This is a genomic window from Dyella sp. NPDC103356 (assembly GCF_055584465.1).
Window position 1 is genome coordinate 457,921 of record NZ_JBVJLZ010000004.1, and the last position, 57,671, is coordinate 515,591.

General features: G+C 62.1%; 50 protein-coding genes (2 of these 50 only partly in view). 26 read left to right on the forward strand and 24 right to left on the reverse strand.

Going from position 1 to position 57,671, the window contains the following annotated elements; translation table 11 throughout:
* Positions 1–38, reverse strand: the beginning of a protein-coding gene (locus tag ACZ6WW_RS11875) for a SulP family inorganic anion transporter (RefSeq protein WP_465274366.1). It extends 1,570 nt beyond the left edge of the window; only the first 38 of its 1,608 coding nucleotides appear in the window; the start codon lies at positions 36–38; its stop codon lies beyond the left edge, outside the window.
* The gene (locus tag ACZ6WW_RS11880; protein WP_465274367.1) at positions 35–652 is read right to left on the reverse strand and encodes a ParB-like protein; all 618 of its coding nucleotides are present in this window, start codon (positions 650–652) and stop codon (positions 35–37) included. The genes ACZ6WW_RS11875 and ACZ6WW_RS11880 overlap by 4 nt, the downstream gene beginning before the upstream one ends.
* A gap of 490 nt (positions 653–1,142) precedes the next feature.
* Here ACZ6WW_RS11880 and ACZ6WW_RS11885 point away from each other — a divergent pair, with 490 nt between their 5' ends.
* Genes ACZ6WW_RS11885 through ACZ6WW_RS11900 form a run of 4 tightly spaced genes read left to right on the forward strand, consistent with a single transcriptional unit; the run spans position 1,143 to position 3,549 of the window.
* A complete protein-coding gene (locus ACZ6WW_RS11885; RefSeq protein WP_465274368.1) occupies positions 1,143–1,646 on the forward strand; it encodes a nuclear transport factor 2 family protein in 504 nt (167 codons plus the stop codon).
* A gap of 33 nt (positions 1,647–1,679) precedes the next feature.
* Complete coding sequence (locus ACZ6WW_RS11890; RefSeq protein WP_465274369.1) at positions 1,680–2,021, forward strand: hypothetical protein; 342 nt, start codon at positions 1,680–1,682, stop codon at positions 2,019–2,021.
* Complete coding sequence (locus ACZ6WW_RS11895; protein WP_465274370.1) at positions 2,018–2,785, forward strand: sensor histidine kinase; 768 nt, start codon at positions 2,018–2,020, stop codon at positions 2,783–2,785. The genes ACZ6WW_RS11890 and ACZ6WW_RS11895 overlap by 4 nt, the downstream gene beginning before the upstream one ends.
* The gene (locus ACZ6WW_RS11900) at positions 2,782–3,549 is read left to right on the forward strand and encodes a LytR/AlgR family response regulator transcription factor (protein WP_465274371.1); all 768 of its coding nucleotides are present in this window, start codon (positions 2,782–2,784) and stop codon (positions 3,547–3,549) included. Before ACZ6WW_RS11895 ends, ACZ6WW_RS11900 begins: the two co-directional genes overlap by 4 nt.
* 165 nt (positions 3,550–3,714) lie before the next feature.
* Here ACZ6WW_RS11900 and ACZ6WW_RS11905 read toward each other — a convergent pair whose 3' ends face one another.
* Positions 3,715–5,484 (reverse strand): alpha-L-fucosidase, encoded by a 1,770-nt coding sequence (locus tag ACZ6WW_RS11905; protein WP_465274372.1) that lies wholly within the window; start codon positions 5,482–5,484, stop codon positions 3,715–3,717.
* A gap of 73 nt (positions 5,485–5,557) precedes the next feature.
* Positions 5,558–5,779, reverse strand: a complete 222-nt coding sequence (locus ACZ6WW_RS11910) for a TonB-dependent receptor (protein WP_465274373.1) — start codon at positions 5,777–5,779, stop codon at positions 5,558–5,560.
* A 392-nt stretch (positions 5,780–6,171) separates the two neighbouring features.
* Here ACZ6WW_RS11910 and ACZ6WW_RS11915 point away from each other — a divergent pair, with 392 nt between their 5' ends.
* Complete coding sequence (locus tag ACZ6WW_RS11915; protein WP_465274374.1) at positions 6,172–14,820, forward strand: glycoside hydrolase family 94 protein; 8,649 nt, start codon at positions 6,172–6,174, stop codon at positions 14,818–14,820.
* A 131-nt stretch (positions 14,821–14,951) separates the two neighbouring features.
* On the opposite strand, the gene ACZ6WW_RS11920 is transcribed toward ACZ6WW_RS11915, so the two are convergent.
* A complete protein-coding gene (locus ACZ6WW_RS11920; protein ID WP_465274375.1) occupies positions 14,952–16,256 on the reverse strand; it encodes a glucoamylase family protein in 1,305 nt (434 codons plus the stop codon).
* Between the two features lie 159 nt (positions 16,257–16,415).
* Here ACZ6WW_RS11920 and ACZ6WW_RS11925 point away from each other — a divergent pair, with 159 nt between their 5' ends.
* Complete coding sequence (locus ACZ6WW_RS11925) at positions 16,416–18,071, forward strand: methyl-accepting chemotaxis protein (protein WP_465274376.1); 1,656 nt, start codon at positions 16,416–16,418, stop codon at positions 18,069–18,071.
* A 130-nt stretch (positions 18,072–18,201) separates the two neighbouring features.
* Here ACZ6WW_RS11925 and ACZ6WW_RS11930 read toward each other — a convergent pair whose 3' ends face one another.
* From ACZ6WW_RS11930 to ACZ6WW_RS11970, 9 genes are all read right to left on the reverse strand, one after another.
* Entirely contained in the window at positions 18,202–18,543 is a 342-nt protein-coding gene (locus ACZ6WW_RS11930; RefSeq protein ID WP_465274377.1) for a YkgJ family cysteine cluster protein, read from the reverse strand.
* 247 nt (positions 18,544–18,790) lie between these two features.
* The gene (locus tag ACZ6WW_RS11935) at positions 18,791–19,444 is read right to left on the reverse strand and encodes a tetratricopeptide repeat protein (RefSeq protein WP_465274378.1); all 654 of its coding nucleotides are present in this window, start codon (positions 19,442–19,444) and stop codon (positions 18,791–18,793) included.
* A gap of 9 nt (positions 19,445–19,453) precedes the next feature.
* Complete coding sequence (locus ACZ6WW_RS11940; RefSeq protein WP_465274379.1) at positions 19,454–20,773, reverse strand: S8 family peptidase; 1,320 nt, start codon at positions 20,771–20,773, stop codon at positions 19,454–19,456.
* Entirely contained in the window at positions 20,770–21,408 is a 639-nt protein-coding gene (locus ACZ6WW_RS11945) for a zf-HC2 domain-containing protein (protein WP_465274380.1), read from the reverse strand. The genes ACZ6WW_RS11940 and ACZ6WW_RS11945 overlap by 4 nt, the downstream gene beginning before the upstream one ends.
* The gene (locus ACZ6WW_RS11950; RefSeq protein ID WP_281850952.1) at positions 21,405–21,989 is read right to left on the reverse strand and encodes a sigma-70 family RNA polymerase sigma factor; all 585 of its coding nucleotides are present in this window, start codon (positions 21,987–21,989) and stop codon (positions 21,405–21,407) included. Before ACZ6WW_RS11950 ends, ACZ6WW_RS11945 begins: the two co-directional genes overlap by 4 nt.
* A gap of 86 nt (positions 21,990–22,075) precedes the next feature.
* A complete protein-coding gene (locus ACZ6WW_RS11955) occupies positions 22,076–22,828 on the reverse strand; it encodes a TorF family putative porin (protein ID WP_465274502.1) in 753 nt (250 codons plus the stop codon).
* Between the two features lie 142 nt (positions 22,829–22,970).
* Complete coding sequence (locus ACZ6WW_RS11960; protein ID WP_465274381.1) at positions 22,971–23,360, reverse strand: c-type cytochrome; 390 nt, start codon at positions 23,358–23,360, stop codon at positions 22,971–22,973.
* A gap of 21 nt (positions 23,361–23,381) precedes the next feature.
* Positions 23,382–24,737 (reverse strand): cytochrome C, encoded by a 1,356-nt coding sequence (locus ACZ6WW_RS11965; RefSeq protein ID WP_465274382.1) that lies wholly within the window; start codon positions 24,735–24,737, stop codon positions 23,382–23,384.
* 68 nt (positions 24,738–24,805) lie between these two features.
* Positions 24,806–25,444, reverse strand: coding sequence for a cytochrome b (locus tag ACZ6WW_RS11970; RefSeq protein ID WP_465274503.1), 639 nt, complete (start codon positions 25,442–25,444; stop codon positions 24,806–24,808).
* Positions 25,445–25,722: 278 nt separating this feature from the next.
* On the opposite strand from ACZ6WW_RS11970, the gene ACZ6WW_RS11975 reads away from it, so the two are divergent.
* The 15 genes from ACZ6WW_RS11975 (at position 25,723) to ACZ6WW_RS12045 (ending at position 40,928) form a co-directional block, all read left to right on the forward strand.
* The gene (locus ACZ6WW_RS11975; RefSeq protein WP_281850949.1) at positions 25,723–26,160 is read left to right on the forward strand and encodes a sugar 3,4-ketoisomerase; all 438 of its coding nucleotides are present in this window, start codon (positions 25,723–25,725) and stop codon (positions 26,158–26,160) included.
* Complete coding sequence (locus ACZ6WW_RS11980; protein ID WP_465274383.1) at positions 26,145–26,810, forward strand: acetyltransferase; 666 nt, start codon at positions 26,145–26,147, stop codon at positions 26,808–26,810. The genes ACZ6WW_RS11975 and ACZ6WW_RS11980 overlap by 16 nt, the downstream gene beginning before the upstream one ends.
* A 7-nt stretch (positions 26,811–26,817) precedes the next feature.
* The gene (locus ACZ6WW_RS11985) at positions 26,818–27,771 is read left to right on the forward strand and encodes a glycoside hydrolase family protein (RefSeq protein ID WP_465274384.1); all 954 of its coding nucleotides are present in this window, start codon (positions 26,818–26,820) and stop codon (positions 27,769–27,771) included.
* Positions 27,758–28,690 carry a GNAT family N-acetyltransferase gene (locus ACZ6WW_RS11990; protein WP_465274385.1) on the forward strand — a complete coding sequence of 311 codons (933 nt, stop codon included), beginning with the start codon at positions 27,758–27,760 and terminating at the stop codon, positions 28,688–28,690. The genes ACZ6WW_RS11985 and ACZ6WW_RS11990 overlap by 14 nt, the downstream gene beginning before the upstream one ends.
* Positions 28,690–29,802 (forward strand): DegT/DnrJ/EryC1/StrS family aminotransferase, encoded by a 1,113-nt coding sequence (locus ACZ6WW_RS11995; protein ID WP_465274386.1) that lies wholly within the window; start codon positions 28,690–28,692, stop codon positions 29,800–29,802. Before ACZ6WW_RS11990 ends, ACZ6WW_RS11995 begins: the two co-directional genes overlap by 1 nt.
* Positions 29,799–31,049, forward strand: a complete 1,251-nt coding sequence (locus ACZ6WW_RS12000; protein WP_465274387.1) for an O-antigen translocase — start codon at positions 29,799–29,801, stop codon at positions 31,047–31,049. Before ACZ6WW_RS11995 ends, ACZ6WW_RS12000 begins: the two co-directional genes overlap by 4 nt.
* Positions 31,046–31,999 carry a glycosyltransferase family 2 protein gene (locus ACZ6WW_RS12005; protein WP_465274388.1) on the forward strand — a complete coding sequence of 318 codons (954 nt, stop codon included), beginning with the start codon at positions 31,046–31,048 and terminating at the stop codon, positions 31,997–31,999. The genes ACZ6WW_RS12000 and ACZ6WW_RS12005 overlap by 4 nt, the downstream gene beginning before the upstream one ends.
* Positions 31,996–33,153 (forward strand): hypothetical protein, encoded by a 1,158-nt coding sequence (locus tag ACZ6WW_RS12010; protein ID WP_465274389.1) that lies wholly within the window; start codon positions 31,996–31,998, stop codon positions 33,151–33,153. Before ACZ6WW_RS12005 ends, ACZ6WW_RS12010 begins: the two co-directional genes overlap by 4 nt.
* Position 33,154: 1 nt before the next feature.
* Complete coding sequence (locus tag ACZ6WW_RS12015; protein WP_465274390.1) at positions 33,155–33,964, forward strand: Wzz/FepE/Etk N-terminal domain-containing protein; 810 nt, start codon at positions 33,155–33,157, stop codon at positions 33,962–33,964.
* A gap of 160 nt (positions 33,965–34,124) precedes the next feature.
* Positions 34,125–34,967, forward strand: a complete 843-nt coding sequence (locus ACZ6WW_RS12020) for a class I SAM-dependent methyltransferase (RefSeq protein WP_465274504.1) — start codon at positions 34,125–34,127, stop codon at positions 34,965–34,967.
* 5 nt (positions 34,968–34,972) lie between these two features.
* A complete protein-coding gene (locus tag ACZ6WW_RS12025) occupies positions 34,973–36,199 on the forward strand; it encodes an amidohydrolase family protein (RefSeq protein ID WP_465274391.1) in 1,227 nt (408 codons plus the stop codon).
* 247 nt (positions 36,200–36,446) lie between these two features.
* On the forward strand, positions 36,447–37,145 hold the full coding sequence (locus ACZ6WW_RS12030; RefSeq protein WP_465274392.1) for a class I SAM-dependent methyltransferase: 699 nt from the start codon (positions 36,447–36,449) through the stop codon (positions 37,143–37,145).
* 21 nt (positions 37,146–37,166) lie between these two features.
* Complete coding sequence (locus tag ACZ6WW_RS12035) at positions 37,167–38,684, forward strand: B12-binding domain-containing radical SAM protein (protein ID WP_281850937.1); 1,518 nt, start codon at positions 37,167–37,169, stop codon at positions 38,682–38,684.
* Positions 38,685–38,694: 10 nt separating this feature from the next.
* The gene (locus ACZ6WW_RS12040) at positions 38,695–39,825 is read left to right on the forward strand and encodes a glycosyltransferase family 4 protein (protein WP_465274393.1); all 1,131 of its coding nucleotides are present in this window, start codon (positions 38,695–38,697) and stop codon (positions 39,823–39,825) included.
* Positions 39,822–40,928 (forward strand): glycosyltransferase family 4 protein, encoded by a 1,107-nt coding sequence (locus ACZ6WW_RS12045; protein ID WP_465274394.1) that lies wholly within the window; start codon positions 39,822–39,824, stop codon positions 40,926–40,928. The genes ACZ6WW_RS12040 and ACZ6WW_RS12045 overlap by 4 nt, the downstream gene beginning before the upstream one ends.
* Here ACZ6WW_RS12045 and ACZ6WW_RS12050 read toward each other — a convergent pair.
* Positions 40,871–42,148, reverse strand: a complete 1,278-nt coding sequence (locus ACZ6WW_RS12050; protein WP_465274395.1) for a nucleotidyltransferase family protein — start codon at positions 42,146–42,148, stop codon at positions 40,871–40,873. The two genes, ACZ6WW_RS12045 and ACZ6WW_RS12050, sit on opposite strands and share 58 nt — an antisense overlap.
* The gene (locus tag ACZ6WW_RS12055; RefSeq protein ID WP_465274396.1) at positions 42,123–43,625 is read right to left on the reverse strand and encodes a B12-binding domain-containing radical SAM protein; all 1,503 of its coding nucleotides are present in this window, start codon (positions 43,623–43,625) and stop codon (positions 42,123–42,125) included. The genes ACZ6WW_RS12050 and ACZ6WW_RS12055 overlap by 26 nt, the downstream gene beginning before the upstream one ends.
* A gap of 331 nt (positions 43,626–43,956) precedes the next feature.
* Here ACZ6WW_RS12055 and ACZ6WW_RS12060 point away from each other — a divergent pair, with 331 nt between their 5' ends.
* The 3 genes from ACZ6WW_RS12060 to ACZ6WW_RS12070 all read left to right on the forward strand — a co-directional run bounded on the left by ACZ6WW_RS12060 (position 43,957) and on the right by ACZ6WW_RS12070 (position 47,715).
* Positions 43,957–44,976 (forward strand): serine kinase, encoded by a 1,020-nt coding sequence (locus ACZ6WW_RS12060; RefSeq protein ID WP_465274397.1) that lies wholly within the window; start codon positions 43,957–43,959, stop codon positions 44,974–44,976.
* Between the two features lie 61 nt (positions 44,977–45,037).
* Positions 45,038–46,756 carry an ATP-binding cassette domain-containing protein gene (locus ACZ6WW_RS12065; protein ID WP_465274398.1) on the forward strand — a complete coding sequence of 573 codons (1,719 nt, stop codon included), beginning with the start codon at positions 45,038–45,040 and terminating at the stop codon, positions 46,754–46,756.
* Between the two features lie 155 nt (positions 46,757–46,911).
* The gene (locus ACZ6WW_RS12070) at positions 46,912–47,715 is read left to right on the forward strand and encodes a plasmid replication/partition related protein (RefSeq protein WP_465274399.1); all 804 of its coding nucleotides are present in this window, start codon (positions 46,912–46,914) and stop codon (positions 47,713–47,715) included.
* Positions 47,716–47,719: 4 nt separating this feature from the next.
* Here the strand turns inward: ACZ6WW_RS12070 and ACZ6WW_RS12075 are convergent, their stop codons facing one another.
* From ACZ6WW_RS12075 to ACZ6WW_RS12085, 3 genes are all read right to left on the reverse strand, one after another.
* Positions 47,720–48,727: an aldo/keto reductase gene (locus tag ACZ6WW_RS12075; RefSeq protein WP_465274400.1), complete on the reverse strand. Its 1,008-nt coding sequence runs from the start codon at positions 48,725–48,727 to the stop codon at positions 47,720–47,722.
* Between the two features lie 246 nt (positions 48,728–48,973).
* On the reverse strand, positions 48,974–49,306 hold the full coding sequence (locus ACZ6WW_RS12080) for a carboxymuconolactone decarboxylase family protein (RefSeq protein WP_465274401.1): 333 nt from the start codon (positions 49,304–49,306) through the stop codon (positions 48,974–48,976).
* A 4-nt stretch (positions 49,307–49,310) separates the two neighbouring features.
* Positions 49,311–50,294 (reverse strand): aldo/keto reductase, encoded by a 984-nt coding sequence (locus ACZ6WW_RS12085; protein ID WP_465274402.1) that lies wholly within the window; start codon positions 50,292–50,294, stop codon positions 49,311–49,313.
* Positions 50,295–50,395: 101 nt separating this feature from the next.
* On the opposite strand from ACZ6WW_RS12085, the gene ACZ6WW_RS12090 reads away from it, so the two are divergent.
* A complete protein-coding gene (locus ACZ6WW_RS12090) occupies positions 50,396–51,289 on the forward strand; it encodes a LysR family transcriptional regulator (protein ID WP_465274403.1) in 894 nt (297 codons plus the stop codon).
* A gap of 55 nt (positions 51,290–51,344) precedes the next feature.
* Here ACZ6WW_RS12090 and ACZ6WW_RS12095 read toward each other — a convergent pair whose 3' ends face one another.
* From ACZ6WW_RS12095 to ACZ6WW_RS12105, 3 genes are all read right to left on the reverse strand, one after another.
* Positions 51,345–52,271, reverse strand: a complete 927-nt coding sequence (locus ACZ6WW_RS12095) for a Dyp-type peroxidase (protein WP_465274404.1) — start codon at positions 52,269–52,271, stop codon at positions 51,345–51,347.
* 46 nt (positions 52,272–52,317) lie between these two features.
* Positions 52,318–52,626 carry a UBP-type zinc finger domain-containing protein gene (locus ACZ6WW_RS12100; RefSeq protein WP_465274405.1) on the reverse strand — a complete coding sequence of 103 codons (309 nt, stop codon included), beginning with the start codon at positions 52,624–52,626 and terminating at the stop codon, positions 52,318–52,320.
* Between the two features lie 80 nt (positions 52,627–52,706).
* On the reverse strand, positions 52,707–53,873 hold the full coding sequence (locus tag ACZ6WW_RS12105) for a hypothetical protein (RefSeq protein WP_465274406.1): 1,167 nt from the start codon (positions 53,871–53,873) through the stop codon (positions 52,707–52,709).
* Between the two features lie 208 nt (positions 53,874–54,081).
* Between ACZ6WW_RS12105 and ACZ6WW_RS12110 the strand changes: the two genes are divergently transcribed.
* Complete coding sequence (locus tag ACZ6WW_RS12110; protein WP_465274407.1) at positions 54,082–55,524, forward strand: DHA2 family efflux MFS transporter permease subunit; 1,443 nt, start codon at positions 54,082–54,084, stop codon at positions 55,522–55,524.
* 178 nt (positions 55,525–55,702) lie between these two features.
* Here ACZ6WW_RS12110 and ACZ6WW_RS12115 read toward each other — a convergent pair whose 3' ends face one another.
* The gene (locus ACZ6WW_RS12115; protein WP_465274408.1) at positions 55,703–57,022 is read right to left on the reverse strand and encodes a sensor histidine kinase; all 1,320 of its coding nucleotides are present in this window, start codon (positions 57,020–57,022) and stop codon (positions 55,703–55,705) included.
* Positions 57,019–57,671, reverse strand: partial view of a response regulator gene (locus ACZ6WW_RS12120; protein WP_465274409.1) — the 3' portion only. Its footprint extends 88 nt past the window's final position; the window shows 653 of its 741 coding nt (coding positions 89–741); its start codon lies beyond the right edge, outside the window; the stop codon is at positions 57,019–57,021. Before ACZ6WW_RS12120 ends, ACZ6WW_RS12115 begins: the two co-directional genes overlap by 4 nt.

A 57,671-nucleotide genomic window follows, 5' to 3' on the forward strand; every position in this document is an offset into this window, starting at 1 on the left:
GCCAGGACATCCGTGCCGACGGTGTTCGACGTGCTCATTCGATCGTGCCGGACCAGCCCGGCAGATACGCCGCCTCGTGCCCGTGCGCAAGCAACAAGGCCTGCTGCAATGTCTTGGCGCTCACCTTGCTGCCCGGCAGCGGCAATTGCCGGCGGTAGAACTCCGCCCACAAAAACTCCGCATAAGGCGTGGCGTCCTTCGAATAACCTCCGGCGACACGCACCCGTGCCGCAAGCGTGCGGTAAGCATCGTCGGCCAGCTTGTCCAGACTGGCGGGGATGGCGTCGTAGCTGGTGCGATTCCCATGCTGATCGTACGGATGCGCCCAGCGGTTGAACTCCATGGTGCGCCAGAAAATATCCTGCTCCAGCCATGAAAAATCGCGTTGCACCATCACGGGCACGCTCTTGGCACCTTCTTCGAGCAGGGCCAGGCCCAGGTGGTGGTGATCGACGATATAAATCTTGCCCTTGGGTCCGATCACGCCGGGAAACCAGTGCGCGTCGATCAGCTCCTTGCGTTTTTTCTTGCCGAGGCTGCGCCACACGCTGCGTTTATCGGCAACCTCGGCCTTGCCAACCGTGATCTGGGTGGGGCGGAGCTTGTCCGGCGCGACGGAGAGCAAGGGGTGGCGCACATGCGGTGTGGACATCTGCAGTTCCTCTCGGTGATCGGTGGGCTGAGCGTAGCGCAACCACGAGTGGCTGGAAGGCGTTCAATAAAGCTAACTGGACGTGTATCGGCACGACGCTCATACAAGGCGAGTAAATGGAACTTCCAAAAACCTCCCTACCCGTCATCCCGGCGCAGGCCGGGACCCAGTGGCTTTGGGGTCGGTTGTCGCGAGAGCCAGCAAGCATTTGCTCTGACGAAAAATCGGAAACTGAAGTCACTGGATCCCGGCCTGCGCCGGGATGACGATGGAAACCGAGGTTTCTTTGGGGGCTCTCCGAAGGATGCCTGGCCTGAGAAACGAGTGATTGTCGAACGCCTGGGTAGCCCGCTCCTCACCCGACCTCCAGCGGCCTGTCGCATCCAGCAAACGTCCTGGCGCAACAAGCCGGGCAAACCATGGCATGCAGACCCAGCCTGTGGCTTCAATGACACAACGCCGGACGGTTGCCGGCGAAGGATGCCAACTCATGAATCGCTTTGCCCCGATCGGATTATTTCTTGCGGCAGCCATCGGCTTTCCTTGCGCGACGCTGGCGGCGACCGCCGCCTCGCCTGCGCAACAGGACATCCAGCACGTCGTCGACGCTTTTCAGAAGGCCATCGTCGCCAAGGACGGGAAGACGCTGGGCGGCCTGTTCCTGCCGCAGGGCGGTGCCTGGTTCACCGTGCTGTCTGACGACTCCTATGCGCGGATCAAGGCCAGGTCGCCGGGCGCTCCGAAATACAAGCAGGGCAGTTACACCGAATTCGTGCAGATGGTTGCCACCAGCAAGGAAGCGATGGAGGAGAAGTTCAGCAATGTCCGCATCGATACGGATGGCGCGGTCGCCTCGGTGTATTTCGACTTCGTGTTTCTCCTCAATGGCGCGCAGAACAATCGCGGTAGTGAGACCTGGCACCTGATCAAAACCGATGACGGCTGGAAAATCACTTCCATGACCTATTCGGCGAACTTGCCGCCCAAGGGCTAGACTTAGCGCACATCGGAAGCAGGGAGAGGGCAGGTGGAAGGCCGTTCGCCGAGTATCGAGCCGGCTGTCGCGCCGGTGTCGCCACCACTGTGGCTGCCGATCCTGGCCGGCCTGCCGATCACCTTGTGCATGGTGGTGATGGCCTTGCCCGATCTCGGTCGCGCGCATTCGGCCGCGTACCGTGCGCTCTACCTGGCAGCCTATGTAGTGTGGAGCCTGCCCTTGACGTTGCTGCAGCGCCGGCTGTGGCAGCGGCGCGTGTCCTGGTGGAAGACGGCAACCATCCTGCTCGTCGTTACCTATCTGCTATCGCTGATCAACAATGCGATCGCGCTCTCCATGGCCGTCAGGTGCCGGCGTACCGGCTACCGATGATTTTCAGTGGGCTGGACGGCTGCTGGCTGGCGCTGATCGCGTTCTGCGCCATCCATGCCGTGGTGGCGCACTACACCGAGCTGCGGTATGCCAAGGAGCGTACCGAACGGGCGATATCGCACGCACGGGACGCCGAGTTGCGGGCATTGCGTTATCAGCTGCATCCGCACTTTCTGTTCAATACGCTCAATGCCATTTCCGCGTTGGTCGCCAGCCAGCGCAATCGCGAGGCGAACCGCATGATTGCCCGGCTTGGCGACTTCCTGCGTGCCACGCTGGAACGCAGCGCGGCGCACGAAGTCGCACTGGCCGACGAGCTGGCGTTGACGCAGGCCTATCTGGATGTCGAAAAGGCACGCCTGGGCGAGCGCTTGCAGGTCAGGCTGCATCTCGGGCCGGAGCTGATGGGTGCGCTGGTGCCTTACCTTCTGCTGCAACCGCTGGTGGAAAACGCGATACGCCACGGTATCGCGCCGCGCACCGAGCCGGGCGCTCTCGACATCCAGGCGTTTCGCGATGGCGACCGCCTGTGTCTTCGTGTCGCCAACGACGGTTGCCGATCGGACGAATCGGAGAAACCCGATGCTGCAGATCATTCGTTGGCGATCGGCTTGCGCAATGTCCGCGAGCGTCTGGAGAACCTGTATCCGGGCAATCATCGCTTCGCATCGGCAGCGCGCGAAGACGGGCATTACACCGTAATGATCGATATCCCGTTCCGCGAAGCCGAGGCGAGTGCAACGCCGCTCGATGTCGTCCGATGATGCGGGTGGTGGTCATCGACGACGAGCCGCTGGCCAGGAGCGGGGTGGCCGCTCGACTCGCCGAGCATGACGATGTCGCGGTGATTGGCCAATACGCCGATGCAGGCAGCGCCTTCGAAGGTATCGTCAAGGAGCGGCCGGACCTCGCCTTTGTCGATGTGCAGATGCCGGGCGTTAGCGGTCTCGATCTGTTGGCGATGCTGACGGCGGATGAACGTCCGATGGCGATCATGCTTACCGCTTACGACAGCTATGCGATCCGCGCGTTCGAGTTGCGCGCGATCGACTATCTGCTCAAGCCTATCGATGATGCGCGCTTTGCCGAAGCGCTCGATCGTGCGCGGCAGGCCATGCCCTATCGTGTTCGTGCAGCAGCGACGGATGTGTGGCTTGAGGAAGATACGTCCTTGCTGGAGCGCTTTGCGGTACGCGTCGGCATGAAGCTGGTATTGGTCAACGTGGCCGATATCGACTGGATCGAGGCCGATGGCGATTATGCGGTGCTGCATGCCGGCGAAGAGGCACATCTTGTGCGCGAGCCGCTGCATCGGCTTGCGCGGCGGCTCGATCCCAAACACTTTGTGCGGGCGCATCGTTCGGCCATCGTTCGTATTGATCGCATCGTCGAGGTGAAATATCTCGCCAATCGCGATGCGTTGCTGCGCTTGCGTGACGGTACGCCGTTGCGTGCCAGTCGAACGTATATCGCTGGGTTGGCTGATGCGTTGCCTGGGTTGGCTCGTGGGAACAAGCGCGGCATATAGCATCCTTGCTTTCCCTCCTACTCGTCATCCCGGCGCAGGCCGGGATCCAGTGTCTCCAGTCCTCGGTTTTCACGCTAGAGCAAATGCTTGATGACTCTAGCGATAACCGACCATAACGTCACTGGATCCCGGCCTGCGCCGGGATGACGATAGGGAAGATTGAGGTTACTGAGGGTGTCCCGAGGTCGCAGGCACCAACTCCACGGCATCTATCGCAACAGGCAAAGCCTCCCCCTGCTTGAACGGCGCCGCAGGTGTCAACTCCACTTGCATCGCATAGGGATGTGTCGCGCGATCGTGATTCACCTTGATCGTCTGCGACGCAACACCAGGGCCACTGGCAACCGGATAACGCTTGCCGTCGATCCACAGATCCCACCGCGCGGGCTTCGATGTCTCCGCGTACCGAATCGTCGCCGTGTAGCTCGACGCGCTCGCATCGGCCTGCCATGCAAGCTTGTACAACGTAGCAGGCGCTTCATAGCCCTCGCCGTTGTAATTGAGATAATGCTGTGCCTGAGCTGCTTGCAAGTGAATGCTGCCGTCAACCGCTGCAGCAGTGGATTGAGGGCGCACATGTAGCGACCCCTTCAACGGCAACACGACGACCGGCATGAAGTCATCGACATCGCCAGCCTTTGCCCCGGGCCAGCCTGAAAGACGATCGAGCGCAACGCTGACGCCGTCTTTTTCGTGCTGTACATCGATGCTGGTATCGGGAAAGCCCAGGCGATAAGCGTGGCCGAACTCGGTGTCGGTCACGCCAGGAAGATGCAGCCGACCGTCGGCCGGCATCTTGTTTACGAAAAGATAGAGCGCATGCGATCCGACGGTGGCGTAGCCGAAGTCCAACGCCGGGAACGGCTGCTTGCGGGTGGCGTAAACAGCCTCTCCATTGCGCTGCATCCATTGGCCGATGCCATGGAGTACCTGTGCTTCGTAAGGCACGACGGAGCCGTCGCCTTCGGGGCCGATATTGAGAATATAGTTGCCGCCCTGGCTGACCACGCGCACCAGCCGGGTGATGTTCTCGCGAATCTTGCCCGACACGTCGTCTCTGACCTGCCAGGAACGATAGCCCCAGGTCTGTGGAAACATCGATGCTGGTGCCTGCCAGGGCAGCTCCATGCCGACCTCGGGCTCGCTGTTGTCGCCCATCACGGCAAAGTCGCCCTGGTAGTTCCAGACGCGCCCGGAGATCATAGTTTGCGGCTGCAGTGCATGCACGGTTTGCGCAAAGTGCCTGCTTTGCGCCGGCGTAGGCTTACCCATATCGAACCAGATCTCGGCGATCGGTCCATAGTGGCCGAGCAGTTCCTTGAGTTGCGCCACATTGAATGCTTCCTGCGCAGGCGTGATCGGGTTGCTGTTGCCTTCGATATAGGTGTTGCCGCCCGGGTGATGCCAGTCGATGGTGGAGTAGTAGACGCCGAACTTCAGGCCACCGCGTGCGCAGGCGTCGGCCAGTTCCTTGACGATGTCCCGGCCATAAGGCGTGCCGTCGACCGTGTTGTATCGCGTTTGCGCGGTGCGGAACAGGTTGAACCCGTCGTGGTGCTTGGCGGTGATGACGATGAACTTCATGCCCGCCGCCTTGGCCAGCGCCACGATGGCATCGGCATCGAAATGCACCGGATCGAATTGTTTGGCCAATGCTTCGTACTGCTCGGGCGGGAGCGGCGCATTGGCGAGGATCTGTTCGCTGTAGCCGTTGTCGACGCGCTTGCCGTTCCACATGCCGCCGGCCAGGGAATACAGGCCGAAATGGATGAACATGCCGAACTTGCGATCCTGCCAGGCCTTGACCGTGTCCGCGCTCGGGCCCGCGTCTGCCGGCGGTTGCGGTTGATCGAGTGGCCTGGATGTGGGTGCCGCCCAGGCTATCTGTGCCAGGCACAACACGCTCAGTGCCGATGCAACGATGCGTTTTCCCATGTATGGCTCGTCCGATGTCGTGAACGAGCGATTGAATGTCAATCTCATGGAGAGATCAAGCGACCGCCAGATATCAGCTGGATCGAACCCACGTATCTTCGATATCGCTTTTCACGGCGGCATCCAGCTGTGCTGGCGGGGTATCCACCGATTCTTCGACGCGCCCATGCCGCATGCCGCAGAAGTCACCGCTACGCCGATAGGTGGCGGTCCAATTGATGCGGCCGGACTTTGCCTGCTCGTACTCGGCTTCGTAGGTAAAGCCGTTCTCGGTTTTGCCGGTGACGATGGCCATGGTGGATGCCTCGAGTGTGAGCCCGTGAAGGTGGGCCATGAGCGAGCGACTACCCGCTACTCCGGCGGGCCGGAGAAAACTCAGGGCGATAAAACGCAAACCGCAGTTCTGCCGGCCATTGGCCTGTAGCGGCTTCCATGTGCGCCTAACATGCGCTTCAGTCCGTTAATAAAGCGTCGTAAGGCGCGGCCGAGCCTGCAGGGCCGACACGACATCACGCTGTTGATACGTGCAACGTGCCCACCATAGGCGACGAGCGGCGATGGTGCCGATGGTACGCACCGCGAGATAGATCCCCGGTATCGCAGCTCGTCAGCAGTCCATATGGACATTCCGACACATCACGGCTCTCACCCCTTTGGTGAGTCAGGGAATCGATGGACATTTTTCGTATGCGCGCGTTTTTTCGTTTGCGGCGGTTGGAATTGGGTTTTCGTCGCTGGCGCGCGTCGCATCGGAAATTCGAGTACGAACATGCGCTCCGCTCGGAACTGTTCAGTGCCGATCAGATGGAGCGCCATGGCGGGCAGCTGGCGCGGCAACATCAGCTCAGTCCCGACTCGGAGGCCGATGGCCTGCTGGCACGGCTGGCCGATAACGAAGCCATTCTGGTCAGTAGCTGCGAAATGCTCACCGCCGCAACGCTGACCAGCCGGCGGGTGACACCGGCGGCGGAATGGCTGCTCGATAACTACTATCTGATCGAAGAGCAGATCCGTACTGCGCAAAAACATCTACCCAAAGGCTATAGCAGGGAATTGCCGCGTCTGGCGAACGGGTCATCGGCCGGCCTCCCGCGTGTCTACGACATCGCGCTGGAGACCATTTCGCATGGCGATGGCCGGGTCGATAGCGAAAGCCTCAGTCGCTTTGTCGCCTCCTATCAGGCCGTCACGCCGTTGACGTTAGGTGAATTGTGGGCCATTCCGATCATGTTGCGGCTGGCCCTGATCGAGAACCTGCGTCGGGTTGCGGCGCGCGTCATCGCCGACTGGAACGATCGCAACCTTGCCGTCGACTGGGCCGAGCGCATGGCCGAGGTGGCCGAACGCGATCCCAAGAGCGTGGTGTTGGCCGTCGCCGATATGGCGCGCTCCGATCCGCCCATGGCGAGTTCGTTCGTGGCCGAGCTCGCTCGCCGCTTGCAGGGCCAGAGCCCGGCGCTGGCCTTGCCGCTTACCTGGATCGAGCAACGGTTGTCCGAGGCGGGCCTGAGCATCGAACGCCTCGTGCAGGTGGAGGCACAGCAGCAGGCTGCCGATCAGGTATCGATCAGCAACAGCATCAACAGCCTGCGTCTGCTGTCGGCGACGGACTGGCGTGATTTTGTCGAAAGCACGAGCGTGGTCGAAAAGGTGTTGAGCGACGACCCGACGGGTGTCTACGGCACCATGGATTTCTCGACACGCGACCATTACCGGCACGTGGTGGAAAAGCTGGCGCGCTGCAGCCCGCTCTCCGAGGAAGCCGTGGCGCGTGCCGCTGTGGAATTGTCCAGGACCCATGCGGCACGTAGCGCCGGCAACCATGCGCGTAACCACGTGGGGTTCTATCTGATCGACAAAGGGTTGCCTCAGCTCAAGCGGCACATCGACGCGCGTACGAGCCTGGGCGATGCCTGGCAACGCGTACTGCAGCGGGCACCGCTATCGATGTACCTGGGGCTGGTCGCACTGCTGACGGCGTTGCTGGCCTTTCCGTTCCTTGTCGCCGCGCACGAAAACGGTTGGCGGGCCGCACTCATTGGCTGGCTGATCTTGCCGACGCTGTTGATGACCAGTCGCCTGGCTATCGGCCTGGTGGATCTGCTCGTTACATTGACGATATCGCCCAGCGTGCTTCCGCGCCTGGATTTCTCCGAGGGTGTGCCCGCACATGCGCGCACGCTGGTGGTCGTGCCCACGCTGATCGCCAGTGTGCAGGATATCGACGATCTGACCGAAGGTCTGGAGGTACGCTTTCTTGCCAACCGCGACAGGCACCTGCACTTTGGCCTGCTGACCGATTTCATGGATGCACCGGTCGAGGTGAAAGACGAGGACGAAGCGTTATTGGTCCATGCGCGCGAATGCATCGATGCCTTGAACAAGAAATATTCCGATGCGGTAGAGGATCGTTTTTTCCTGTTCCATCGTCCCCGTCGCTGGAATCCGGCCGAGCAGTCATGGATGGGCTACGAGCGAAAGCGCGGAAAGATCTCGGAGCTCAATGCACTGCTGCGCGGCTCGGGTCAGGAGCGCTTTTCGCTGATCGTCGGCGATATCGTCGTGCTGACGCATGTGCGTTATGTCATCACGCTCGACACCGACACGCAGCTTCCCAGGGATGCGGCGCGGCAGTTCATCGGTGCGATGGCGCACCCGCTCAATATGGCGACATACGATGCCCAAAAGCGTCGGGTCACGTCGGGCTACGGCATTCTGCAGCCGCGTGTCGGCATCAGTCTTCCAAGCACGGCACGTTCGGCCTACGCCGAGTTGTTCGGCAGCGAGGCCGGCATCGACCCCTATACGCATGCGGTGTCCGATGTGTATCAGGACATGTTTCAGGAAGGCTCGTTCATCGGCAAGGGCATCTATGCGGTCGATACCTTCGAGCAGGCTATCGAGGGCCGTTTTCCGGACAACCGCATCCTCAGTCACGATCTGGTCGAAGGCTGCTATGCGCGCTCGGGCCTGCTCAGCGATGTCCAGCTCTATGAGGAATATCCTTCGCGCTACAGCGCGGACGTCAATCGCCGCCATCGCTGGATTCGCGGCGACTGGCAGCTATTGCCGTGGATCTTCCCGTGGTCGCCGACCCAGCATGGCGGTATCGAACGCAATCCGCTGTCCGCGTTATCGCGCTGGAAGATTCTCGACAACCTGAGGCGCAGTCTGGTGCCGCCGTCCACCCTGATCCTGCTTCTGGTGGGGTGGATTTGCGTGCCGCAGGCATTCTCGTGGACCGTGGCCATTCTTGCGCTGGTGCTGATCCAGCCACTGCTGGCATCGTTGCTCGAGCTATTTCAAAAGCCGCATGACGTTTCGCTCGACCAGCACCTGACGGCGGCGACGCGATCGTCGACCCAGCATTTCACGCGTGCCGCGTTGGGTTTGATCTGGCTACCGCACGAGGCGTTCTACAGCATCGATGCCATCGCGCGCACATTGTGGCGCATGCTGGTCAGTCGGCGTCGGTTGCTGCAATGGAATCCTTCGCGCGAGGTGGAGCGGACCAGCACCAATGCCCTGCGCGGGCTCTATCGATTGATGTGGATCGGTCCCCTGCTCGGCGTATTGGCGGCGGCATGGCTGCTATCGCGGCCGGCCTCACTGGCCGTGGCGAGTCCTTTCCTGCTGCTTTGGCTGCTGTCCCCGGCGGTCGCCTGGTGGATCAGCAGGCCATCGTCGCGAAAGGTATTTGTACCGGACCCGATGGAGAAGCGCTTTCTTCATACGCTATCGCGAAAGACCTGGGCTTTCTTCGATGTGCACGTGGGTGAGCAGGATCACTGGTTACCGCCGGACAATATCCAGGAACAACCCACCGCGGTAACGGCGCACCGGACCTCGCCGACCAATATCGGCATGTCCTTGTTGGCGCATCTGGCCGCCTACGATTTTGGCTACCTCAGTGCGGGGCGATTGTTGCAGCGGGTGGGCGCCACGCTGGAGACCATGGGCAAGCTGGAGCGGCATCGCAACCATTTTTACAACTGGTACGACACGCTCACATTGCAGCCCTTGCCGCCGCAGTACGTCTCCACCGTCGACAGCGGCAACCTCGCCGGCCACCTGCTGACGCTGCGACCGGGTCTGTTGGCACTTGCTGACAGCCCAGTATTCGAGGTTCGCCAGCTTTCCGGCTTGAGCGACACCGCAGACGTGCTGCGCGAAGCTTTGCTTGCCGCCTTAAGCGATCAGAACATGCACGCCTGGCAGCGCGAACTCGACGCGGCATTGGCCGCACCGCCGACATCGTTGACCGCGGCAGTGACATGCATGCATACGCTGCTCCATCAAGCCGAACAGCTCACAGGGAGCATCGACGCACCCGAAGGCAGCGATATCGCGTTCTGGCTACAAGCCCTGCTGTCGCAATGCCGGGACATCCTGGGCGAGCTGGAGCTGTTCGTGCTTCCGCCGGGTCGCAGTCATGCCGCGAGCGTGCCGGGCATGCCGACATGGCGACAACTGGCCGAGCTCGATGCCGGTGCCTGGGTCGATGCCAGCGGGGCAGGGGTCGCCGAAGTGCGCCGGCTTGCCGGTGAGCGCGTCGACAACGCGCGACGCCTGGCCGAGCTTGCCGGTTCGTTCGCGATCATGGATTTCAGTTTCCTCTACGACAAGCGTCGCGACCTCTTCTCGATCGGCTACAACGTCGACGAGCGCCGGCTGGATGCGAGCTACTACGACCTGCTGGCATCGGAAGCGCGCCTGACCAACTTCGTGGCGATCGCGCAGGGGCAGCTGCCGCAAGAGGGCTGGTTTACTCTCGGACGTCTGCTGACCACCACCGGCGGCGTGCCGGTGCTGCTGTCCTGGTCCGGTTCGATGTTCGAATACCTGATGCCGCTGCTGGTCATGCCGAGCTACGAGGGCACGCTGCTCGATCAGACCTGCCGCGCCGCGGTAGCGCGGCAGATCGAGTATGGACATCAATTGGGCCTGCCCTGGGGCGTGTCCGAGTCCGGTTACAACGTGCTGGATGTGCAGCTCAATTATCAATATCGCGCGTTCGGCGTGCCGGGCCTGGGACTCAAGCGCGGTCTGGGCGAAGACATCGTCATTGCGCCCTATGCATCGGCGCTGGCCTTGATGGTGGCACCCGAAGCGGCTTGTCGAAACCTGCAGCGGTTGACGGCCGAAGGTGCAGCAGGGCGTTTCGGTCTGCATGAAGCGATCGATTACACGCCGGCTCGTTTGCCGCGTGGACAGACCTCGGCGGTGATTCGTTCGTACATGGCCCATCATCAGGGCATGAGCCTGCTGTCGCTGGCCAGCGTCTTGCTGGATCGGCCGATGCAACGGCGATTCGAGTCCGATCCGCAGTTCCAGGCCACCACCTTGTTGCTGCAGGAGCGGTTGCCAAAGACCGCTGCGGAATATCTGCATGCATCCGGTTTCTCCGCCGTCGATACTGCCGTGCGCGTAGCCGAAACCAAGTTACGGGTCTTTACCGACCCGGATCGACAGCGGCCCTCTGTGCAGCTTCTCTCCAACAGCCGCTATCACGTAATGGTGAGCAGCGCGGGCGGCGGCTACAGCCGTTGCCGCGATCTGTCGGTGACGCGCTGGCACGAAGACATCACCTGCGACAACTGGGGCATGTTTTGCTATCTGCGGGATGTCGCCACCGGCGAGTTCTGGTCCAGTACGCACCAGCCGACCTTGAAGCGGCCGGAGAGCTACGAAGCGATCTTCTCCGATGCGCGCGCCGAGTTCCGCGTGCGTGCCTGCGAATTCGACGCGCATACCGAGATCGTGGTGTCGCCCGAGGACGACATCGAGCTGCGCCGCATCCGCGTCACCAATCGCGCACGCGTGCGGCGGACCATCGAGATCACCAGCTATGCCGAGGTGGTGCTGGCGCCGGCCATGGCCGATGCGATGCATCCGGCCTTCAGCAACCTGTTTGTGCAGACCGAGCTGGTCAAGCCCCTGCAGGCGATTATCTGCACGCGCCGGCCGCGCGAGGCCCAGGAAGCGGTACCGTGGATGTGTCATTTGCTGGCAGCGCACGGCTGCGATGTGGACGTGATCTCGTATGAAACCGATCGCGCGCGCTTTATCGGTCGCGGTCGCAGCATTACCTATCCGGCGGCGATGGATGAGCCGCTCGATGCGCAAGGCCTGCTCTCCGACAGCGCCGGTTCGGTGCTCGACCCGATCGTTGCGATCCGCTGTCGCATTACGCTCGATGCCGGACAGTCGGCGACCATCGATTTCGTCTCTGGCGTCAGCGATAGTCGCGACGGTTGCCTGTACCTGATCAACAAATATCGCGATCGACACTTGGCAGACCGCGTGTTCGACCTCGCCTGGACGCATAGCCAGGTTTTGCTGCGCCAGCTCAATGCATCGTTGTCGGATGCGCGGCTGTACGAGCAGATGGCAGCGTCGATCATCTACGCGAACGCGTCGCTACGCGCCGGAGCGGCGGTGCTGATCGAGAATCGCCGCAACCAGTCGGGTTTATGGGGACAGTCGATTTCCGGCGATCTGCCGATAGTCCTGTTGCAGATCACCGATTCGTCCAATATCGAACTGGTGCGCCAGCTGGTGCAGGCGCATGCCTATTGGCGTCTGAAAGGCCTGGCGGTCGATCTGGTGATCTGGAACGAGGACCATGCCGGTTATCGCCAGCATCTGCAGGACTTGATCATGGGGTTGATCGCTTCGGGCATCGAGGCCAGCCTGATCGATCGCCCTGGAGGCATCTTCGTACGTCCCGCGCAACAGCTATCGCGCGAGGACCGCATTCTCATGCAATCGGTCGCGCGAATCGTCATCAGCGACACGCGCGGCAGCCTGTCCGAGCAGGTTCATCGCCGTCGCGCCGAAAAGCCGCTGCCACGATTCGATCCAAGCCGCATAGTCATCATGCAGGCGACGTCGGAACCGGCAGCGGTATCGGAGTCTGCGCAGGAGAAACTGATCCTGCGCAATCCTTACGGTGGCTTCACCGCCGATGGCAGCGAGTACGTCATGACGTTGCAGCCGGGCAAGGCGACACCGGCTCCCTGGGCCAATGTGCTGGCCAACCCGTTGTTCGGCACCATCGTTTCGGAAAGCGGTGGTGCCTATACCTGGAGCGAGAACGCGCACGAGTTCCGCTTGACGCCGTGGGCCAACGATCCTGTCGGGGATATCAGTGGTGAGGCGATTTACCTGCGCGACGAGGAGAGCGGGCACTACTGGTCGCCAACGCCGATGCCGCGGCGCGGTACGGGTGCCTATGTGGTCAGGCACGGTTTCGGCTACAGCGTGTTCGAACATCAGGAGGATGGCATTCGCACCGAGCTATGGGTGTATGTCGCGCTGGATGCACCGATCAAGTTCTCCGTACTCAAGATTCACAACGCATCGGGCCGCCCACGTCGACTGTCCGCCACTGGCTATGTCGAATGGGTGCTGGGTGATCTGCGCGAGAAATCGGCCATGCATGTGGTGACCGAGGCCGATCCCGTCACCGGTGCCCTGTTTGCACGCAATGCCTATCTGATGGATTTTCCTGGTCGCGTCGCGTTCTTCGATGTCGATCAGTCCGGCTGCAGCGTTACAGGCGACCGCAGTGAGTTTCTCGGTCGCAACGGCAGCCTGCGCGCGCCGGCGGCGATGGCGCAGGCGCGGCTCTCCGGTCGCGTCGGTGCCGGCATGGACCCTTGCGGAGCCATGCAGTTCGGTTTCGATCTGGACGATGGCGCCAGCCACGAGATCGTCTTTCAGCTGGGCGCGGGATATGACGCCAAGACGGCGACCGAGCTGGTACAGCGATTCCGTGGCACGGAAGCGGCAGCGAACGCGCTCGAGGCTGTACGCATGCACTGGCGCTGGACACTGGGTCGGATACAGGTGGACACGCCCGATCCGGCGATCAATGTCATGGTCAACGGCTGGCTGATGTATCAGGTGATCGCCTGTCGATTCTGGGCGCGCAGCGGCTACTACCAGTCGGGTGGCGCGTTCGGTTATCGCGACCAGCTGCAGGACACCATGGCGATGATTCACGCCACGCCGTACAACGCACGTCAGCATCTGTTGCAATGCGCGGCTCATCAGTTCCCCGAAGGCGACGTGCAGCACTGGTGGCATCCGCCGCTGGATCGCGGTGTGCGCACACAATGTTCCGATGACTACTTGTGGCTGGCACTGGCCACCAGCCGCTACGTGCGTGTTACCGGCGATACGGGCGTACTCGACGAGCAAGTGGGCTACATCGATGGCCGGCCGCTCAATCCGGGCGAAGAGTCTTATTACGATCTGCCGGGACACTCGCCCTTGCAGGAGACGCTGTATCGGCATTGCGTGCGCGCCCTGGAGCACGGCATGGCGCGAGGTGTACATGGCTTGCCGCTGATCGGCAGCGGCGACTGGAACGATGGGATGAACCGTGTCGGTGAGAAAGGAAAAGGCGAAAGCGTGTGGCTCGGCTTTTTCCTGTACGACACCCTGCTGCAGTTTGCCGATATCGCACGTGGTTATAACGATGCAGCGTTTGCCGATCGTTGCCAGGAGCAGGCGTCGCTGCTGCGGGACAATCTCGAGAAGCACGGCTGGGATGGTGACTGGTACCGACGTGCCTATTTCGACGACGGCACCCCGCTGGGGTCAGCGGCGAACGACGAATGTCGAATCGATTCGATCGCGCAGAGCTGGTCGGTGCTGTCCGGCGCCGCCTCCGATCAGCGCCGACGCCAGGCGATGGCTTCGCTCGATGAGCATCTTGTCCGCCGCGAGGCAGGGCTGATTCAACTATTGGAACCGCCGTTCGATCGTTCGGCGCTCGACCCTGGCTACATCAAGGGCTATGTGCCGGGCGTGCGCGAGAACGGCGGGCAATACACCCACGCGGCGGTATGGGCCGCCATGGCGTTTGCCGCGCTGGGCGACAGCGCGCGGGCGTGGGAGCTGACGCGCATGATCAACCCGGTCAGCCATGGCGACAGCGCGGCGGCGATCGAGGTCTACAAGGTCGAGCCGTACGTGGTGGCCGCCGATGTCTATGGCGCCGATCCGCATATCGGTCGCGGCGGCTGGAGCTGGTACACCGGGTCGGCGGGCTGGATGTATCGCTTGATCGTCGAATCCCTGCTGGGCTTCCATCTGCAAGGGGAGCGTTTGCAGATTCGTCCGGTGCTGCCGGCGGAGTGGACGATATTCGAGCTGCGCTACCGGTTTCGCGAAACCGACTATCACGCCACGGTGTGGCAGACCGCGGCAGGCACGGGCTTGCAGCAGATCGCGGTAGATGGCGTGATTCAGGACGGGGACGAGATCGTGTTGATCGATGATGGGCGCGATCATCTGATCGAGATTCATCATCGGCGCAGCGGTTAGCGATCGCTTTGCAGTGCAATCAACCTTTCCTATCCGTCGCCCCGGCGAACGCCGGGGCCCAGCGTCTTCCGAAGATCGAAGCATAAGGCACTGGGCCCCGGCGTTCGCCGGGGCGACGGATAGGGGAAGTTTCAGTGAGGACCAAGCCACCCGCCCTGAAAACCAGCGCGCCGCAACCCGTCCACAAACCACGAACAGTTCTTGGTGAGCTGCCAGACCATCCCACTGAGATGATTCTCGGTCATCAGCACGATCGGCCCCAGGTTCAGTCCGAAATGCCACGGCGATATCCAGCCGCAACGCGCGTGGCTGCCGGGATAGGTGGCATTGAAGCTCGCCCTGAAGCCGTACTCATGACAGTCGTGTATCTGCAGCGTGTGGACGTAGTGGTGAATCGATGGCAGCACGATCTCAGGCGCGAACGTCAATGAAGCAACGACGGCCCACGGCGAAAGCGTGCCGTCGTCGAGGCCATACGGCGCGCCGCGTCCTTCGTAGTCGTAGAAACGCCGAACGATGCCCGCGATGCGGTGCGTGGATGGGCCAGGCCCATCGCTGGCGGTAATGCCCCAGGCCTCGGCGCCATAACCCTTGTAGCCAAGCGGATTGTCGATCGCATAGCGCTGCTGGATCAGCGATGCACGGCGGCTGTTTTCCGCGTAGTCGATGCCTTGGACCTGCATGAAAGCATCCTGGATGCCGCGAAAGTCGATCCAGACATGCGACAACTGGTGCGTGAACAGTGGACCGCAATAGAGATAATCCAGGTCGTAGCAGCGCTTCCATTCGTAGGTCGACGTCCAGGCCTGGTACGACGCAGCAGGAATGGGGTGGCTCGGCGAGCCCAGGGCCAGCACATACAGCAGCAGGGCCTCGTCGTAGCCTTCCCAATAAAAGTGCAGGAACCCGCTTTCCGGCTTCCAGCCGTGGCGTATCGTTCCGCTCTCGCCCACCAGCCAGGGCCAATCGGCGCGGCGATAAAGCGCTTCGGCCAACCGGCGAATCTCGCGGTGATCGGCACTGTCGTCGTTGAAATACGCAGCCGCGGTCAGCATGCCCGCAAGCAGGAAGGCGCTGTCGACAGTGGACAGTTCGCATTGCCAGGCGCGCGTGCCGGTAGCCATGTCGAGAAAGTGATAATAGAAACCGTGGTGACCGGTCGCATCCGCCTCGGGACCTTGCTTGCTGTTCCAGAAAAACCTGAGTACGGCCAGCGTGCGTTCCACGGCCGCATCGGCCGCCATCATGCCGCGTTCGACCGCCACCGGATAACACGCCAGCGCCAGGCCGGTGGCTGCAATGCTGGCGGGCCAGCCCGGTGCGTTCTTGTCGCGTACGAGACCGGTTTCAGGGTGGCTTTCGGACAGGAAGTAAGCGAACGCTTTTTCCTGGATGGACAGCAGGTCCTGGGTTTCCGTGCGATGACGCAGGAGCATTGTCGGCCTATACGTTGCAGCTGATGCGCGAAGAATCAGCGGGAGCAAAGCATGCCGGTTGGACGGTTAGAGTCACGTGATGCAAAACACGCATATCAGCTATGGTTACAGCCCGAAGAACGTAGGTCGATATCCCTGTGACACCAGGGGGAGTCGATCATGCGTTTTACCGTCAAGCTCAAGATCCTAGCCACGATGGCGTCGGGCTTTGCTATCGCGCTCATCGTGGGCGGCATCGGCTTGGTGGCGCTCGATCATACATTCGACGACCTGGACACTATTTTCCACCGCAACCTGCTGCCGGTCGCCCAGGTGGGTGACGTTCGCGCCGCGATCGCCACCGAGCGCGGTACGGTCAGCCGGGCATTGCTGTTCGGTACGGTCGACGCAGCGAACGACGCGATGCGGAAGGTGGCGGCGATCGAGCAGGACATGGACACCCGTTGGCAGGCCTATCTGAAACTGCAGGCGGATTCGCCCGAGGGCCTGGCGGTGGCCAAGCCGTTTACCGATGCGCGTACCGTGGCCGCGCCGCTGGTGACCCGGAGTCTCGCCTTGCTGGCCGCGGGGCACCGCGATGAGGCATCGGCGCTCGCGCTGCACGAACTGGCGTCAGCGTTCGACGTGGAAAGCGTGGCCATTTTGCGCAACGTTACGTTCAACGCCAAACAGGCCGGTGAGCAGTATGCCGCCGCGCAGCAACGTCACAAGCGCACGGTCTACGTAAGCATCGCGACGATACTGATCGGGATGGTCGTCCTGCTGATCGCCAGCCTGCTGCTTATCCGTGCCGTCATGGCGCCCCTGTTCAGTGCTCGACAACTGGCGGCCAGCATCAGCGCCGGTACGCTCGATAACGAACTGGTCATTGCCGGCAACGATGAGCTGAGCGATACCTTGCAGTCGCTCGCCTCGATGGACAGGACGCTCACGACGGTGGTCGGTCGCGTGCGTGGCAACGCCGAACAAATGAGTCTGGCGGTGCGCGATATCGCCCAGGGCATCGACGATCTTTCCCGTCGGACGCAGGAGCAGGCCGCATCGCTGGAAGAAACGGCAAGCTCGATGGATGAGATGTCGGCTTCGGTCAGGCAAAACGCGGAAGGCGCACTGGCAGCAAGCGAGCTGACCAGGGCGTTACGTGGCGATGCCGAGCAGGGCGCGCTGGTGGCGCAGTCGGCCACCGACGCGATGGCGCAGATTCTGACGGCCAGCCAGAACGTTGCCGAGGTCGCCACGCTGATCGATGGCATCGCGTTTCAGACGAATATTCTTGCGCTGAACGCCGCCGTAGAAGCGGCGCGCGCGGGCGAGCAAGGTCGCGGCTTCGCGGTCGTGGCCACCGAGGTGCGCCAGCTTGCACATCGCAGTGCGTCGGCGGCGCGCGATATCAAGGCGATGATCGCCGATGCCAGCGATCGCGTGACGACCGGTGCCGAGCTCGTGCAGCGCACCGGCGCATCGCTGCAGGGCATCCATGGCGGGGCTAAACGTGTTGCCGATATCGTGGCCGAAATCGCCGCCGCGTCGCAGCAGCAGTCAGCGGGTATTGCACAGGTCAGCGATGCGATTACCGCGCTGGATGACGTGACACAGCAGAATGCGGCGTTGGCCGAACAGGCTAGTGCCGCCAGCCGTACGTCGCTAGGGCTGGCGCTTGATTTGACGCGGCAAGTGGCGTTCTTTCGGTCTTCACATGATGAGGTGGTGGAGATTGCGGTGAAATCAGCCGAGGCTTCCTTGCGTCGCGTCGATCGCCCCATACCTGCACCGCCAACTTCCGAAGGCCTCACACCTATCGTCATTCCGGCGTAGGCCGGAACCCAGTGGCGTTATGGGTGGGTTGTCGCGTTAGACATCGAGAATTCGCGAAAACCGAAAATCGAAGCCACTGGGTCCCGGCCTACGCCGGGATGACGGGTAGGAAACGTCTTTAAAAATTTCGTTAGCCGTTGCTCAACACAGTCCGCGTCGGAAAAGCAGAACGATCAAACCACCGTTCGCGTTCATCGCGGCACCCTGGGCTGCCCATCGCGAACTTGCGGCAGATCTCCGGGCGTTGCTCGTAGATCGTGCAGCGCGACGTGTTGGGATCCACCGCCTTGCACCAGCCATCACGCCCCTTGGCCAGCGTTTCCATGCCTTTTTCATCGCGATGGACCAGCCACCCGGGCACATGATCCTCGGGCATCAGTACAACGGTCAGCCGGCAGCAAACGGCTTCACAGTCGCTGCACTGCACGGACGGATCGACGCTCTCGGCGTAAGGATCAGGGGAAATGCTCATAACGTTCGACTCGCGTTCACTGCCGCACAAAAAGGTCGCCGGTTCGCGATGGTCGGAACTCGGTGGGCGTCAGGTCACTGAGGTAGCCACCAAGCCTTGGTGGCCCCCGGGCACTTGGATTTGGCCTGGAGCATGTCGTGCGTTCGTCGCCATGGTTTGGCGACAAACGAGAAACAATCCGTGCGTAGCATAACGGCTGCCACGGAAAGAATGTGTCAATTGAGGTGAATACAGGCGATTTGTGCTGCTAGCGGAGAGATTTCGGGCCGCTATGCGTGAGATTCGCCTTTTCATCGGCAATCGCAATTTGCTGCGTGACGGACTGCGCCAGATCGGTGCCCGCATCCAGGAGCTGCAGCAGATGCCGCCAGGTGGCGGACGCGGCGGCATAGTCTTTTTGCTGGAACTGGCTGATGCCGAACAGCCAGAGCGCACGTTGATTGTTCGGGTCGAGCGCGATCGCCTGTTCGAGCAGGCGGCGCGCGGCGGTGTCGACGGCATAGCCGGTTTGCTGCGACATATCGGCCTCGACCCAGCCGACCATGGCGACAGCGTTTTGCGGGTCCAGCTTCAGTGCCTGTGCATAGGCGTCGCGTGCTTCGCCGGACCGTTGAGCCACGTCGTCATCGTGAGCCTTATCCAGCCACTTCTGGATGTCCTGCTGTTTCCGTTCGACGGATGCTCCGATCGCGATATTGCGAGTGCTCTCGTCCAGCGCTGCCGGCGAGCCGAGGCGTGCATAGAGATAGATCGCGGTCGCCGGCAGCAGCACAGCGATGGCGACGATCGTGGCGAGCAGGTCTTGCGAGTGCTTGTGCCGGCGACTTGCTTTTATCAGCGGATAGATCAGCGCAAACAGCGCCAGCGCGATCATCGCCGCGGCGATGACGTAAAAAGTCATGTTCATCGCTCAGGGCTTGGTCTTCTGTTGATTACGCAAAGCGGCGACTGCGGATGCTGCATTTACCTGAAGTACGCCGTTGGAAACCTTGCTGCTTTGAATCAGCAGATCATGCAGCGTGCGCGCGTCGAGCTTCGGTGCGATCGACAGCAGCAAGGCGGCGATGCCGCTGACGTGCGCCGCCGCCATGGACGATCCGGAGGTAAAGTCGTATCCGCCGCTGGGCTGGGTCGTCAGGATGTCGTTCCCCGGCGCGCTCACGATGCCCGGTGGTGCGGTCGATGGATTGCTCGATCGCACCACAATCACACCGGGTGCGCTGCCCGGAAAGCCATCGGCGTCCCCATCCGGAGGCATGGCCGCGATCACGATACGACCCTGGCTCAGTAACTGCTCCAGCAGCCGGTTCAACAGCGGATCGGCAGGGCCGCCCAGGCTGAGGTTGATGATGCGCGTATCCGTATCGATCAATGCCGCCAGCGCCTTGGCCAGCGTGAAGGAGTTGCAATGGGCGCCCGCACTGTTGTCTGGCGCATACCAGCACGCCTTGTAGACGCTCAGCACGGCCTTGGGCGCGATACCGACGATGCCCTGGCGATTGTCGCCAACCGCGGCGATGATGCCGGCCACTTCGGTGCCGTGGTGATCGTGGCGGAATGCCGCGGTATCGTCGTCGACTTCGTTGGCGGTATCGCGAACGCGCCCGAGCAGGTCGGGGTGCGTCGTATCCACGCCGGTATCGACGATGGCCACATGCACGCCGTCGCCTTGGCTGAGGTTGTGCGCCAGCGCCGCATCGGTCTCGACGAAGCCGCGTTGCAGATCGGCATAGGGATCGTTGTAGTGATGCGCGTCCGCCGATTTGTTCGGATTCGTTGTATCGGAATAAACCGAGTAGTCCTGCAGCGGTTGCGCCAGTTGCACCCGTTCGTCCTTGGCGAGTGCCTTGATCAAGGTATCCCGATCTACTTCGGGCGGCGGTTGCAGCACGACGCAATAGACCTGCAGCGCCTTGATCGGCCAGCCGGTGACTTCGCGCAGACCGTAGGTTTTTTTCAATGACGCCAGGACGGACATGGCGCGCTGCCCGGCACCATAGTTTGCCGATGGCGTATAGCCGAGCAGGCTGGACCCGGCATGCGTGGACGGCGGTGCGAGCGGGTTGGCAACAGCCACCACGATATCGCGCTGGGGGTTCATCGACGACACATGATCGACGGACGGACGAGCCAGCCCTGCGTGGTCGTCCGGGGTGGTGTTGGGGCGTGACGACGCGCAGCCGCCCAGAGCCAAGGCCCATCCGGCGAGCATAAGTACCGCGTACTTCATGGGGTATCGGTAACAGGCTCTGCCAGACGGATACCCCGTGTTGCGCGAAGTTGCTGCAACGTAGTCCGTGATGTCGACGCCGAATGGGTCGGCACGACCGTATAGGCACCCACGTCATTGGGACCGCCGACGACCTGCAGCTGAAGCGTGCGCAGCAGTGCGTTCCAGTCGGCAAGCTTCATGGTCGCATCGGGCACGACGTGGATCGCCCCGGGCGGCGCGGGCGACGAGTTGTCCTGGCTGAGCGTGTGGTACATCGAGCTATCGCTCTCGGACCACAGCTTCATGCCCAGCGCGCCGATACCCAGCGCCTGAATCAGTACCGCGGCGACCAGTGCACGCGTCAGCCAGCCCGCCGAGCGCGCGCGCAGCGGCGCGACTTGCGGCTCCGGCGCATCGAGGCGAGCGAGCAGGCGCTTCAGGCCGACGTTGGCGTCGATGGCGATATCCGACGGCAACGACATGGCGCGTCGCAAGCGACTCTGCTGCTCGAACTCCGCACGGCACGATTCGCAGTCGGCCAGGTGATCCATGAGCCAGTTGCTTTGCTCGTGCGGCGCGCTTTGCTGCAGCACCCAGGGCATCGCCTCCCAGGCACGGGCACAGTCCCTGCCGGAACCCGTCGGGAACGTCATGACACGCTCTCCTTGGTGGCGCGTGATTCGCCGGCCAGGGCCGGCAGTACGTTGCGCAGTTTAACGCGTGCGTGGAACAGGCGCGCCTTCACCGTGCCGACCGGGCACTGCATGATGACCGCCACATCGTCCAGCGAATGCCCCACGCCATAAACCAGTTCGATCACGACTCGCTGATCCACCGATAGACGATCCAGGCCCTTGCCCAGCCAGTCGCGCAGCTCGCGATCCTCGCCCGGATCATGGGCAGGTGTGCGGTCTTCGGGGATGGCGTCGTCGTCCACGGGTTCGTCGCCGTGCTGCCGCAATGCCTTGAGGCCGCAGCGATAGGCAATGCCCATGATCCAGGTGGAAACGCGTGAGTCGCCGTGGAAGTTGCCCGCCTTCTGCCACGCTATCCAGAAGCAATCGTTGATCACTTCCTCGATCACATCGGGACGACGGGTCAGGCGGGACAGAAAGCGGCAAAGCCGCCCGTGGTAGCTGCGATAAAGCACCGACAGCGCGGTGCGATCGCCTGCCGACATGCGTTGGAGCAGCATGCGGTCAGTCGCGTCGGCGTCGATATCGGCTTCGTTCATAGGGTCGCAGGCAGGCGGGTGGGAGCGAGTTACCTGCGTAAGTACCCGTTCGAAGCAAAAAGGTTGTATCTAAATGAAAGGGGCGGTCAGAACGACCAGGACACTGTCGCAACCCAGGGTGAGACGTCGGGGGTGCCTCGCCGTCCGACCGTTCCCGGGTCGGTCTGGATATGCTCCAGCTCCATCTGCCAGGGGCCACGCCGCCAGACCAGGCCGATATGGCCGTACTTGTAATGGCTGGGGTGGTCGTAGGTATAAGGGGGGCGGGGGGCGATCAGGGTTTCGGCGATGCCTGCCCCAGCCGACAACGAAACATCCCAGACCAGTGGCCAGTGAAAGTCGACGTCGGCAGCCGTTCGCGGGCGCTGGTTGCCGGTACGAAAGACATGCGCTGCCGATAACCCGAACGTCAGCACATCGCGGTATATCCAGCTGACGCCAAGCTCGGCGCGGTTATAGACGCTGGAACGGCTGTTGCCGGGGTAGTTGTAGTAAAGCAGGCCGGTCTGCATCTGCCAGTCGTTGGATAGTGACCAATAGCGCGACACCTGTGCCAAGGCCTCGACGACGTGACCCGGCGAACGTACTTCGGTGCTGCCCGACACACCCAGCGACCAGCCCGATGCGGAGGTCCATGACAGCGCGCTCTGCAAGACCGGTGTGGACGGCGTTATGGCCTGGCCGCGATCGACCAGTTGCGAACTGAGTGCGACCGTCCCGTTGATTCCGGTCGACTGCGCATGCACCGGCAGTGCCATGAAACTCATCAAGGCGCACGCAATAAGTGCGGCCCGACGTTGATTCAGAAGACCTCGAATAATCTCGGTTTCCATCGCCATCCCGGCCTGCGCCGGGATGACGAGTGGGAGGTCCAAGGCCTCCTTCAGTCGCACAAACGCCTTGCCGCGGCGGCGAACCGTCACGGCAAGGCGCATCCCATACACACAGACCCGGGATTGGCTGTGCAACATCACTTCATCATCAGTGAACGGTGCTCAGATAAGAAATCAGATCATCCAGCTGCTTGGCATCACTGAGGCCATCGTATTTCATTTTGGTGCCCGGATCGGCCTGCTTGGCCGGTTGCGACAGATAACTGTGCAGCTTTTCCGGTGTCCAGACCCAGTCCGTTTTTGAGCGCAGGGCGTCGGAGTACTCATAGTCGGATATCGTCGCCGCCTTGCGTCCCACCACACCGAAAAGACTGGGACCTTTCTTGTTGCGCCCCTCCTTGATGCTATGGCACTCCGAGCATTCGGTCTTGAAGACATCCGACCCTGCGGAGGCATCGCCGGCCCGCGCGAGAGGGGAGGCCAGCACCCAACCAAGAACCAGCGTTGCGGTGCACAGCCCCAAAAATAACTTCGTCACTTTTGACTCCTTTGCGAGGTGTTAGAACGCTACGCTTGCCGAAACCGAGAACGCGTTCAGATCGCCGGGCTTGGTTTGCGCCACGCCGAACGGAACGCCGAAGATGTTGTTCGTCACGCCGTTGAACTTGGTGAAGCGGAACCAGGTGGCCGAAAGCTTGAGGTTGGCGATCGAGGTGAACGAGTCCTCGCGGCCGAACGGCGTCCAGAACAAGGTGATGAGGTTGGCCGTGGTATCGGGGTTGCCGAAGGGGCCGAATCGAACCGCATCGCGGGTGCCGTTGCTCTGCAGATGAGCAACCTGCAGGCTGTAGGCTTGCTTGAATGTGTAAGTGACACTCAAAGTTTCGTCGTGCAGTACACCGCGTGGCAAGGCGGTGAGGCCGGTGGGGCCTACCGGTGTGCTGCCGTATTTGCGCTTCTCGAGAATATTGACGTACGAAAGCTGGACGATATTGTCCCGATTGCCGATGAACTGGTACGACAAGTCGTAGCCCAGGTCGAACAGGTTGTCGCTGGGCCCCGTACGCGGAAGCTGGCGCTTGGTCGTCAAGCCGACGACGCCGACCGAGAAGAACTGCCGTTTCATGTCCTTCATGTATGCGAAGCGGAAGTAGCCGGTGTCGCTGATCTTGCCCGGGTCGCCGGAGATGTTGTAACCGAGGCGATCCTGCGTCGAGGTCGGTAGCGAGGTATAGGTGCCGACCTCGCCATACCAGTTGGCGTCGTACAGACCGTAGACGTTGGCGCCGATCACGCGGTTGGCCGGGTTGTTGGGACCGGACTGGCCGAGGAAGGTGCCCGTCGGCCCGCTTCCGGTCGCCGGCCCGAGGCTGGTCGCCGCCGGCAACACATCCACCGGATCATCGAAGCCCGGGCTATTGTTGACGCTTACGCCGAGCGTGAAATCCCTGCCGTTGAGCTTGAGCTCTTTGGCGACAAAGCGCAGATCGAGATTGCTGAGCGTGGTGTTGTACGTATTGTTACGCCCGGTATAGGCCGATACGACCTTGGCATAGCCACCGAACTGGTCGGAGATGCGCCCGGCGATGTACAGGTCGGCCTCGGTAAGAGCGGTGCTGCTTGGGCCACGCGCAGGCGCGGTGTGTGTTTCCGTTAATTGGCCAGCCAGCGGAATCTTGACGCCATGCCCATCCGTATCGGTGTAGCCATTGAGCTTGAAGCGCATGCCGTAGGGCGTGAGCAGCGGGCCATAGGAGCCGGCATGGCAGTCCGCGCAGGCCGAGCCGGTTTGTCGTGCGAAGGCCGGAATCGCTTGGGCCGCGGTGCTGGCCAGCAGCAGGAGCGCTGCCAGTCCACACCACAGGAGCATCTTCTTGGGCCGTCGCATCGTGCGTCGGTTCAGAAAGGACAGCATGAGGTCTCCTTGCTTTTTATTAGATGCAACGGGGATGAGGGCGACATGCCTGTCGACGGCAGTGCCGATCAACGGCGGCGGTTGGGCAACATCCTGCGAAGCACTTCATCGCGCAGGACGAAGTGGTGCCAGAGCGCCGCGGCAACATGCAGCGAAACCAGTCCAAGCAAGACCCAGGCGGCATTCAGATGCCACGCCTGCAAGGTGTCGGCGAGATCCTCGTCGGCGCTCACGAGTGCGGGCAGCGTCAGGCCGAGCAGGTGTACCGGCTTGCCTTCGGCGTTGCTCAAGGCCCAGCCGAGCAAGGGCAGGGTGAGCAGCAACGCATATAAGGCGACATGCGTCAGACCGGCCATCAGGCGAACGAGCTTTGGAAAATGCTCGTCGTGCGGCAGTTTTCCCAGCCGCAGGCGAATGCCGACGCGCGCAAGAAAAAGCATCAGCACGAACAGGCCGAAATGACGATGCCCTTCGAGCAACCACTGCCGTACCGCTTTCCCGTCGATCTGGTCGCGGGTCAAGATAAAAGTCACGGCGGCAACGACGCAAAACACGGTCAGCCAATGCAGCACCACCAGCTTTCTGGGTCGTGCGGGCACGCGGGTCTCGGTGGGCTGTTGAGACGGGCTGCTCAGCGGCTCATCCACGCCAGCCACGAATGCCGCGTTACCGGTCCCCTTTGGTGGAGTCTCTTTCTCCAGTCCCATGCTCAAGATGCCCTTGCGCGCCGCCGTCATCATGCCGATCCCCTTATGTAACCGTGACCCGCTTCGCACTTGCGTTGGCGCCGTGCGCAGACGGAAAGGGGCCCAATGCGCATGAGTGCCGATGAAACCGGGAAAGGTTGCGTGGCCGAGGGAATAAAAAGACGCGGCGCCCGGTAGGCCTGGCCGGCGGCGTGTCGACAACGACGCAACCTTTCGCGAATGAGGCGGCACTCAAGCTTGTGAGCGGTCCTCCAAGCAATGACAACGTGGCCTAAAACATGGAAATCGAACGCATCCAGCTGCAATCGCATGGCGACAGTCGCGGCATGCTCATTGCCTTGGAGCAGGACCGGAACGTGCCCTTCGAAATCCGGCGCGTGTATTACCTGTTTGCTACAAGCCGCGACGTGCATCGCGGCCAGCACGCGCATCGTCATCTCAATCAGCTGGCGGTAGCGGTGCGCGGATCGGTCACGTTCCTGCTCGATGACGGCACCGGGCCGGTCGAGGTCGTGCTGGACGATCCGTCGCAAGGCTTGCTGCTCGGTCGCATGGTATGGCGTGAGCTGTACAACTTCAGCGAAGACTGCGTATTGATGGTGCTGGCCGATCAGCTCTACGACCCGGCCGATTACATCGCCAACTACGACGATTTCCTGCGTGAAGCGAGCGCTCCGCTGCAACGAGAGGGCGCGGCAGCATGGCCCGGCCGCTAGTATTGATCGGCGCCGGCGAGTTCGCGCAGATCGCCTGCGAATACTTCGAGCATGACAGCGACTATGACGTGGTCGCCTTCAGCGTGGAACAGGCGTACCTGACGCAACCGGTCCTGGCCGGTCGTCCCGTCGTGCCTTACGAAACGCTGGAGATGCATTTCCCGCCAGGCGATGTCGAGGTCTTCGTCGCTGTTCCGGCGAGCAAGCTCAATCGCCTGCGTACGCGCCTCTACCAGGATGTCAAGCGCCGGGGCTATCGCTTCGCGACCTATGTCAGCAGCCGGGCATTCGTGTGGCGCAATGCGGAGCTGGGCGAAAACAGTTTCATCTTCGAAGGCAACGTGATCCAGCCCTTTGTTCGTATCGGCAACAACTGCGTGCTGTGGAGCGGCAATCATGTGGGGCATCGCACGGTCGTCGGCGATAACGTCTTTGTGGCATCGCATGCGGTGATTTCCGGGTACTGCGAGATCGGCGACAGCAGCTTTATCGGCGTGAATGCGACCTTCAACGATCGCGTGAAAGTGGCGCGGGACAATGTCATCGGCTCGGGCGCGCTGGTGACTCGCGATACGGAGCCGGGCCTGATCTACGTCGGTTCGCCGGCGCGTGCCTTGCCCGGCAAATCCAGTCTCGATGCAGGCATTTGAAAAGCGCATGCCCGGATGGAACAAGAAAGGATTGGTCTTTGAAACCGCGCGGCACAGCGTGGGCGACTGGATGCGCCATTCGGCGCTTACGCCGACGCCGTATCGACTCGATGATGAGCTGATACGCGTCTATGCGGGGTTTCGTGACGCCGATGGTGTCAGCCGTATCGGCTATGTCGACGTGCGTGCCGACGATCCTGCGACGATCGAGCGGGTCAGCGCCGTGCCAGTGCTCGACATCGGCCGGGGCGGTTGCTTCGACGATCATGGCATGATCCTGGGCGATGTCATCGATGCGCCCGGCGGCCTGCACATGTTCTATGTCGGCTTCCAGCGTGTTGCCAAGGCCAAGTTTCTCGCTTTCACCGGCCTTGCCATCTCCAAGGATGGGGGCGAACACTTCGAGCGCGTGCAGGAAACGCCCATCCTGGATCGCGCGCCAGGCCGTAGCACGATCGGCGCGGTGCATTCGGTCATTCGCCAGGATGGCCGCTGGCGCATGTGGTACGCGGTGGGAGACGACTGGGAAATCATCGACGGGCGTCCCTTTCCGCGCTATCACATTCGCTACGCTGAAACGGACGATCCGAGATATCTGCCGCGCGAAGACCATGTCTGCCTGCTGCCACGCGGCAGCGAATACCGCATCGGACGGCCGCGCGTGTACCGGCGCGGCGACAAATACGTCATGTACTTCACGCGCGGCAACACCACAGGCGAATATTTTCCCGGAGTCGCCCATAGCGACGACGGCGTGCATTGGGAGCGCCGCGACGAATCGCTGGGCCTGGCGCTTTCCCCAAGCGGCTGGGACTCCCAGACCATCTGCTATCCCACCCTGATAGGCCAGCGCGACAAGCTGCTGATGTTCTACAACGGCAACGACATGGGCGTGGATGGATTCGGTGTGGCCGAAGCCGATGGCGAGCCGCTCGAGGGTGAAGCCGATGTTCACGGTTAGACCCTATATCCCCGCCGATGCCAGAGCCTGGGATGGGCTGGTCGAGCGCTCCCGCAACGGCAACATGCTGCATCGGCGGGCCTATATGGACTACCACGCCGATCGATTCGTCGACTGTTCGCTGGTGATCGAACGCGACGGCGACGTCGAGGCGGTCTTTCCCGCCAGCATCCGGGACAGGCAGGTAACCAGCCACGGCGGTTTGACCTATGCCGGGCTGATTGCCAGCCATGCACTGCGCGCCGAGTCGACGCTTGCGGTGTTTCAGCAGATGGGCGACCACTACCGTGCAAACGATGTGGAGCGCATTGTCTACAAGGCGGTACCACACATCTTTCATGCCTATCCCGCTGAAGAAGACCTGTATGCGTTGCATCGGTCCGGCGCGCGACTCGTGCGCCGCGATCTCTCCTCGGTCATCGCGCTGCAGGAGCCGTTCGAGCTCAACCAAGGACGCAAACGCGCCGTCGCCAAGGCGCGAAAGGCCGGCATCGAGTGCCAGGTCGGTGCTGATTTCGACGACTTCCACGCGCTGCTTCGCGAGGTGCTGCAACGACACGGAGTCTCGCCGACCCATAGCCTGCAGGAACTGTACTTGCTGCAGGCGCGCTTTCCCGAACAGATCGTGTTGCACGAGGCGAGGCGCGAAGGCGTGCTGTTGGCCGGCGTGCTGGTCTACGATTTCGGCGCCGTGGTGCACACCCAGTACCTGGCCGCCTCGCAGGAAGGGCGTCATCTGAATGCGCTGACCTTGCTGCTGGCCGAGCTGATCGACCGCGAGTACGCGGATCGGCGTTACCTGAGCCTTGGCATTTCCACCGAGCAGCAGGGCGCCGTGCTCAACGAGGGCCTGGTCGCGCAGAAGGAACATTTCGGCGCCCGCGCCGTGGTGCATGATTTCTACGAGTGGGTGCTCTGATGGACGTACCCTTTCTCAGTCTCAGGGACGTCAATGCCCGTTATGCCGACGAGCTGAAGGCTGCGGCAGCACGAGTGATCGATTCGGGCTGGTACGTGCTCGGCGACGAGCTGGCAGCGTTCGAGCTTGAGTTCGCCCAATACAGCGGCGCACGTCATGCGATCGGTGTGGGCAACGGACTGGATGCGCTGTCGCTGATCCTGCGCGCTTACAAGGAGCTGGGCGCGCTGGCCGAAGGCGACGAAGTGATCGTGCCCGGCAACACCTTTATCGCAAGCTTTCTGGCGATCACCGAAAACCGGCTGGTAGCGGTTCCGGTGGAGCCGGATCCGGTCAGCTTCAATCTCGATCCTGCCTGCGTGGAAGCTGCCATCGGTCCGCGTACCCGCGCGATCATGGCGGTGCATCTGTATGGCCAGCTGGCGGACATGTCGGCATTGGCCGCGTTGGCGCAACGACACCGGCTGCTCCTGATCGAAGACGCTGCGCAGGCACATGGCGCGACGAGCGATGGCCGCAAGGCCGGCGCGTTTGGCGATGCGGCGGCCTTCAGCTTTTTTCCGACCAAGAACCTGGGTGCGCTGGGGGATGGCGGTGCGGTGGTCACCGATGACAGCGCGCTCGCCAAACGCATCGCGGCGCTGCGCAACTATGGATCGGATGTGAAGTACCTGCATCTCTACCAGGGTGTCAATTCACGACTCGACGAAATGCAGGCCGCCTTGTTGCGGGTAAAGCTGAATCATCTCGACGACGAGATCGCCTGGCGCCGCCAGGTCGCTCGCCGTTATCGGGAGGGTATTCGCCATCCGCATATCCAGGTGCCCGAGGTAGTGCAGGAAGAGCGGCACGTCTGGCACCTCTTCGTTGTTCGAAGCGCGCATCGCGACGCGTTGCAGTTGCATATGCAAGCGCATGGCATTCAATGCCAGGTGCATTATCCCGTACCCGCACATCGGCAGCCGGCCTATCCGGGGCTGCAAGGTTTCTCTTTGCCGGTAACGGAGCGTCTTCACGACGAAGTGTTGAGCCTGCCGATCGGCCCGACCTTGAGCGCGGATGCGGTGGAGCGGGTGATCGAAGCTTGTCAGTCCTTCGTGTGTCCGGCATGAACATCGTCCGCGCCGGCTTCTACTCCGCTATTGCCACGGCCGCACGGCTGTTGGCAGGGCTGGTGGTGATCAAGCTGGTGGCATGGTTCGCCGGACCCGAAGGCGTCGGCAAACTGGGGCAATTCATGAGCCTCATGTCCCTGCTGGCGATCCTCGCCGGCGGCGGTATCAGCGCTGGTATCGTCAAGTATGTCGCGGAATATCGCAACGACCCGCAACGGTTGTCGCGCCTTCTCGCAGCCGCGCTCTGGTACGCGCTGTGCGCGTCCTGCCTGATGGGTGGCGCAGCACTCCTGTTCAGCCGGCCGCTTGCTGTCTGGTTGCTGGGCGACCCGCAGTACGCGGGGCTGATCCGCGTGTTGGCCGTGGCGCAGCTCGGCATCGCGTTGGTCAACTACATCCTGGCGGTCATCAACGGTTTCATGGACGTGCGCCGGCTGGCATTTATCCAGGTGCTCGGTTCGATGTTCAGCGTCGTGATCGTGTTGTGGCTGTCACGATGGCTCCAGCTGTACGGCGCGCTACTCGCCCTGGTGATAGGACAAGTGCTGTGGCTCATTGTCGGCTTGCCGGCGTGGTGGCGAAGCCCCTATTTCCAGCGCAGCATGTTGCGGATGCATTTCGATCGCGAGATGACGTTGCGGTTGGCGGCGTTCTCGATGATGACGCTCACCTCGGCCTTGCTGCCACCGCTGATCAATATCGCGGTTCGCGATCATCTCGCTGCCCAGTACGGCTGGGAGCAAGTAGGTTATTGGCAGGCGGTCAGCAAAGTGTCCGATGCCTACCTGCTGTTTCTCACCACCGCCATCAATATCTACTACCTGCCCAAGCTGGCGTCGACCCAGGAGCGTGGCGCACTGGTGGCTGAGCTGCGCAATGCCTATCGCTATCTGCTGCCGGCGGTCGTTGTTCTCGCGGCGGTGGTGTATGTGCTTAGAGATTGGGTGACCGGTTTGCTCTTCAGCGCGGATTTCAGCTCTGCCAACGCACTGTACGGACCGCAGCTGTTGGGCGACGTCATCAAGATTGCATCGTTCATTCTGTCCTACGTCATGTTGGCCAAGGCCATGACGCGGTTGTTCGTCGTGTCCGAATGCGTCTTCGGCGCCAGCTATCTGCTGCTGGTCTATCTGTTCACCGCGCACTTCGGACTGATCGGCGCGATGTACGCCTTTGCGGTCAATTACCTGATCTACCTGGTTTTCAACGTGCTGGTCGTACGACGTTATCTGGGGGCGTTATGACGACAACTGCCGACATATCCAAGAGTCCCGCGGCGATGCCGTTGGTTTCCGTGCTGATACCGGCCTACAACCACGAACATTTCGTGCAGCGTTGCCTGGACAGCGTGCTGGAGGACCCGTATCCGGCCAAAGAGATCGTCATCATCGACGACGGGTCTACCGATGGCACCGGCGAGTTGATTGCCGAATGGGTGGCCAGGAACGGTCAGTACATTCCCGTCGAGTACGTGCGTCGGACCAACAAAGGCATATCGGCGACCTTGAACGAACTGGCGGCGCGGGCGCGCGGCGAGTTCTTCCGCCTGGGCGCAAGCGACGACTATCTGTTGCCCGGTGGACTGGATGCGCAGGTTCGCTATCTGCTGGCGCATCCGCGCAAGGGCGCGGTGATCGGCGACTCGGTGGTCATCGATCAGGATGGGAACAAACTGCATGACAGCGGCATGTGCGATCTGCACGGCGCGGATAAGCGGCTGTATGACTCCGACGACGGCATACGCCGCGCGGTCATCACGCGTTGGGCGATCGGCGGCCCGGTCACGCTGATTCGCAAGAGCGCGCTGGAGACCGTGGCTCGGTGGAGCGAGGGCTTGCGTATCGACGACTGGGATCTGTTTCTACGCCTGGCCGCTCGGGACGCGCTGGGGTTTATCGATGTCAGCGTCTGTGCATATCGCCTGCATGGCACCAACCTGAGCAAGACGCGGCATACCGCGACTCGTATCGTGAATCTGATCGAATCCCGTCAGGTCGCGCTACGGCGAGTGTGCCTGTTCGACGAACCTTACCAAACGTTGTTGCGAGCACAATCGCATTACATCGGCGCCAAGATCGCGTATCTGCAGCAGCGCGTGGGCCCTGTGGTTTTCCATATGACGGCATACTTGGCGCTGTCCGTGTTGTCCAAGCTCAGGTTTCCTTCGACACACGCGCATGCGGAACACGTATGAAGTGGCTGCTGCGTCTACCGTCGACCTATTTGGCGCTACCGCTTCTGCTGGCCTGCGGACTCACGTTGCTTGCCTATGACCTGCCTGACGGCTATCTGGAGGGCATGCTGGTGCTGGCGCTTACCGCCATGGGCGTCATGCTTGCCGATACGGTGATAGGCACTCGCTTGCCCGGGATCGCGCAGTTCCGGGCGCGCCACTATGCAGGTACGCGAGACGCTTTTGTTGCGTTGATTTTTGCGGCGGCGATCGTCCTGTTCTGCCTGCTGGATCTGACCCTGTTTCCCGTGCCGCTGCTGGACAACCCATCGTCCTACGCGACGATGGAGAATGGCCGCGAGCATATCCGGCATATCTCCGATATGTGCTGGACACTCCCAGTCATCGGGCTGCTTTGCGCAAGAAAGCAGTGGCTTCGCAATGCGTTGATCGTCGTCGGGATAATGTTTCCGATTCTGGTGATCGATCGCAACCGCATCTTCGCATCGCTGTTTTCATTCGCACTGGTTATCGTGTTTCGGCGCGACGAGAAGAAGCCGCTGCCGTGGAAGACGATCGGGGTACTGGCGCTGGTCGGCGGCAGCGTGTTTTCGATACTGGGTGCGTTGCGATCGGGGTCGCTCGATACGGTTGCGCTGCCTTTCAGTGCGATGTATCGCGCTGCTCCGCAGGGGATCAAATGGCTGTTGCTCTATAGCAGCGCCGGCCCCTACAACTTTGGCGCGATGGTGGCCAAGCATTACACCAACGCCAGCTTTCTCATTAATCAGGTGGTTCCGTTCAGCGGCTCGATCGCTACCGCAGGGACGGATATTCCACTGGATGCGTCCAATATCAACGTGGGTACGGAGTTTCTGCCTTTTCTGCTCGCGTTTGGCCCGTTGGGGGCGGTAGTGGCGATCCTGGTGCTGTATGCACTGTTGCTATGGAGCGTGCGGCGCCTTCGGCCCGCGGCCTCTCTGTTTCCCCTGCTTATTTTTCTGCGTGTTTCCTACGTATGCGTGATGTCGCCATTCGCGCCGCAGGCATTTATCTGGACGAATGTCGCATTCATCGGTCTTTGTCTGGCAATGCAAACAGCGGCCGCATTGCTGCCCAATCGAAAAGCCGACACGCCGATGCCTGCCCCCGCCCATCTTTCAACGAGCCTCTGACATGGAACAAGACGAAATCTATCTGATCGACATGTGGCGGATTTTCGTGCGCGAATGGCGATGGTTCGTGGCGGTGCTACTGGTGGTCCTGGCTGCGACGTTTGCGTATGCGCACATGGCCAGGCCCAAGTGGGAGGCGACCGCCTCGATACAGGTAGGGCAGGTCGGTTCGGCGCTGCAAGGCACCGATCCCAAGGTCGAACCGTTTCAGCGCGTGATCCAGCGCCTACAGACGCTGGACTTCCAGAACGATGTCATGAAAAGCGCCGGGTTTTCGGCCAAGAGCCCGGAAGCTCAGCTCTATCGCACGAGTTTCAAGCTGGAGCCGGAACCCTATGCCAACCTGATCAAGGTGAGCGTACGTGCGCTTTCGCCGGAGCAGGCCAGGCAGTTCGCTACGGCGACCCTTACCCAGTTGCAGGCGATCCATCAGGGCCTTGAAGCCTTGCCGCTCAAGCTTGCCAAGGAGCGTCTCGATGAAATCCAGACCGAGCTGCAGGACGCCATCGCCGATCGGGATCGATTGCTGCGTGCGGCCGGGCAGGGTGGCAAGGATGAGACGACGCCGGCGGTCGCCGGGATCCTGCTGTCGGGCAAGAATGAGGACATCCACAGCCTGCAGGTCGCCAGAAGCGAACTTATCAATCGCCTGAGCCCGAACTACACCTTCGAGACATCGCTGACATGGCCGATTCGTGTATCGGACTGGCCGGTGTCGCCCAACCTGGTGCTGACTTGGGGCATCGGGGTTTTCTTTGGGCTTTTCATGGGGGCGTTGGCGGCGATCGGCAGGAATGTTGCGCGGCGGTAGATCAGGGGCGCCCCCTCACCCCAGCCCTCTCCCCTGGCTTCGCCGAGGGAGAGGGCTGGGGTGAGGGGGCTCTTCAACCACCACCCGATTCAACCAAAGCACCCGATATCGGCACTCACCACCTATACGAACGAAAAAGGCCGGTGACGCAGGGATGAGTATGACCGTACAACACAAGCTCGAAGCCGGTGGCACCTCGCTCGACGAGTCGCAGTTGCTCGAGACGCAACGCGCCTTTGACAGCGTCGCGGCTGACTACGACGGCCCGCGCGGTAACAACGAGCTGATCCAGCGCATGCGCATCACCTTGTGGGACACGGTGCACAGTGAGCTCTCCCCCGGTGCCCGCTTGCTCGACCTGGGCTGCGGCACCGGCATCGACGCGGTCGAGTTCGCCCGGCGCGGCTTTCGCGTCGTTGCTTCGGACTGGTCGCCGCAGATGGTCGAGCGTGCGCGTGCGCGCGCCGAAGCATCGGCACTCGAATCGCGTGTCACCGCCGTACATCTGGGCATCCAGCAACTGAATCAACTCGAGGGCGAGTTCGACGGCATCTATTCGAATTTCGGTCCATTGAACTGCGCGCCGGATCTCGCTGCCGTTGCCAACGAATGTGCACGCCTGCTCAAGCCCGGTGGTCGGCTGGTTTTCTCGGTGATGGGCCGAATCTGCCCCTGGGAGCTGGGACATTACGCGCTGCGCGGTCGCTTCAAGCGGGCCGGCGTGCGCGCTGCGCGTGGCGCAACCGCGGTGGGCATGAATCGTCATACGATCTGGACGTACTACTACCTGCCGCGTGAGTTCTACAAGCCGTTCGCCGAGCACTTCTCGTTGGCAAGCTATCGCGCGCTGAGTCTGTTCCTGCCACCGCCCTATCTGGTCGATTACTACCGGCGCCGCCGTAATTGGTGCGAGCGGCTGGGACGGCTCGACGACCGTTGGGGGGCGCTGCCCGTGTTGCGTGATATGGGCGACCATTTCCTGATCGTGATGCATCGGCGCTGATCGCCATGAACGCTCTGCACGCGCCGACCGACATCAGTCTTTGCCGCGCCACTTCGATGATGTCGGCAGGGCCATCGCGCGAGCCGCTGTCGATTCGGGCTGGCCGCATCGACGCATCGGTGGCTGCGAGCGCCTATCGCGTCGAGCTGCGCGATCACCTGATCTTTCCCGGTCTGATCAATGCGCACGAGCATCTGCAGGTCAACTGCGTTCCGCCATTCCGGAAGGGCGCACCGTTTCCCAATAGCTACGCCTGGATTGCGGCCTTTCAGAAGCATTTCGAGAATCCCGCCGTTATCGCTGCGCTGCATGTTTCGAAAGCATTGCGGCTCAAGCACGGTGGGCTGAAGAACCTGCTGGCCGGCACCACTTGCGTGGCGCACCACGATCCCTGGCATCCGACGCTCGATGCGGCTGATTTTCCGGTCACGTTGCTACGCGACTTCGGTTGGAGCTACACCCTGGCCGGCCCCGGCTACGGTCCGCCGCTGGAACAGAGTTTCGCCGCAACGCCAGCCGATCAACCGTGGTTTATCCATCTGGCCGAAGGCACGGACGCGACGGCACAGGCCGAATTGTCGCAATTGGATCAGATCGGCTGCCTGGCACCCAACAGCGTGCTGATTCACGGCGTAGGTCTGCGCGAGCAGGATATCGATCGCGTCATTGCCGTGGGCGCCTCGGTAGTGTGGTGTCCGGGCAGCAATCTTGCCCTGCTTGGGCAATCGCTGGATCCACGGCGTCTGCTGGCCGCCGGCCGGCTTGCGCTGGGTAGCGATTCACGACTGAGCGGCGCGCGCGACCTGCTTGCCGAGATGCGCGATGTCGCTGTGCGCGGAGAGCTGGATGCCGGACAACTGCTGGCGCTGGCGACGACAGATGCCGCGCGCGTTCTTCGGATGCCGTTGCACGGCAGTCTTACACCGGGTGGTCCGGCCGACATGGTGATCGTCGAAGACCGCGGTGGCGACGAAGTCGAAAGCCTGGTCGGCATCGAGCGCAACCAGATTCGCGCCGTGGTACACGCCGGTGTGCCGCGTATCGCCGACCCCGACTTCATCGAGTGGTTTGCTGCCGCGGGCGTGGAGACCGTGCCGGTGATGCTGGACGGCAAGCCGAAGCTGCTGGCCAAGACTCTGGCCGATCCGGCATTGATGGCGCTCGAACCTGGGCTTGAGCTGGTCACGCACAGCAATGAGCGCGATCGCAGCGTTGAAGCGCGGTATCACTGATGAAAACCTCGAAGAATGCGCGAAGGTTCTTGTCACGGCCCCTATTCGTCATCCCGGCGCAGGCCGGGATCCCGTGTCTTCGGTTTCCGGCTTTCGCCGTAGAGCAAATGCTTGTTGATGCTCGCGATGACCGATCACAACGCCACTGGATCCCGGCCTGCGCCGGGATGACGATAGGAAAAAATGAGGTTGTTCCGGGATTGCCGAACTTGTTCCAACAAAAAACACCGTCGTTCGAGGCGCCTTGATGTCGCGCCCACACATGCTCGCACCTGCACAGGCATACGCGCTTTGGGCCGCCAGCTATCCCGCGCATGCCCACAATCCGGTCATGCACGCCGAAGAGCGCGCCATGCTCGAACTGATGCCCGAGTCCTTGCATGGGCAGGCCGTGGTGGATGCAGGCTGTGGCAGCGGCCGCTACATGCTGCATGCGCTGCGCCGTGGCGCGGCATGCGTCACGGGTGTCGACCTGTCGCCGGAGATGCTCGAACGCGCCGATGCGGAGCTGAGCGTCGAACGAAACGACATCCCGGTCGAACTCCTGCAGGGTAGCGTTACGGCATTGCCCGTAGCCGATGCCTGGGCGGACCTGACGGTCTGCGGCCTGGTCGTCGGGCATGTCGAGAATCTTCACGCATCGCTCGCCGAGCTGCACCGCGTAACCCGGCCGGGTGGGCACTTGTTGTGCAGCGACGTGCATCCTATCGGGCATGCGCTCGGCTGGGTTCGCGACTTCAAGTCGGGTGATGAGCGCTATGCCGTGCAGCACACGCAACATCTCTACAGCCATTGGCATGCCGCCTGCGCCACGCTTGGGTGGCAGATCGAGCGTGTGCTGGAACCGATGCTCGATCCGGTCGATATACCGGTAGGTGCCCGCTTCGATCGCATGGCGCTCGAAGTGCCCGTTGCGCTGGTATTCCAGCTGCGTCGTCAGCCATAACCCTCCACGCGCATCCCGCCCATGACACATACGCCCCATACGCTGCTGATCAATCCGACGATTACCTCGCGTGCCAGCGCGCGGTTCCCGTTGTCGCTGCTGCATCTGGCCGCGACGCTGGATCGTGCCGGCAGCAGTCAGATCATCGATGGCAACGTGGAACGCGATTTCATTGCCGAATCGCTACGAACCATCGAACAAGGCCGCGTCGACGCGGTAGGTATCAGCGTGATGGGTGGCCCGCAGATGGCGCCGTCCATCGCGGTATCGACGGCGATACGCGAGCGCTTTCCTCAGTTGCCGATTATCTGGGGCGGCTATTTCCCGACGCTTTACACGGATACGGCGTTGGCCGCGCCGTATGTCGACTACGCCATTCGCGGGCAGGGCGAAGAAAGCCTGCCCGAGCTGGTCTCCGCGATTCATCGCGGTGCGGCGCCCGATGCGCTGGCCAGGATCGGCAGCCTGTCGTGGAGAAACGACGGCGCCGTCGTGCATAACCCGAATCGCCGCTTCACGCTGGGTGACACCGGAGTGGTACTCCCCTATGACAAGCTTGGCGATCCGCGTCGCTATCTCGCGCCGACCTTTCTCGGTCGACGCACGGTTGCGCACCAGGCGGCGATCGGTTGCCGTTTTCGCTGCACGTTCTGCGGCGTGAACGCGATGTTCGGTGGCACCACCGTGCTGCCGGCCGCCGCGCGCCTGGAGCGCGACCTGAGTTACCTCAAGTATGAAGTCGGTGCCGACTCGGTCCAGTTCTTCGATCACAACTTCTTCGACCGCGAAGTAGACATGATTCCGCTGCTCGAAGTCATGGCCAAGCTGGAAATGCCATGGTGGTGTTATGCCCGCTCCGATGCCCTGCTGAATCTCAAGGAAAGCACCTGGGAGCTGGTGCGCAAGAGCAAACTGCGCATGGCCTATATCGGCGCCGAGTCGCCCAGCGGCCAGATGCTCAAGGAAATCCGCAAGGGCACGCGGCCGGACCAGACGCTGGAGGTTGCCGAGCTGTGCCGGCGCAACGGCGTGATCCCCGAGCTGTCGTTCATGGTTGCGCCGCCCGAGAACACCGTGGAAGAAACCGAGCACACCTTCGAGTTCATCCGTGACCTGAAGCGGATCAACCCGGAGTCGGAGATCATCGTCTACATCTACACGCCGTTGCCCGAGAGCAGCAAGCACGAAAAGGATCGTGGCAAGCGGGCATCGATGCCTCTGCTCGATCTCAACGGCGAGCCGGTGATTTTTCCCAAGACTCCGGAAGAGTGGATGGAGAAGCGCTGGGTCGACTACGCCTGCCATGCCGATGCGCCGTGGCTGGACGACAAGCTGCGCCAGCATATCCACGACTTCGTGACGGTGCTGCGCTGCCGTTTCCCGACGGTGCAGGATCTGCGCTCACCGCGTTGGGCCAAGCGGAGCCTGAGCGCGATTGCATCGTGGCGCTATCGCCACCGCCGTTACGACAAGCCGTGGGAGCTGAACCTGGCCAACCGGCTGGTGAAGTTGCGCATGCCGCAGGTTTCGGGTCTTTAACGGGGGCTGCTTGCGCGTTGCACAGATCAATTTCCCGTTGGCCCCATCGGACTGCACATCGGAGCAGTTGTTCGAACGATGGCCTTCGCTGGCGGATATCCCCGAAGCGGCGGCCAGCGCCGGCACGCGGGTATCGATGATTCAAGCGGCGACGCGCGAAGAGCGCTTCACGCGGCATGGCGTCGATTACTACTTTATCGACGTAAGCGGAGCGACTACCGCAGCCAGCCGTGCTGACCGGTTCGCCTCAGTGCTGGCCGATATCAAGCCCGACGTACTGCACGTGCATGGCCTGGGATTTGCCGAGGAAGCATTTGCCATATCGCAGCGTTTGCCGCAGCTGCCGCTCATTTTTCAGGATCACGCCGACCGACCGCCCCGTTGGTGGTGGCATCGCTCGAAATGGCGACGTTGGTACACGTCTGCGTCGGGCGTCGTTTTCACTGCGCTGGCTCAGGTGCAACCGTTCACGTATGCCGGTCTGTTCGGACCGTTGACACAATTTTTCGCGATACCCGAGTCGAGCAGCCGCTTCGGCCTTGGCAGCCGCGCCGATGCGCGCGCCACTACGGGACTTTATGGCGACCCATGCGTGCTATGGGTCGGACACCTCGCTGCAGGTAAAGACCCGCTGACCGTACTCGACGGCATCGCGCAGGCTGTACCTGGACTGCCGGACCTGCAGCTTTGGTGTGCCTTCGGTAACGCGCCGTTGCTCGAAGACGTGCACAAGCGCATCGACCACGATCCGCGGCTTGCGGGCCATGTGCATCTGATGGGCAAGGTGCCGCACGCGCAGATCGAGACCCTCATGCAAGCCGCGGACCTCTACGTCTCGGGCAGCCACGCCGAAAGTTGCGGCTATGCCTTGCTCGAGGCGCTGGCTAGCGGAACCACGCCGGTGGTCACGGACATCCCTTCGTTTCGTGCTTTGACTGGTGACGGGCGTATCGGCCATCTGTGGCCACCCGGCGATGCGCAGAGGTTGGCCGAGTCGCTGGTGCGTGCTGCATCAACCCCTTTCTCGCCCGAGCAGGTTCGTGCTCATTTCGATGCCGCGCTCTCGTTCGCCGCCGTTGGCCGCCAATGGGCCGATGCCTATGCGCAGGTGCTCGATGGGCGGTTGAGGAGGGCAGGGTGAAGCTTGCATTGGTTCTTCCCGGTGGCGTGGATCGCACGGGCGAGTACCGCGTGATACCGGTCTTCCTGGCCTTGATCGAGCGCCTGGCGCGTACGCACGAGGTGCATGTGTTCGTGCTGCGACAGGAAGCGGCAGCGGCCGAGTGGGATTTGGTGGGCGCGCGCATTCACAATATCGGCGATGGCTGGCCGCGCGCACGCGCGATCGCGGCGATTCGTGCCGAGCATCGCCGCGCACCGTTCGATCTGGTTCATGCGATCTTTTCCGGCTCCTGCGGTTTTGTGGCGGTCGCGGCAGCCAAACTGCTGCGTCTGCCGAGCCTGGTACATATCGCCGGCGGCGAGCTCGTCGCGCTCCATGCGATCGGTTACGGCGGGCGACAGAAATGGAAAGGGCGTATGCGTGAGGCCGTGGTGTTGCGTTGCGCCGACGTCGTTACCGCGGCCAGTACGCCGATCATCGACTCGCTGCAGGCGCTGGGCATCGACGCCGAACGCGTGCCGCTTGGCGTCGACTTGCAAGCGTGGCCTCCGCTGGAGCCGCGCAAGCGCGATGCAGCGCGCGCGCGATTGATTCATGTAGCGAGTCTCAATCGGGTCAAGGACCAGTCGACCTTGCTACGGGCATTGGCGCTGCTGGCCAAGGCAGGATTGGACTTCGAGATGGATATCGTCGGAGTGGACACCCTGCAGGGCGAGATGGAGCGGCTTGCCCGACAGCTCGATCTGGAGCGGCATGTTCGTTTCCTCGGCTTCAAGACCCAGCGCGAACTGCGCCCGATCATGGCGACGGTCGATCTGCTGGTCATGTCGTCGCTGCACGAGGCCGGCCCTCTGGTATTGCTCGAGGCCGCATTGGCGGGCGTACCCACTGTCGGCACCGCGGTGGGACACATCGCAGAATGGGCGCCTCTTGCGGCATGGGCGGTGCCTGTCGAAGACTTCGCTGCGCTGGCCGGTGCGATCCAGCAGGTGCTCGCCGATGAACCGCTGCGGATGGAATTGGCGCAACGGGCACAACATCGCGCGATGCTGGAAGACGCCGACTATACGGTGCGAGCGTTCGGTGCGCTGTATTCGCGGCTAGTCGATAAGGCGGATTGATCCGTCGGTCCGAAATGTTCCATCGCCGCACGCACGACATAGAGCGTATCCATGCGCGGCACGGGTTGGGTGAGCCAGGTCAGTACGCGTCGCCCATGTTTCAGCTTCACCCAGCTCTGCCCTTGCAGCCAGACCTGGGTGCGGATCATGTCGGCACGTTCCTGCACGGCCTCCTGCGAGGGCCGGATACGGTTCGAAACGTATGTCACGACATCGCGTAGCGAGCGCGACCATTCGAGGCCGGCGAACGCATGCAGCCACAGTTCCGAACAGGAAACCCGGGTCGCCGTCTGGCGGCGCGCGATCGTTCGCAATAGCCAGGGACAGTCGCGTTCGATTCGCGCCAGCACGTTCGTGGGGACGGCTTGCTGGTAGTAACGCGCAACCAGTCGCAGCGGCGGTAACGCCCACCAGGGCGTCTGGGCGGACTGCGTATCCCACAGCGTATTCCAGTCGCCAGGGAGCATGCGCGTCGCCAGCAGCGAGATATCGTTGATATGGATCAGGCGCAGGCTGCGTCCACAGATGTTGCCCGCCGCATGCAGCAACAGATGATTCATCAGCGCGCCGAGCGACGGGTAGGGATTCAGACCCGGTCGAGCGTCGCGCGGATAGATACATTCGGTGATATCGACGGTGGCTATCGGCAGACGTTCCTGGATACGCGTGTGCAGCTCGATATTGATAGGCGTATCGCGATGCTCACCCAGTCCCGTCACATGCTGGCCATCCGCCGGCTTGAACACGCGATGCTTCCATTGCACGAACGATTCGACATAGCCCAACTGCAGCAGCAGCGCGGTAGCTGCTTCGACGTCGCTTTCCCGAACCAGCAGATCGATATCGGCCATGGGTCGATCGCCTGGCGCATAGAGTCCCAGCGCATGTAACGCGGAACCCTTCAAGGGAACGATAGGAAGCCTGGTGTTCCGAGCACCGATATCGATCTTTCGCAGCATCTCCGCGATGCGTTGGTAGCGATGCTCCACATGGTCGCGCTGGCTGGCGAGAAACTGTCGCCATGCCGGGTTTTGCCATGCTGAGGATCGGCTGAGCAGCGGTGCGATGCCGTGCGCGGCGGCAGCCGCCGCCGCCAATCGCCATTCGAGATCGCTCCACTTGGGCGTGCTATGGCCCGGGCGCGCCGAAGCCAGTTCCATGGCAAGCGCTTCGGTGGTGCGGCGCAGGCCGGCCTTAACGATTTTGAGCGGTGGCAACATGGCGGATCGGCTGGGTCTGGCTTGCTGCGGAGGAGGTGACGCGGTCACTGCGATGCGCTTGTTCGCTGGCGATCAATGCATCCCAGCGTGCGTCGAGCGCAACGCTGGCCTGGTGGTAATGTTCGGGCAGGTCGGTGGCCTTGCTTTGCTGCAAGGTGACCTGCTCATGCAACAGGTCGCGCACGCTGCGATAGAAATCGGAGTCATAGGCGCCGCGGAACATCATGGCCAGGTCGGCACTATCCTGCCAATGCGTTTTCTCGCCGAGCTGCGCCTTGACCTGCTCGTAGAACTTCGTGCCCGGCAGCGGATACGACACGCTGACGCCGATATCGTCCGGCGCAGCCTGCGCCACCAGATCGCGGGTCAGCAACAGGTCGGCCAGTTGCTCGCCCAGGTAACCCAGCTGAATAAAGAACCCGACGCGGATGCCGTGTTCCCCGAGTCGCTTGCGTGCCTCGATCAGCTCGGCGACCTTGGTACCCTTGGTCATGCTGTCCAGCACGCGTTGACTGCCGCTTTCCGCGCCGATCCACGCTTCCGTGCAACCGGCGTGCGCAAGCGCCTGGGCCATGCGTTCGCTGGACAGGTCCGCACGCGTCTGGATAGTGAACGGCACCGAGCCGTCCGCGGCACGCAGGTGCTCGCCGAATTCGGTAACCCAGTCGATATGAAACCCGAAGATATCGTCGGCCATCCAAATGTGATCGGGCTGGAAGGTCTGCTTCAGGTACGTCATTTCAGCAGCCACGTCCTGGGCGCTGCGTTGCTTGTAGTGATTTCCCCAGATCGGTTTGGCGCACCAGTTGCAACGGAACGGGCAACCGCGCGACGCGGCCATGTTGAGGCTGAAGTAGCCATGCCGTTCGTGCCACATCGTCCGATAGCGCTCGATGTCGAGCAGATCCCAGGCCGGGCGCCCGACGACGCGAGGGTCGGGTGGCATCACGCCGACGCGCGTGAGTTGCGTCTGCCCGCCAACCAGCGTGGCGATACCGGTGATACCGCCAACCCAGTCTTCGGTCTCGATACCTGGGTTGTGCTGCAGCCGCTCGATCAATTGAATCAGTGCACCGATACCTTCGCCGATCAGCACGGCGTGCGCTCCCGCCGCAAGAAATGCGTCCGGGTGATCGGAGGCATCCGAGCCGGCGACAATCACCCGTGCACCGGCGGCGCGCGCCTCGGCAATCATCTGGCAGGCGGCTTCGCGCATGCGGCCAAGACACATCTTGGTCAGAAAATTGAAATTGTCTTCGTAGAAAACCACGACGTCCGGCTGCGCCGCCTGCAGCGAGCTTGCATAGTCCTCGACACCGTCGGCCAGCATCGCGTCGAACAGGGAGACAGTGTGCCCAGGCTGTCGCAGCATGGCGGCGATCTGGATCGTGGCCAGCGGGGGATAAGGCTTGCCGCGCTCCCACTGCTTTCGGTCGTACGTCAGAAAGTAGGAGTGGCCGACCTGAATCTTTAGCATCTGGGGGGAGCCTTAGGTCATAACAGGGGATAAGCCGCGGCACGTGGCGATGAGGTTCTAGGAACCCAGGCTCGGCGCTGCATGGACGTGAGTGCCCGATCGAGGCCCGCGGGTTGCCTCGTGGCAATAAAAACTGGAAGTCCCGTAGGGCTGGCGAGAGGCAACCTTTTTCTTGCGAAACGGCACTCAACGTTCAGGCTGGGTGCGTACGCCGGCCCGGTGCGATCGAATCGCTGAAACTGCCATCAACGAGGCGCCTTTGACTCCCCGCTACGACGTCAGCGATCTCATGGCCGACCCCTTTTGTGAACGGTCCGGCCATCGCTTCTCCATGCAAAAGCAGATCCTGGGCGGGCGCTTTCAGTTCGGAAGCAACAGCGAGGCGTTGCTGCGTCTGGTCGAAGACGCCTATGCCAGGCTGCCGCAGCATCAGTTGCCGGTGACCGCGTCGCCGTTTCATGTCGAACTGCGATTGGTGTCACGTTATGCGCCCATCGAAAGTGTCGAGCCGCCTCCCGTGCAAATGCAGTCGGGCGCGGGCGTGCTCTGCGGCGTGATGGATGCGTTCAATTACGTGATGCTCGTCCCAGATCAGCAACGTGCCTTGATCGTTGCCTCGGAGGACATGCTGAGTCGCGCTTATCACCTGCGTTACGAGCTGATCGAATTTGTGGTCTTTACTCTCGCCACGCGCGGGTTGGGCCTGGTGCCGTTGCATGGCGCCTGTGTCGGTCGCGATGGGCGCGGGCTGCTGCTGCTGGGATCCAGCGGCTCGGGTAAATCGACTCTGGCCCTGCACAGCTTGCTGCAGGGTCTGGACTTTCTTGCCGAGGATGCCGTCTTCGTACACCCCGACAGCATGCTTGCCACGGGCGTCGCGAATTTCGTGCATGTGCAGGCCGATGCGCTGCGCTTTCTCGACAACGATGAAATCAATCGATGGATCGGCCAGGCACCGGTGATCCGTCGTCGCAGCGGTGTCGAGAAGTTCGAAGCCGATCTCAGAGATGGCCATGGCCGGCTTGCCATGGCCCCGTTGAAACTGGTGGGCGCGGTATGCGTATCACGGGAACCGGCCGACGATCCCGATCGCCTGCTGAGCACGGTTCCGCTGCCGGAAGCCATCGCATGGCTTGCCAACGATCAGCCTTACGCAGCGGGACAACCCGGTTGGCATGCATTTGCACAGCGGCTCGCGCAGCTGGGTATCCATCGGCTTCGACGCGGCAAGCATCCGAGGGCTTCGGTCGAGGCGTTGCTGCAGCTTTTGGACGGAGCGGGGACAACCTTTCCCGCGGCAGACGGCACATATGCGCATGGCAACCTGGCCACGGGAGACGTGTCGTTCTGAGTCATAAAGCATCCCTGACGCCGCTGCTGCCGATCCAGGCCAGCGGCCTGTGCGTGTAACGATGTCAGACCCGCATCGAGCGACGAGCCTGCTGCGCGCGCTTGCGCGTACGCTAAGCACGGCGGACATCGTCGAGACGGTCGCCTATGTCGTGTTGTCGGTGGCGGTGGCATTCGCGGGCAGTCTCGTTGCGATACTCCTGGTGCCCCTGGTCCAGCCAGGGCATGTCGTGGCATTGGCAGGCGGCTTGCTCGATGCGCATGGCGATATCGACAAGCAGGCGCTCATCTTTGCCGCTGCCACCATAAGCTTTGCCCTGCTGCGCTGGCTGGCATCGCGAATGGGCGCACGCCTGGTGGCCCGTTACGGCATAGGGTTGCGGCGTGCGGTGCATGCGCGCCTGATCGATGCGCCGCTGGTGTCGCTTGCCGATCTGACCTCGGCCGAGATCGCCAACGTGCTTACCCACAATGTCGAACTCGTCATCCAGGGCTTCAGCGCCCTGCAGCAGCTGCTGGTGACCTGCGTGACCTCGGCCGTCAGCCTGGCCTTTGCGCTCTGGTTGTCGCCGCAACTGGTATTGGCGGCGCCGCTGCTCGTGGTATTCGCCCTGATCGGGTCGCGCATCAGCACGCGAGAGCAGGTGCAGGTGAGCCGCCAGTACGTCGCGGACATGACCCGGCTGTTCTGGCACAGCGAGGATTTTCCGCGACGCCTGCGCCATGTGCGTTCCTTCGAGCGCGAAGAGGCGGAGAAGGCAAGTTACGGCGATATCTCTACGCGACTGGGCTATGGCTACCGTCGTCAGCTGGAGTTGATCGCTTCCGGACGGCTGGTACTCGAACTGCTGGCAGCCATCGGTATCGCGGCAGTCTTCATGCTTGCCCATCGCTGGCAGGGTTTCGATCAGTCGTCGCTGGTCGCCGTGGGCTTGTTGCTCGGGCGCTTGTTGCCGTATCTGGTGTCGACGCGGCAGAGTTTTCAGCAGCTACGCCTGGCCGCGCCGGCGTTCGAACTGTGGCAGCGCTATACCCAGCTGGAATCGACCCGTCCGTCCAGCGCACCCGCGCGAGTACCGCTCGCCGGCACGACATTGCATATCGAGCGGATGCGCTTGAACCCGCCATCGAACGGACTGGACATTGCCGACCTGCGCTTGCATCCCGGCGAGCTGACCTCGATCGCCGGTGACTCCGGTATCGGCAAGAGCAGCCTGGTCGATGTACTGGCCGGCATGATGACGCCGGAGATCTTCGTGGCACGCGCGGGCCATCGATCGATCGAATTCAGCGAGTATCGGGAGCTGGTACGCCATGGCGCCTATGTCAGCCAGAGTGTCCGGCCCTGGCAGCATTCGGTGCGCGAATGCCTGCTATGGGCCGCACCGGACGCGACCGAAGCGATGATGCAGCGTGCGTTGATCGATGTCGGCCTCGACAAGCGGCTGGCCGACTCCGATCGCGGACTGGACACATCGCTGCACAGCTCGTCGAGTCGGTTGTCCGGCGGCGAGCTGCAACGATTGCTGCTCGCCCAGGTGATCCTGCGGCAGCCCTCGCTCGCCCTGCTGGACGAGGCGACCAGCGCGCTCGATGCCGCGTCCGAGATCGCCGTGCTTTCGGCGCTCAAGCGTTGCCTGCCACAGACCATTCTGATCGTCGTGTCGCACCGTTCAAGCGTGGCGACCATCGCGGACCAGTGTCTGACCATCGGCAATGATCTGGTGACAACGGTGGTTGGCAACACTGAGCTACGGCGCGCGACATCGCTGGCTGGCTGAAAAGAAGCCCCGGAATCCTCCCGAACTCCACCTACTCGTCATCCCGGCCTGCGCCGGGATGACGATAAAGAGAGAGGGAACTCGATCAAAGGGTCGGCAAAACGCCTCGCCCTCTCTACAATGCGGCCCCTTTCCCTCACCCGGCAGCCGTGACTGTGGATATCGTCGTCAACGAAGAACTCAAGGCCTATATCGACCCAATGACCCCGGACGAATACGAGGCGTTGGAGCGAAGCATCCTGGCCGAGGGTTGTCGCGACGCGTTGGTGCTGTGGGGTGAGACGTTGGTCGACGGCCACCATCGCTACAGCGTGTGCCGCAAGCACGACCTGCCTTTCAAGACCATGCAGAACACGCAGTTCCAGTCCATGGACGACGTGCATCTGTGGATGATCGACCAGCACCTTGGTCGGCGCAGCGTGTCGCCCTTTCAGCGCGGGGTGCTGGCGCTGCGCAAGCGCGCCATCCTGGCCGAACGACGGAGCCGTGCGCGCGATGCCGATAAACCGGTGGAAACGCCTGAGCCGGTCGAGGCGACCAGCGAGACAGCGGAAACCGTTACCGACACGCCACGAGCCGAACCTGCAATCAGCCGCGAAGCACTCGCACGCGAGGCGCGGCTCAGCAACAGCCAGGTCGGGATGATCGAGAAGATCCAGAAACAGGCCACGCCGGAAGTGGTCGAAGCGGTCAAGTCGGGCGCGCTGTCGATCAATGCGGCTGCTGCTGTGGCTACTCTTCCAGCAGAAGAGCAACGCGCCGCCGCTGTTGCGGGCGGCGACGAGCTCAAGCAGGCGGCCAAACGGGTACGTGAGGCGCGCCGCAAACCGCGTGATGAAACCAAGGCGCCGCAAGATACAACCGACGATAACGAGTTGCTCGAGCTACGCCAGCGTGTGATCGAGCTGACGGCGGAGAACGAAGCCTTGCGTCGCGAACTGGCGGAACTGCGAGGCTAGAAGTTCAGGCGACCTGTCGCCCCTCGATCGGATAACCCGGATCGGTATAGCCGGGCGTCGAAACATGGCCCGGCGGCACCAGGCCATCGACGAATGCTTCGTCTTCCGGCCCGAGCTCGAGCTGCAGCGCATCGATATAGCTGTCCCAGTGGGCTTCGGTCCGCGGGCCGGCAATGGTGGCGCTGACGAAGCGATTCTTGAGCACCCACGCCAACGCGAAAGCGACCGATGTCGTGCCGCGCCGGGCCGCATATTCCGCCAACAACGTTGCGATCTTCAGCGATTCGGGTCGCCATTCGGTTTGCTGGATGCGCTTGTCGCCGCGACCTGCACGCGAGTCGCTCGGCGGTGATGCGTCCACGGCGTATTTGCCAGTCAGCACGCCGCGCGCCAGTGGGCTATAGGGCACCACGCCGATGCCGTAATGGGCCGCTGCCGGCAACTGCTCCACTTCGGCGCTGCGATCGACCATGTTGTAGAGCGGCTCGCTGGCGATGGGGCGGTCGACACCGAGCTGGTCGGCCAGCCGTACGATCTCGGCAATGCGCCAGCCACGAAAGTTGGATAGGCCGAAATAGCGAAGCTTGCCCTGGCGAATCAAATCACCGATGGCACGCACGCCTTCTTCCATCGGCGCATCGACGAGCGCGCGATGGAAATACAGGATATCGATGTAATCGGTGCCGAGCCGCTTCAGGCTTGCGTCGACCGACTGCATGATCCATTTGCGCGATTGGCCTTGCTCGTTCGGGCCACTTTGCGCGGTCGGAAAACCGAACTTGGTCGCCACCACCCAATGATCGCGACGGTTGGCGATGGCCCGGCCAACGACCGACTCCGAACGGCCGGCGTGATAGACGTCGGCGGTGTCGATGAAGTTGATGCCCTGCTCGAAGGCCTTGTCGATGATGCGCCTGGAAGTAGCTTCGTCGGTCTCGCCGCCGAACATCATGGCTCCTAGGCACAGGGGGGATATTTTGAGGGCACTGCGGCCAAGGTAACGGTAATCCACGTGTGTTCTCCAAAGTTTTATAGGGGAGACGTCAGGGAACTTCTGAAAACCATTCCTATTCGTCATTCCGGCGAAGGCCGGAACCCATTCCTCGGGGCAGATGCTTGCCACAGGTTGCCTGACAAGCGATTACTGAGGAGTAGATCCCGGCCTTCGCCGGGATGACGATGAAAACAGAGGTAATTCGAGGCCATCTTCAGTCGCGGCCCACGGTTACATCACGACTTGTCGCGGCTGAAGCCGCTCCTACAAAGATTGCGTTGCTTCTTCGAAAACCCGTCGAGCGATCGACACGGCCGAACTGGCGGTGGGCCAGCCCGAATAGAAGGCGAGATGTGTGATCACCTCGATCAACTCCTCTCGACTGACTCCATTATCCAATGCTTTCCTTAGGTGGAAAGGCAGCTCGTTGGTGCGATAGAGCGCGATCAGGCTTGCGACGGTGATCAGACTGCGATCACGTGGGGACAATCCCGGTCGCTCCCAGACATCGCCAAACAATACCTTGTCGGTGTAGTCGGCCAATGCCGGAGCGATATCGCCGAATGCGTTGCGTGCGGCAGAAGGTGTATGAGTCATGTGATCACCGATCGACGCGTTGCTGCAGGTGCTGCGGATAGCGCTCGCCTTGCACCGGGATCAGGGAAACGGCGCTTTCGATCTCGCTCAGATCGCCAGACGTCAGCTCGATACTGGCCGCTCCGAGATTCTCCTCCAGACGATGCAGCTTCGTGGTGCCGGGAATCGGCACAATCCAGGGCTTGCGTGCCAGCAGCCATGCCAGGGCGATCTGCGCCGGGGTCGCCCCTCGCTGCGCTGCCATCTGTCCAAGCAAATCGACCAGGGCCTGGTTTGCCTTTCGTGCTTCGGTCGTGAAGCGCGGAACGATATTGCGAAAATCGGTACTGTCGAAGGTCGTGTTTTCGCTGATGGCGCCGGTCAGAAAGCCCTTGCCCAATGGGCTGAACGGAACAAAGCCGATACCGAGTTCTTCCAGCGTCGGCAGGATGTCCGCTTCAGGCTCCCTCCACCACAGCGAGTACTCGCTTTGCAGCGCAGCGACCGGTTGCACCGCGTGCGCGCGCCGGATCGATTTCACGCCGGCTTCGGACAGACCGAAGTGCTTGACCTTGCCCTGCTGGATAAGATCCTTCACCGCGCCGGCGACGTCTTCCATCGGGACGTTCGGATCCACGCGGTGCTGGTAGAACAGATCGATACGGTCGGTTCTGAGGCGCTTGAGTGCAGCCTCGGCTACCTGCTTGATGTGCTCCGGCCGGCTGTCCAGGCCAAGATTGACCTCGCCTTCCTTGAAGCCGAATTTTGTCGCGATCACGACCTGATCGCGAAGCGGAGCCAGTGCTTCGCCGACCAGTTCCTCATTGGCGAACGGCCCATAGGCTTCGGCGGTATCAAAAAAGGTGACGCCACGCTCGGCCGCCGAGCGGATCAGGGCAATGGCGGTCTGCCTTTCCGTGGCAGGCCCATAGCCAAAGCTCAGCCCCATGCATCCGAGCCCGATCGCCGACACTTCCAGGCCGCTGTTTCCCAATGAACGTTTTTGCATGGATTTCTCCTGCCCGATGTAATTGATCCGGGCATCCTAGTCCTCCGGGTTGATGCGATTAAGTGGTATAAATCGCATGGACTTATGGCTGGAGACCATAAATGCCGCGTGAGAACTTCAGCGATCTCTTGGCCTTTCTTGCGGTGGCGCGTGAGCGCAGCTTTACCAAGGCCGCGGCCAAGCTCGGTATCTCACAATCGACGCTCAGCCATACGATCCGTGCGCTCGAAGAACGCCTGGGCGTCCGCCTTCTGGCAAGAACCACGCGCAGCGTCACGCCCACCGATGCAGGTGAGCGTTTGCGTGCCGCGGTTGCGCCGCGGTTCGAGGAAATCGATGCCGAACTATCGGCACTGAGCGAACTGCGGGATAAACCCGCGGGCATCATTCGTATTACTTCAGGCGAGCACGCGGCAAGCGCGATTCTCTGGCCCGCGCTGGAAACCTTGCTGCCCGACTATCCGGACATTCATGTAGAAATCGTTGTCGACTATGGCCTGACGGATATCGTCGCCGAACGCTACGACGCTGGTGTCCGTTTGGGCGAGCAGGTGGCGAAGGACATGATCGCCGTACGCATCGGTCCCGATATGCGCATGGCGGCGGTCGGCGCGCCTGCGTATTTTGCGCGGCGCAAGCGACCGAAAACGCCGCAGGACCTGACGCATCACGACTGCATCAATCTGCGCTTGCCGACGCACGGAGGCATCTATCCCTGGGAGTTCGAAAAAGCCGGTCGCGAAGTGCGGGTGCGTGTCGAGGGCCAACTGGTTTTCAACAATATCGCGCTGAGACGCGATGCGGTTCTGGCAGGCCTTGGCCTGGCCTATCTGCCGGAAGACCAGGTACAGAAATACATCGACGACGGAAAACTCATCCGCGTACTTGCCGACTGGTGCCCGCCGTTTCCCGGCTATCACCTCTACTACCCAAGCCGCCGGCAGCCGTCTCCGGCGTTTACCTTGCTGGTGGATGCGTTGCGTTATCGGGGTTGAGTTGTTTTTGGGCGGGTAGGAGATGCTTCCGCGAGCACCTGGCCCCCTCAACCCATCAGCCAGCCACTTCTTCTAGAAACGTCGCCGACGGCACAAAAAACAACGTGCCGGTAACAGCCTTGCTATGGTCGAGCAACCGGTCGTAATTACCAGGTGGACGACCGACAAACATGTTGACGAGCATCTGTTCGATGCGTTGTGGGGAACGCGCATAACCGATGAAATAAGTGCCGAACTCGCCCTTGCCGATGTCACCGAACGGCATGTTGTCGCGCACGATATCCAACTGCTCGCCGTTCTCCACGATCGTGGTCAGTGCATTGTGCGCGTAGCTCGGTTTGACGCTGTCCTCCAGCTCGATGTCCGCAAGCTTGGTCCTGCCCACGATCTTTTCCTGCTGCTCTACGGGTAGCGCATTCCAGCTTTGCAGGTCATGCAGGTACTTCTGCACGATCACGTAGCTTCCGCCGGTGAAGCCCGGGTCCTCGTTACCGACGATGGCCGCATCCAGCGCCGCCTGGTCGACCGGGTTCTCCGTTCCGTCGACAAACCCGATCAGGTCGCGGTCATCGAAATAGGTGAAACCATGCACCTCGTCGACGGTGACGACGGAGTCGCGGAGCCGGGACATGATCTGGCTCGCAAGTTCGAAACACAGGTCCATGCGCGTGGCGCGCACATGGAACAGGATGTCGCCCGGCGTGGATACGGCATGGTGCTGCCCCTGAATTTCGCGAAACGGATGCAAATCCCTGGGCCTGGGTTGCCCGAAGAGCCGGTCCCAGGCATCGGATCCGAAACCCATCACGCACGAGAGGCGCCCTTCCAGGTCCCGAAAACCCACGGCGCGCAGAAGCCCTGCCAGATCGCCACAAAGGGCGCGAACGGTTGCGCGATGCTGAGGCTCCGGCTTCAGCGTCAGGACCAGAAAAATAGCGGCACGTGTGAGCTTTGCTACAACCGGCTGCGGAACGACGGACACAGTCACCTCCATTGCACGTGCGCTTGGGTCTTTAAAAATAAGGCGTTCAGTAGTAACGCGGAATCGGGCCGAGCTGCGGCGTCATGCGGTCGCTCAAGTCAAATTCGACTTCGTCCACATAGCACCAGCCCCAACCCTCCGGCGGATCGTAGCCTTCGATGATGGGATGTTGGGTGCGGTGGAAATGCCGGGTTGCATGCCGGTTCGGGGAGTCGTCGCAACAGCCCACATGTCCGCAGGTGCGACAGATACGCAAATGAACCCATGTATCCCCGGACTTGAGGCATTCCTCGCACCCGCGTGCGCTGGGCGTGACATCCTGGATCGACGCTAGATGGCTGCAATGACTGGTCATCGGAGAACCCCGTTGGCGGCGAAGAAGCTCTCTCGCATCTTAGACCTTTCTCCTGCAAGCCAGGAGGCTTTTTCGATGCGTCAAGGTGCCCGCGCACCCGACCGCTGCACGATTTTCTGGCAGTCGGCGAAATAGCTCGCATAACTGTCCTTGACTCGCGCCGGACCCATCGTAAAGCCGTAACGTACTACGCCGCTCTTGTCCTTGATCCATGCACCCATGGAGTAAGTGGCGAGAAAACTCGTCAACTGTTCCATCGACAACGGACGGCTGAGCACGATGGCATCATCGACTGCGCGGGCGCGCCCGCTTTGCTGCGGCATGATTTCCTGCTCGTTGATCTCGAAATACGCCCGGCTTTCGCGCGCCACAAGTTGCCGCGCCCGTTCACGACCTACCGTGTAGTACGCCGTGAGCGTCACGCCCTCGGGCGCACAGACCAGGGTGACCTTGTTGTCGCCACCGCGCACGATCTGCGAGAACGTTAGCGTGGCCGGCATGGTTGCGGGCTGGTAGCTGGCAATGAGCGGCTGGCGGCCGTTGTTGGACAGGCCCCAGCCGAGCAGTTGATCTGCGTCGAACCACACCATGTCGGTCCTGGGCGGGGTCGGTGCGCGATAGAACGCCCAGGGGTTGGCATCCATCGATTTCAGGTACGCGGCGGCTTCGTCTGCCGCCTGGTTTCTGCCGGCCTCGTTTTTTCTGATCGCCGGTACATGCGACTGGTGCACGCCGATCCGATCCATGCCGGACGCCGACCAGCGGTACAAGCCGCCCAGATACGCATAGGCGCACGCATCCGTGCAAAGCGCAGCCTTCGGCGGTTCGCCCGGGCGCCGCAATGTGCCGACATGGGTAACCATGCCGCTGGATCGAAACAGCCGCCCAAGCGCAAAGCCCGCACCCATGTCTTCGCCCGACGCATCGAGATAGACGTCGGACCCGGTGGGAATCTTCCCGGCTTTCACCCAGGCATCGAAACGCTGGGGTGCATCCGCGTCGATCACCCCGTAGAGATAGACCTGGGTGGCCTTGGCCACGGCAAGCGTCAAGCGGTCGTTCTTTACCGCCATCGATAGCTGGTTCGCGGGCATGTCCCCAGGCGGCAGGGCAGGTTCGCGTGTCTTGCTGGTGCGGGCATGAGCAAGCAGCGGGCCCAGGCAAGCCGCGAGCACCATGGTGCTCAGAAGCCGTCGCTGCCAGGTGATTGTGCGAACAGGGCGTTGATACACGTTGACGGATGGCACGGCCATTCCCGTGATTGAAACCGGCCGAGTGTCGCGGGTGGCGGATGTCCGCCCAATGAACGTCGGCGACCCGCGCAATTTGATGGTTTGAGAGATAACCGGCCCGGCTTGGCTTATCCTTGGCATCCTGCGCTCCACTTTAGTCCCCAGCCTTCCCAGTGAAAGTCGAACCCCACCCGTTGTTGCCAGGATCGGCCAGGATCGTCGTATGAACTTGCCGGGCGAGGACGTCGCTGCGAAAGATGCGCCTGCCGCGCCGGCGAGCACCGATTATCGCGTGATTTCCCTGATCGTGGCCTGCTCCATCTTCATGGAGCAACTGGATGCTACCGTGCTGGCCACGGCATTGCCCACGATGGCACATGACTTCGGTGTCACCGCGCCGGCGATGAGCGTGGTCATCACCTGTTATCTGCTGATGCTGGCCATTTTCATTCCGGCGAGTGGGGCGATGGCCGATCGCTTCGGCGCGCGCCGCGTCTTCAGCACGGCCATCGGCGTGTTTGTCGCCGGCTCGATCCTCTGCGCCTGGACCACCAGCCTGCCCATGATGGTTGCGGCACGCGTGGTGCAGGGTGCCGGTGGGGCGATGATGGCGCCGATCGGGCGGCTGATCCTGTTGCGCACGGTGGAGCGCCGCAATCTTGTTTCGGCGATGTCCTGGACGTTGGTCCCTGCGTTTCTGGGGCCGCTGATCGGCCCGCCGCTGGGCGGATTTATCGTCACCTATCTCGACTGGCGCTGGATCTTCTACATCAATGTGCCGATCGGTGTGCTCGGCTTTGTGCTGGTGCGCAAGCTGATACCGGATATCAGCAGCGAAACGACCGCCTCGCGTTTCGATCTGCTGGGCTTCGTGCTATGCGGTGTCGGCCTTGGCTGCCTGCTGTTCGGTTTCGAATCCATTGGCCAGAACGCGGCACTGCCGGAGGCGCTCACGTTGCTGGCCATTGGTCTTTGCGCATGCATCGCTTATGTGTGGCATGCGAAGCGCCGGCCCAATCCGCTGCTCGATCTGTCTCTGCTCAAGATCGATTCGTTCCGCTTGTCGGTCATTGGCGGTTCGCTGATGCGCGTAACGCAAGGCGCGCAACCGTTTCTGCTGCCGCTGATGTTTCAGATCGGCTTCGGCTGGTCCGCCGTGCGCAGCGGTCAACTGATCCTGGCCACCACGCTCGGCGCCATCGTCACTCGCAGTTTTACGCCGCGGCTGCTGCGACGCGTCGGTTTTCGTAATGGCATGATCTTCAATGGCGTGCTCTCCAGCCTGGGCTACGCGGTGTGCGCTTTCTTCCGCCCCGACTGGCCGTCCGCCATCATGTTCGCCTTGCTGTTCTGCTGCGGCGCGTTCATGTCGTTCCAGTTCGCCGCCTATAACACCATCGCGTACGAGGCTGTGCCTACGTCGCGCGTCAGCGCCGCCAATAGCTTCTACACCACGCTGCAGCAGTTGATGCTGTCGGTGGGTGTATGTACCGGTTCGCTGCTGCTCAAATCCACCATGGTCGTCGGTGGCCATACCCAGCCGCAGCTGATGGATTTCTCCATTGCGTTCCTGGTGGTGACCTTGATATCGCTCAGCTCGACGCGTTGGCATCTGGCGTTCGCGCATGATGCGGGGCATGAGTTGAGTGGGCATCGGGCCAAGTGATGCTGCGGAATGACTTCAAGGAGCCTCTAGACACCCTTCCTATCCGTCATTCCGGCGAAGGCCGGAATCCATTCCTCAGCGCAGATGCTTGCCATAGGCTACCTGACGAGTATGGACTGAGGGATAGATCCCGGCCTCCGCCGGGATGACGGATAGGGAAGGTTGAGGTTCTTTCCAGTTACGGCAGCTCTATCGTCGCCACAAGCCCACCACCATCACGGTTGGACAACCGCAAGCTACCACCGATCGAGGTCATCAACTGCGAGGCGATGGCGAGCCCGAGGCCGGTCCCGCCCGTATCGCGATTGCGGGAAGCCTCCAGCCGATAAAACGGCTGCAGCACCTGCTCCAGCTCGTCATCAGGGATGCCGGGCCCACGGTCCGATACGGTGATCAGCAACTTCTCGTCCGTGCCCCGCTGCATGCCGACCTCGGCGCTTCCGCCGTACTTGATCGCATTGTCGATCAGGTTGCCGAGCACGCGCCGCAACGCTTGCGCCCGTACCGTGGCGGTGCCGCCGACGTTGTCGGTCAGGGTCACGGGTTGGCCGACGTCCTGGTAGTCGAAGACCATGCTTTCCAGGAAGGCGGCCGCGTCGATACGCACCGGAGCTTCCGACCCGCCGTGTGCGCTGCGTGCGTAAGCGACACCTTCGCGGACCATATGCTCCATCTGGCGCAGGTCATCAAGAATCTTTTCCTGCTCGCTGCTCTCGTCCAGGGCCTCGGCGCGCAGGCGCATGCGCGTGATGGGGGTCTGCAGGTCGTGCGAGATGGATGCAAGGATATGCAACCGCTCTTTCAGGTGACGACGGATGCGGTCCTGCATGGCATTGAAAGCGACCGCCGCGTGGGCCACCTCAGTGGGACCATCCTGGCTCATGCGCGGGCCGTCGGCGGTCGGCGTCATCGCTTCCACGGCCTGGGCCATGCGGGTGAGCGGGCGCGTGGCCAGCCGCACCGCGAACCAGGTGCATAGCAACAGCAACGCTATCTGCAGCACAAAGACGAACGGTAACCAGCTCGCGACAGGCACCATGCGCGGCGTGATCTCGAGCGTCAGCGGCGAGCCGTCGTGCAAGGTGAAATGCACCTGGTAGCGCTCCGGCTTGAGCGATACGGTCTGGGCATGCACCTGATAACCGGGGCCCACTTCCTTGGCGATCAACTGCACGACGGTGCGTGCGCGGCTGGACAGCGTTGGATTGCCCGGCTGACCGTTGCCGAGGATGTAGTGATAGTTGTCCCGCTCGATGCGGTGAAGCCACGCAGGGCGTTCGGCGGCGGGCAGGCGGTCGAGTATCGCGATCGAGGTGCCGACGTCGTGTTCGAGTGTGTTGAACATGACCGCGGTCGAACTCTGATAGCGCTCCATGAACAACAAACCGAACGACAAGCCGTGCGCCAACATCAGGCCCGCGAAAATGATCAGATACAGGCGCGACGCCATGCTGCCGGGCAGCCAGCGCCGCGTCACGGGGGGTGCTTCCTGATTCATGAGTTCTCCCCATGCACGACGATCGGCATGCTGAACACATAGCCTTCGCTGCGCACGGTCTTGATATAGGACTGGTCCCTGCTGTCATCCAGCAGGCGCTGGCGCAGGCGGCTCACCAGCAAGTCGATAGAGCGGTCGAAAAGCTCCGCATCGCGCCCCTGGGTGAGGTTGAGCAACTGGTCGCGCGACAGCACGCGCTGTGGATGATCGAGGAAGACACGCAGCAGCCGAAATTCGGCCCCGCTCAGGGACACGATCGTCCCATTCTCGTCGAGCAGATGCCGTGCGGTGGTATCCAGCCGCCAGCGCCCGAACGAAATCGTATCGCTGGTTTCGGTGATGCGCAGGTTCGGCGGAAGCATGCGCGTGCGGCGTATGACGGCCTTGATCCGCGCGAGCAGTTCGCGCGGCGAAAAGGGCTTGACTAGGTAGTCGTCCGCGCCCATTTCCAGGCCGATGATGCGGTCGGTTTCGTCGTCGCGCGCGGTGAGCAGAAGGATGGGCAGCGCACGATGCTTGCCGCTGCGCAGGTTGCGGCACAGCACCAGGCCGTCGTCGCCGGGCATCATGATATCCAGCACGATCAAGTCGAATGCGGACGCTTCCAGCTGTGCCCACATGTCGCGGCCATCGACGGCCGCGGTCGCGC

Coding starts and splice junctions, on each gene's coding strand:
- ACZ6WW_RS12080 (WP_465274401.1), bottom strand. CDS start 49,306: ATGACTCATACACCTTCTGCCGCACGCAACGCATTCGGCGATATCGCT.
- ACZ6WW_RS11995 (WP_465274386.1), top strand. CDS start 28,690: ATGGACGTACCCTTTCTCAGTCTCAGGGACGTCAATGCCCGTTATGCC.
- ACZ6WW_RS11880 (WP_465274367.1), bottom strand. CDS start 652: ATGTCCACACCGCATGTGCGCCACCCCTTGCTCTCCGTCGCGCCGGAC.
- ACZ6WW_RS12020 (WP_465274504.1), top strand. CDS start 34,125: ATGACCGTACAACACAAGCTCGAAGCCGGTGGCACCTCGCTCGACGAG.
- ACZ6WW_RS12100 (WP_465274405.1), bottom strand. CDS start 52,626: ATGACCAGTCATTGCAGCCATCTAGCGTCGATCCAGGATGTCACGCCC.
- ACZ6WW_RS12090 (WP_465274403.1), top strand. CDS start 50,396: ATGCCGCGTGAGAACTTCAGCGATCTCTTGGCCTTTCTTGCGGTGGCG.
- ACZ6WW_RS11955 (WP_465274502.1), bottom strand. CDS start 22,828: ATGGCGATGGAAACCGAGATTATTCGAGGTCTTCTGAATCAACGTCGG.
- ACZ6WW_RS11975 (WP_281850949.1), top strand. CDS start 25,723: ATGGAAATCGAACGCATCCAGCTGCAATCGCATGGCGACAGTCGCGGC.
- ACZ6WW_RS12015 (WP_465274390.1), top strand. CDS start 33,155: ATGGAACAAGACGAAATCTATCTGATCGACATGTGGCGGATTTTCGTG.
- ACZ6WW_RS12025 (WP_465274391.1), top strand. CDS start 34,973: ATGAACGCTCTGCACGCGCCGACCGACATCAGTCTTTGCCGCGCCACT.
- ACZ6WW_RS11935 (WP_465274378.1), bottom strand. CDS start 19,444: ATGACTTTTTACGTCATCGCCGCGGCGATGATCGCGCTGGCGCTGTTT.
- ACZ6WW_RS11920 (WP_465274375.1), bottom strand. CDS start 16,256: ATGCTCCTGCGTCATCGCACGGAAACCCAGGACCTGCTGTCCATCCAG.
- ACZ6WW_RS11970 (WP_465274503.1), bottom strand. CDS start 25,444: ATGGGACTGGAGAAAGAGACTCCACCAAAGGGGACCGGTAACGCGGCA.
- ACZ6WW_RS12000 (WP_465274387.1), top strand. CDS start 29,799: ATGAACATCGTCCGCGCCGGCTTCTACTCCGCTATTGCCACGGCCGCA.
- ACZ6WW_RS11925 (WP_465274376.1), top strand. CDS start 16,416: ATGCGTTTTACCGTCAAGCTCAAGATCCTAGCCACGATGGCGTCGGGC.
- ACZ6WW_RS12050 (WP_465274395.1), bottom strand. CDS start 42,148: ATGTTGCCACCGCTCAAAATCGTTAAGGCCGGCCTGCGCCGCACCACC.
- ACZ6WW_RS11930 (WP_465274377.1), bottom strand. CDS start 18,543: ATGAGCATTTCCCCTGATCCTTACGCCGAGAGCGTCGATCCGTCCGTG.
- ACZ6WW_RS12005 (WP_465274388.1), top strand. CDS start 31,046: ATGACGACAACTGCCGACATATCCAAGAGTCCCGCGGCGATGCCGTTG.
- ACZ6WW_RS12060 (WP_465274397.1), top strand. CDS start 43,957: ATGCAAAAGCAGATCCTGGGCGGGCGCTTTCAGTTCGGAAGCAACAGC.
- ACZ6WW_RS11895 (WP_465274370.1), top strand. CDS start 2,018: ATGATTTTCAGTGGGCTGGACGGCTGCTGGCTGGCGCTGATCGCGTTC.
- ACZ6WW_RS11990 (WP_465274385.1), top strand. CDS start 27,758: ATGTTCACGGTTAGACCCTATATCCCCGCCGATGCCAGAGCCTGGGAT.
- ACZ6WW_RS11985 (WP_465274384.1), top strand. CDS start 26,818: ATGCCCGGATGGAACAAGAAAGGATTGGTCTTTGAAACCGCGCGGCAC.
- ACZ6WW_RS11950 (WP_281850952.1), bottom strand. CDS start 21,989: ATGAACGAAGCCGATATCGACGCCGACGCGACTGACCGCATGCTGCTC.
- ACZ6WW_RS11915 (WP_465274374.1), top strand. CDS start 6,172: ATGCGCGCGTTTTTTCGTTTGCGGCGGTTGGAATTGGGTTTTCGTCGC.
- ACZ6WW_RS11965 (WP_465274382.1), bottom strand. CDS start 24,737: ATGCTGTCCTTTCTGAACCGACGCACGATGCGACGGCCCAAGAAGATG.
- ACZ6WW_RS12055 (WP_465274396.1), bottom strand. CDS start 43,625: ATGCTAAAGATTCAGGTCGGCCACTCCTACTTTCTGACGTACGACCGA.
- ACZ6WW_RS12085 (WP_465274402.1), bottom strand. CDS start 50,294: ATGCAAAAACGTTCATTGGGAAACAGCGGCCTGGAAGTGTCGGCGATC.
- ACZ6WW_RS11910 (WP_465274373.1), bottom strand. CDS start 5,779: ATGGCCATCGTCACCGGCAAAACCGAGAACGGCTTTACCTACGAAGCC.
- ACZ6WW_RS12110 (WP_465274407.1), top strand. CDS start 54,082: ATGAACTTGCCGGGCGAGGACGTCGCTGCGAAAGATGCGCCTGCCGCG.
- ACZ6WW_RS11885 (WP_465274368.1), top strand. CDS start 1,143: ATGAATCGCTTTGCCCCGATCGGATTATTTCTTGCGGCAGCCATCGGC.
- ACZ6WW_RS11940 (WP_465274379.1), bottom strand. CDS start 20,773: ATGAAGTACGCGGTACTTATGCTCGCCGGATGGGCCTTGGCTCTGGGC.
- ACZ6WW_RS11900 (WP_465274371.1), top strand. CDS start 2,782: ATGATGCGGGTGGTGGTCATCGACGACGAGCCGCTGGCCAGGAGCGGG.
- ACZ6WW_RS12115 (WP_465274408.1), bottom strand. CDS start 57,022: ATGAATCAGGAAGCACCCCCCGTGACGCGGCGCTGGCTGCCCGGCAGC.
- ACZ6WW_RS11905 (WP_465274372.1), bottom strand. CDS start 5,484: ATGGGAAAACGCATCGTTGCATCGGCACTGAGCGTGTTGTGCCTGGCA.
- ACZ6WW_RS12010 (WP_465274389.1), top strand. CDS start 31,996: ATGAAGTGGCTGCTGCGTCTACCGTCGACCTATTTGGCGCTACCGCTT.
- ACZ6WW_RS12065 (WP_465274398.1), top strand. CDS start 45,038: ATGTCAGACCCGCATCGAGCGACGAGCCTGCTGCGCGCGCTTGCGCGT.
- ACZ6WW_RS11980 (WP_465274383.1), top strand. CDS start 26,145: ATGGCCCGGCCGCTAGTATTGATCGGCGCCGGCGAGTTCGCGCAGATC.
- ACZ6WW_RS12030 (WP_465274392.1), top strand. CDS start 36,447: ATGTCGCGCCCACACATGCTCGCACCTGCACAGGCATACGCGCTTTGG.
- ACZ6WW_RS11945 (WP_465274380.1), bottom strand. CDS start 21,408: ATGACGTTCCCGACGGGTTCCGGCAGGGACTGTGCCCGTGCCTGGGAG.
- ACZ6WW_RS12035 (WP_281850937.1), top strand. CDS start 37,167: ATGACACATACGCCCCATACGCTGCTGATCAATCCGACGATTACCTCG.